The sequence below is a fragment of the Streptomyces angustmyceticus genome, from assembly GCF_040701845.1.
GTDB classification, from domain to species: Bacteria; Actinomycetota; Actinomycetes; order Streptomycetales; family Streptomycetaceae; genus Streptomyces; species Streptomyces angustmyceticus_A.
This window is the reverse complement of record NZ_JBFBHQ010000014.1, coordinates 1-55343: the sequence shown is the minus strand read 5'-3', so window position 1 is coordinate 55343 and position 55343 is coordinate 1. Positions and strand designations below refer to the sequence as shown.

The 55343-nt window shown below is 71.4% G+C and carries 51 protein-coding genes, 1 tRNA gene and 2 pseudogenes; 17 read left to right on the top strand and 37 right to left on the bottom strand.

The genetic code is table 11. From position 1 onward, the window contains the following. Positions 1-133: 133 nt before the first annotated feature. Positions 134-1183, top strand: coding sequence for an LLM class flavin-dependent oxidoreductase (locus AB0411_RS25340; protein ID WP_366419568.1), 1050 nt, complete (start codon positions 134-136; stop codon positions 1181-1183). A 174-nt stretch (positions 1184-1357) separates the two neighbouring features. Here the strand turns inward: AB0411_RS25340 and AB0411_RS25335 are convergent, their stop codons facing one another. Next, a complete protein-coding gene (locus AB0411_RS25335; protein ID WP_030080104.1) occupies positions 1358-1750 on the bottom strand; it encodes an SCO5389 family protein in 393 nt (130 codons plus the stop codon). A gap of 249 nt (positions 1751-1999) precedes the next feature. On the opposite strand from AB0411_RS25335, the gene nucS reads away from it, so the two are divergent. Continuing rightward, complete coding sequence (gene nucS, locus AB0411_RS25330) at positions 2000-2662, top strand: endonuclease NucS (protein WP_366419567.1); 663 nt, start codon at positions 2000-2002, stop codon at positions 2660-2662. A gap of 85 nt (positions 2663-2747) precedes the next feature. On the opposite strand, the gene AB0411_RS25325 is transcribed toward nucS, so the two are convergent. From AB0411_RS25325 to AB0411_RS25310, 4 genes are all read right to left on the bottom strand, one after another. Beyond that, positions 2748-5393: an ATP-binding protein gene (locus AB0411_RS25325; protein ID WP_366419566.1), complete on the bottom strand. Its 2646-nt coding sequence runs from the start codon at positions 5391-5393 to the stop codon at positions 2748-2750. A gap of 334 nt (positions 5394-5727) precedes the next feature. Next, positions 5728-6051, bottom strand: a complete 324-nt coding sequence (locus AB0411_RS25320) for an STAS domain-containing protein (protein ID WP_086718276.1) — start codon at positions 6049-6051, stop codon at positions 5728-5730. Between the two features lie 147 nt (positions 6052-6198). After that, positions 6199-7047, bottom strand: a complete 849-nt coding sequence (locus AB0411_RS25315) for a 3-hydroxyacyl-CoA dehydrogenase family protein (RefSeq protein ID WP_366419565.1) — start codon at positions 7045-7047, stop codon at positions 6199-6201. A gap of 155 nt (positions 7048-7202) precedes the next feature. Continuing rightward, the gene (locus tag AB0411_RS25310; RefSeq protein WP_366419564.1) at positions 7203-7844 is read right to left on the bottom strand and encodes a TetR/AcrR family transcriptional regulator; all 642 of its coding nucleotides are present in this window, start codon (positions 7842-7844) and stop codon (positions 7203-7205) included. An 80-nt stretch (positions 7845-7924) separates the two neighbouring features. Here AB0411_RS25310 and AB0411_RS25305 point away from each other — a divergent pair, with 80 nt between their 5' ends. Genes AB0411_RS25305 through AB0411_RS25295 form a run of 3 tightly spaced genes read left to right on the top strand, consistent with a single transcriptional unit; the run spans position 7925 to position 10085 of the window. Then, positions 7925-8707 carry an ABC transporter ATP-binding protein gene (locus AB0411_RS25305; protein WP_366419563.1) on the top strand — a complete coding sequence of 261 codons (783 nt, stop codon included), beginning with the start codon at positions 7925-7927 and terminating at the stop codon, positions 8705-8707. 9 nt (positions 8708-8716) lie between these two features. Then, positions 8717-9502 (top strand): ABC transporter permease, encoded by a 786-nt coding sequence (locus AB0411_RS25300; RefSeq protein WP_366419562.1) that lies wholly within the window; start codon positions 8717-8719, stop codon positions 9500-9502. Positions 9503-9512: 10 nt separating this feature from the next. After that, positions 9513-10085 carry a cob(I)yrinic acid a,c-diamide adenosyltransferase gene (locus AB0411_RS25295; protein WP_366419561.1) on the top strand — a complete coding sequence of 191 codons (573 nt, stop codon included), beginning with the start codon at positions 9513-9515 and terminating at the stop codon, positions 10083-10085. Positions 10086-10113: 28 nt separating this feature from the next. Here AB0411_RS25295 and AB0411_RS25290 read toward each other — a convergent pair whose 3' ends face one another. Then, complete coding sequence (locus AB0411_RS25290) at positions 10114-10698, bottom strand: hypothetical protein (protein ID WP_366419560.1); 585 nt, start codon at positions 10696-10698, stop codon at positions 10114-10116. A gap of 172 nt (positions 10699-10870) precedes the next feature. Between AB0411_RS25290 and AB0411_RS25285 the strand changes: the two genes are divergently transcribed. Beyond that, positions 10871-12106 carry a sensor histidine kinase gene (locus AB0411_RS25285; protein ID WP_366419559.1) on the top strand — a complete coding sequence of 412 codons (1236 nt, stop codon included), beginning with the start codon at positions 10871-10873 and terminating at the stop codon, positions 12104-12106. Continuing rightward, complete coding sequence (locus tag AB0411_RS25280; RefSeq protein WP_366419558.1) at positions 12103-12795, top strand: response regulator transcription factor; 693 nt, start codon at positions 12103-12105, stop codon at positions 12793-12795. Before AB0411_RS25285 ends, AB0411_RS25280 begins: the two co-directional genes overlap by 4 nt. 423 nt (positions 12796-13218) lie before the next feature. On the opposite strand, the gene AB0411_RS25275 is transcribed toward AB0411_RS25280, so the two are convergent. From AB0411_RS25275 to AB0411_RS25155, 25 genes are all read right to left on the bottom strand, one after another. Further along, positions 13219-13662, bottom strand: a complete 444-nt coding sequence (locus tag AB0411_RS25275; protein ID WP_086716411.1) for a DUF2550 domain-containing protein — start codon at positions 13660-13662, stop codon at positions 13219-13221. A gap of 148 nt (positions 13663-13810) precedes the next feature. After that, positions 13811-14194 (bottom strand): F0F1 ATP synthase subunit epsilon, encoded by a 384-nt coding sequence (locus AB0411_RS25270; RefSeq protein ID WP_018087383.1) that lies wholly within the window; start codon positions 14192-14194, stop codon positions 13811-13813. A gap of 108 nt (positions 14195-14302) precedes the next feature. Beyond that, positions 14303-15745: a F0F1 ATP synthase subunit beta gene (atpD, locus tag AB0411_RS25265; protein WP_366419557.1), complete on the bottom strand. Its 1443-nt coding sequence runs from the start codon at positions 15743-15745 to the stop codon at positions 14303-14305. Between the two features lie 5 nt (positions 15746-15750). After that, positions 15751-16668 carry a F0F1 ATP synthase subunit gamma gene (locus AB0411_RS25260; RefSeq protein ID WP_366419556.1) on the bottom strand — a complete coding sequence of 306 codons (918 nt, stop codon included), beginning with the start codon at positions 16666-16668 and terminating at the stop codon, positions 15751-15753. Positions 16669-16688: 20 nt separating this feature from the next. Next, positions 16689-18281 carry a F0F1 ATP synthase subunit alpha gene (atpA, locus tag AB0411_RS25255; RefSeq protein ID WP_366419555.1) on the bottom strand — a complete coding sequence of 531 codons (1593 nt, stop codon included), beginning with the start codon at positions 18279-18281 and terminating at the stop codon, positions 16689-16691. Positions 18282-18495: 214 nt separating this feature from the next. Next, positions 18496-19311, bottom strand: a complete 816-nt coding sequence (locus AB0411_RS25250; RefSeq protein WP_366419554.1) for a F0F1 ATP synthase subunit delta — start codon at positions 19309-19311, stop codon at positions 18496-18498. Then, positions 19308-19877 carry a F0F1 ATP synthase subunit B gene (locus tag AB0411_RS25245; RefSeq protein ID WP_366419553.1) on the bottom strand — a complete coding sequence of 190 codons (570 nt, stop codon included), beginning with the start codon at positions 19875-19877 and terminating at the stop codon, positions 19308-19310. Before AB0411_RS25245 ends, AB0411_RS25250 begins: the two co-directional genes overlap by 4 nt. A 42-nt stretch (positions 19878-19919) precedes the next feature. Then, the gene (gene atpE, locus AB0411_RS25240; protein WP_030065540.1) at positions 19920-20165 is read right to left on the bottom strand and encodes an ATP synthase F0 subunit C; all 246 of its coding nucleotides are present in this window, start codon (positions 20163-20165) and stop codon (positions 19920-19922) included. A 77-nt stretch (positions 20166-20242) separates the two neighbouring features. Beyond that, complete coding sequence (gene atpB / locus AB0411_RS25235; RefSeq protein ID WP_159471670.1) at positions 20243-21040, bottom strand: F0F1 ATP synthase subunit A; 798 nt, start codon at positions 21038-21040, stop codon at positions 20243-20245. Positions 21041-21322: 282 nt separating this feature from the next. After that, positions 21323-21760 carry a hypothetical protein gene (locus AB0411_RS25230; RefSeq protein WP_366419552.1) on the bottom strand — a complete coding sequence of 146 codons (438 nt, stop codon included), beginning with the start codon at positions 21758-21760 and terminating at the stop codon, positions 21323-21325. A gap of 289 nt (positions 21761-22049) precedes the next feature. Next, complete coding sequence (locus tag AB0411_RS25225) at positions 22050-23384, bottom strand: MraY family glycosyltransferase (protein ID WP_366419551.1); 1335 nt, start codon at positions 23382-23384, stop codon at positions 22050-22052. Positions 23385-23483: 99 nt separating this feature from the next. Further along, positions 23484-24857 (bottom strand): serine hydroxymethyltransferase, encoded by a 1374-nt coding sequence (glyA, locus tag AB0411_RS25220; protein ID WP_366419550.1) that lies wholly within the window; start codon positions 24855-24857, stop codon positions 23484-23486. A 143-nt stretch (positions 24858-25000) separates the two neighbouring features. Further along, positions 25001-25681, bottom strand: a complete 681-nt coding sequence (locus AB0411_RS25215; RefSeq protein ID WP_174872611.1) for a protein-tyrosine-phosphatase — start codon at positions 25679-25681, stop codon at positions 25001-25003. Further along, positions 25681-26328: an L-threonylcarbamoyladenylate synthase gene (locus tag AB0411_RS25210; protein ID WP_366419549.1), complete on the bottom strand. Its 648-nt coding sequence runs from the start codon at positions 26326-26328 to the stop codon at positions 25681-25683. The genes AB0411_RS25215 and AB0411_RS25210 overlap by 1 nt, the downstream gene beginning before the upstream one ends. A 70-nt stretch (positions 26329-26398) precedes the next feature. Continuing rightward, positions 26399-27244, bottom strand: a complete 846-nt coding sequence (gene prmC, locus AB0411_RS25205; RefSeq protein ID WP_366419548.1) for a peptide chain release factor N(5)-glutamine methyltransferase — start codon at positions 27242-27244, stop codon at positions 26399-26401. Positions 27245-27366: 122 nt separating this feature from the next. Next, positions 27367-28446, bottom strand: a complete 1080-nt coding sequence (prfA, locus tag AB0411_RS25200; RefSeq protein WP_366419547.1) for a peptide chain release factor 1 — start codon at positions 28444-28446, stop codon at positions 27367-27369. Positions 28447-28614: 168 nt separating this feature from the next. Beyond that, positions 28615-28839: a 50S ribosomal protein L31 gene (gene rpmE / locus AB0411_RS25195; protein ID WP_366419546.1), complete on the bottom strand. Its 225-nt coding sequence runs from the start codon at positions 28837-28839 to the stop codon at positions 28615-28617. A gap of 175 nt (positions 28840-29014) precedes the next feature. Next, the gene (locus tag AB0411_RS25190; RefSeq protein ID WP_366419636.1) at positions 29015-30139 is read right to left on the bottom strand and encodes an LCP family protein; all 1125 of its coding nucleotides are present in this window, start codon (positions 30137-30139) and stop codon (positions 29015-29017) included. A gap of 404 nt (positions 30140-30543) precedes the next feature. Continuing rightward, a complete protein-coding gene (rho, locus tag AB0411_RS25185) occupies positions 30544-32583 on the bottom strand; it encodes a transcription termination factor Rho (RefSeq protein WP_366419545.1) in 2040 nt (679 codons plus the stop codon). Positions 32584-32955: 372 nt separating this feature from the next. Further along, positions 32956-33873: a homoserine kinase gene (gene thrB, locus AB0411_RS25180; protein ID WP_086716398.1), complete on the bottom strand. Its 918-nt coding sequence runs from the start codon at positions 33871-33873 to the stop codon at positions 32956-32958. Positions 33874-34234: 361 nt separating this feature from the next. After that, a complete protein-coding gene (thrC, locus tag AB0411_RS25175) occupies positions 34235-35311 on the bottom strand; it encodes a threonine synthase (RefSeq protein WP_366419544.1) in 1077 nt (358 codons plus the stop codon). 8 nt (positions 35312-35319) lie between these two features. After that, a complete protein-coding gene (locus AB0411_RS25170) occupies positions 35320-36612 on the bottom strand; it encodes a homoserine dehydrogenase (RefSeq protein ID WP_086716396.1) in 1293 nt (430 codons plus the stop codon). A 137-nt stretch (positions 36613-36749) separates the two neighbouring features. After that, a complete protein-coding gene (gene lysA, locus AB0411_RS25165; RefSeq protein WP_366419543.1) occupies positions 36750-38141 on the bottom strand; it encodes a diaminopimelate decarboxylase in 1392 nt (463 codons plus the stop codon). A 25-nt stretch (positions 38142-38166) separates the two neighbouring features. After that, complete coding sequence (nrtL, locus tag AB0411_RS25160; protein WP_366419542.1) at positions 38167-39249, bottom strand: ArgS-related anticodon-binding protein NrtL; 1083 nt, start codon at positions 39247-39249, stop codon at positions 38167-38169. A 173-nt stretch (positions 39250-39422) separates the two neighbouring features. Then, positions 39423-39932, bottom strand: coding sequence for a response regulator (locus AB0411_RS25155; protein WP_366419541.1), 510 nt, complete (start codon positions 39930-39932; stop codon positions 39423-39425). Positions 39933-40164: 232 nt separating this feature from the next. Here AB0411_RS25155 and AB0411_RS25150 point away from each other — a divergent pair. Beyond that, a tRNA-Arg gene (locus tag AB0411_RS25150) sits at positions 40165-40236 on the top strand. A 196-nt stretch (positions 40237-40432) separates the two neighbouring features. Here the strand turns inward: AB0411_RS25150 and AB0411_RS25145 are convergent. The 3 genes from AB0411_RS25145 to AB0411_RS25135 form a co-directional block, all read right to left on the bottom strand. Further along, entirely contained in the window at positions 40433-40705 is a 273-nt protein-coding gene (locus tag AB0411_RS25145) for a hypothetical protein (protein ID WP_366419540.1), read from the bottom strand. Then, on the bottom strand, positions 40689-41123 hold the full coding sequence (locus AB0411_RS25140; protein WP_366419539.1) for a hypothetical protein: 435 nt from the start codon (positions 41121-41123) through the stop codon (positions 40689-40691). The genes AB0411_RS25145 and AB0411_RS25140 overlap by 17 nt, the downstream gene beginning before the upstream one ends. A 324-nt stretch (positions 41124-41447) precedes the next feature. Further along, positions 41448-42734 carry a cytochrome P450 gene (locus tag AB0411_RS25135; RefSeq protein ID WP_366419538.1) on the bottom strand — a complete coding sequence of 429 codons (1287 nt, stop codon included), beginning with the start codon at positions 42732-42734 and terminating at the stop codon, positions 41448-41450. 897 nt (positions 42735-43631) lie between these two features. Here AB0411_RS25135 and AB0411_RS25130 point away from each other — a divergent pair. Then, entirely contained in the window at positions 43632-43994 is a 363-nt protein-coding gene (locus AB0411_RS25130; RefSeq protein ID WP_366419537.1) for a hypothetical protein, read from the top strand. A 105-nt stretch (positions 43995-44099) separates the two neighbouring features. Here AB0411_RS25130 and AB0411_RS25125 read toward each other — a convergent pair whose 3' ends face one another. Continuing rightward, positions 44100-44564: a DUF6624 domain-containing protein gene (locus AB0411_RS25125; RefSeq protein WP_366419635.1), complete on the bottom strand. Its 465-nt coding sequence runs from the start codon at positions 44562-44564 to the stop codon at positions 44100-44102. A 426-nt stretch (positions 44565-44990) separates the two neighbouring features. On the opposite strand from AB0411_RS25125, the pseudogene AB0411_RS25120 reads away from it, so the two are divergent. The 4 genes and pseudogenes from AB0411_RS25120 to AB0411_RS25105 form a co-directional block, all read left to right on the top strand. Further along, positions 44991-46337, top strand: a pseudogene (locus tag AB0411_RS25120) (FtsW/RodA/SpoVE family cell cycle protein); the annotation flags it as partial. A gap of 443 nt (positions 46338-46780) precedes the next feature. Beyond that, positions 46781-48235 (top strand): penicillin-binding transpeptidase domain-containing protein, encoded by a 1455-nt coding sequence (locus tag AB0411_RS25115; protein WP_366419536.1) that lies wholly within the window; start codon positions 46781-46783, stop codon positions 48233-48235. Positions 48236-48276: 41 nt separating this feature from the next. Beyond that, positions 48277-48816: an HD domain-containing protein gene (locus AB0411_RS25110; RefSeq protein ID WP_366419535.1), complete on the top strand. Its 540-nt coding sequence runs from the start codon at positions 48277-48279 to the stop codon at positions 48814-48816. A 169-nt stretch (positions 48817-48985) separates the two neighbouring features. Then, positions 48986-49819 carry an ABC transporter ATP-binding protein gene (locus AB0411_RS25105; RefSeq protein WP_366419534.1) on the top strand — a complete coding sequence of 278 codons (834 nt, stop codon included), beginning with the start codon at positions 48986-48988 and terminating at the stop codon, positions 49817-49819. A 73-nt stretch (positions 49820-49892) separates the two neighbouring features. Here AB0411_RS25105 and AB0411_RS25100 read toward each other — a convergent pair whose 3' ends face one another. Beyond that, the gene (locus tag AB0411_RS25100) at positions 49893-50318 is read right to left on the bottom strand and encodes a MarR family winged helix-turn-helix transcriptional regulator (RefSeq protein ID WP_366419533.1); all 426 of its coding nucleotides are present in this window, start codon (positions 50316-50318) and stop codon (positions 49893-49895) included. 319 nt (positions 50319-50637) lie between these two features. Here AB0411_RS25100 and AB0411_RS25095 point away from each other — a divergent pair, with 319 nt between their 5' ends. Next, positions 50638-51597 carry an alpha/beta fold hydrolase gene (locus AB0411_RS25095; protein ID WP_366419532.1) on the top strand — a complete coding sequence of 320 codons (960 nt, stop codon included), beginning with the start codon at positions 50638-50640 and terminating at the stop codon, positions 51595-51597. A gap of 168 nt (positions 51598-51765) precedes the next feature. Here AB0411_RS25095 and AB0411_RS25090 read toward each other — a convergent pair. After that, a pseudogene (locus tag AB0411_RS25090) lies at positions 51766-52875 on the bottom strand (ferritin-like domain-containing protein). A gap of 168 nt (positions 52876-53043) precedes the next feature. On the opposite strand from AB0411_RS25090, the gene AB0411_RS25085 reads away from it, so the two are divergent. The 3 genes from AB0411_RS25085 (at position 53044) to AB0411_RS25075 (ending at position 55109) form a co-directional block, all read left to right on the top strand. Further along, a complete protein-coding gene (locus tag AB0411_RS25085) occupies positions 53044-53991 on the top strand; it encodes an AurF N-oxygenase family protein (RefSeq protein ID WP_366419531.1) in 948 nt (315 codons plus the stop codon). A gap of 74 nt (positions 53992-54065) precedes the next feature. Continuing rightward, positions 54066-54806, top strand: a complete 741-nt coding sequence (locus tag AB0411_RS25080; RefSeq protein WP_366419530.1) for a TetR/AcrR family transcriptional regulator — start codon at positions 54066-54068, stop codon at positions 54804-54806. A gap of 36 nt (positions 54807-54842) precedes the next feature. Then, positions 54843-55109, top strand: a complete 267-nt coding sequence (locus tag AB0411_RS25075) for a hypothetical protein (protein WP_366419529.1) — start codon at positions 54843-54845, stop codon at positions 55107-55109. Positions 55110-55343 lie beyond the last annotated feature (234 nt).

Here is a 55343-nt window from a genome sequence, read left to right as displayed (position 1 = left end):
GCGGTCAGGGGTGGACTCCGCTCGGCAGGATTCTGCGATCATCAGGAAATTTCGCGTCAGGCCGTGCCCTTGGCACGTGTCAGACGTTGTTGCCTGTTGGGGAGTCGCGTCGGCTGCGAGGAGGCAGAGAGCGATGCGCGTTGGGGCTTTCATCCTGGCCGCTCAATTCCCCGGCCAGGGACAGGGGGAAGCACTGCACCGCGCGGTGCGCTCCGCGGAGGTTGCGGAGGAGGCCGGACTCGACGATGTCTGGCTGGCGGAACACCACTTCGTACCCTACGGCGTCTGCCCGAACGCGGCGACGCTGGCCGGGCTGCTGCTGGGGCGGACCCGCAGGATCGGTGTCGGCACGGCGGTCAGCGTGCTGCCCACCCAGCATCCGGTGGCACTCGGTGAGCAGGCGGCACTGCTGCACCTCGCCTCCGAGGGCCGGTTCACGCTCGGCGTCGGCCGGGGCGGCCCCTGGGTCGATCTGGAGGTGTTCGGTTCCGGACTCGACGCGTACGACCACGGCTTCCCGGAATCGCTCGATCTGCTGATGCGCTGGCTGCGGGAGCCCCGCGTCGGCGCGCAGGGCGAGCGCTATACGTTCCGGGAGGTGGCGGTCGTACCGCGTCCGGCGGAGGCGCTCCTCCACCCCGACGATCCGGGGGCCGGTCCTCCGGGACCGCCGGTGGTGGTCGCCTGCACCTCCCCCGCGTCGGTGCGCACGGCCGCCGCGCGCGGGCTGCCGATGCTGCTGGGCATGCACTGCGGCGACGAGGAGAAGGCGGAGATGGTCGCGCTGTGGCGTTCGGCCGCGCGGGAGGCCGGGCTGGACGGCGACGAGGTGGCCGCGGCCGCGCATGTCTCGGCCGGCGTGGTGCAGATCGCGGACGACGGCGAGGCCGCGCGGGAGACCCTGACGAAGGCGATGCCCGGCTGGCTGCGGCAGGGGCTGGGCGCCCATGTGACGGTCGACGGCCGCTATCGCGCGATGCGCGATCCGCTGGCGTACACGGAGTTGCTGTGCGGGCTGCATCCCGTCGGCACGCCGCAACTCTGCGCGGACCGGCTGGCGGCGACCTCGGAGCGTACGGGCATCACGCGCTTCGCGCTGCTCGTCGAGGGCTCCGGCGATCTCGCGGCGACGGAGGAGAACGTCCGCCGGCTGGGCACGGAGGTGCTGGCGCAGGTGGGGTGAACGGGCTGCCCGGTACGGCGGACGGCAGGCGGGAACCGTGGGCGGGTGGCATGGTCCGCGACGCGAACGTGCGGCGCCGTACTGGGGAGGAACCGTCCTCCGGTGAGTGGTGCTGCCGCTGGCGCACCGGCACGGTGCGTGTCACCACCGTGTGCGCAGCGGCAGCAACGTCGTTCAGCAGTCGCGGAGTTCGGGCGACTGGTTCAGCAGCTGGCCCCGGATGGACGTGAAGCGGGCCAGTCGGTCGTCCACCACCGGGTCGAGCGGGAAAACCGCGACACGGTGGCAGTTTTGAAAGGCGAGCCGCACACCGAAGTGGCGCTCCAGCGAACCACGGATGGCGTCACTCGCCAGCGCGCGCAGCAGCTGGCCGCGTGCCTGCTCGTCCGGCGGCGGCGTCTGATTGTCGGCGAACTCTCCGCCGTCCACCTTCAGCTGGGCCACCAGAGAGCTGATCATCCCCCATGCATAGGGCAGGGAGGTCCGGACGCAGTCGACAAATGCGGCTTCGTCGACCTCGCCTCGCTCGGCCTGTTCGAGGAGGGCCGGTGAGACGTCGAGCGACATGAGGTTCTCCTCTCGCGGCCCCGCCGGGACGGACAGGGCCTAGGGACGGGACTAGGGGCTTTGCGACGGAGCGTGTTCGCCTCACAACCCCCCGCTGCAACGGTATGCCGCGCAAGAGGCCCGCACCAGGAGATTGCACATACAACCGGCCATTGGCGAGCGCCGGGGGTGCGGGGATTTCCCCCGTAAAGGTCCGGTGATCCAGGGCGAATCGCGTGGGGGGCCTCCGGTCGAGTAGCGTTTCGCCCCATGCGTCTCGTCATCGCCCGCTGCTCCGTGGACTACGCGGGCCGGCTCACCGCCCATCTCCCCTCGGCCCCTCGCCTCATCCTGGTGAAGGCGGACGGCTCCGTCTCCGTGCACGCGGACGACCGGGCCTACAAACCCCTCAACTGGATGTCGCCGCCCTGCACTCTCAAGGAGGGCGACGGGGATGTGTGGACGGTGGAGAACAAGGGGGGCGAGAAGCTCATCATCACCCTGGAGGAGGTCATGCACGACTCCTCGCACGAGCTCGGCGTCGACCCGGGGCTCATCAAGGACGGGGTGGAGGCGCACCTCCAGGAGCTGCTCGCGGACCGGATCGAAACTTTGGGCGAGGGATACTCGCTGATTCGGCGTGAATACCCCACCGCCATCGGCCCGGTGGATATCTTGTGCCGGGACGCCGACAGCCAGACCGTCGCCGTCGAGATCAAGCGGCGTGGTGAGATCGACGGTGTCGAGCAGCTCACCCGCTATCTCGAACTCCTCAACCGTGACCCGCACTTGGCGCCGGTGAAGGGCATCTTCGCGGCGCAGGAGATCAAGCCGCAGGCGCGCGTCCTGGCCACCGACCGCGGTATCGGCTGCGTCGTCCTGGACTACGACGCCCTGCGCGGCATCGAGGACGACAAGCTCCGGCTGTTCTGACCCGGTGCGGCCCGAGGGGCGGCCGCACACAGCGCGGGGGCCCGGTACACACGTACCGGGCCCCCGCGCTGTGTGCTGCGGACCGTCAGCCGGCCGGGGCGCTCTGCGTGGTGGAGGGCGAGCCGTCCGACGGTGTGCCGCCGCCCGTCGCCGGTGAGCCACCGGACGGGGCCGTGCCGCTGCCGTCGGAGGGCGTGGTGCCGCTGCCGCCGGAGGAGCTGCCGGAGGGGTTGGCGGCCGACTGGGACGGGCTCTGGGTCGTCGGCTTGCCCGTGCCGGGGTCGGCGGTGGGCGTCGGATCCGGCGACGGGTCGGTCGGGTGGTCCGTCGGCGTAGGGTCCGTCGGCTCGTCCGTCGGGGGACGCGTATGGGTCGGCCGGCCGGTGGGCGTGGTGGGCCGCCCGGTCGGCTCGGTCGGGCCGGTCGTCGGGTCCGTGGGCCCGGTGCTGGGGTCGGTGGGCGAGCCGCTGCCGGCGGAACCGCTGGCCGACGGGGACGGGCTCGCGGACCGGACGGGGGTGCCGGGCCGGGTGGTGCCGGGGCCGGCGGGCGGCAGGCTGGAGCCGGTCGCCGGCTCCTCGGCCGGCAGCTCGCCGCTGTCGCCGTCGTCGGTGGTCTGTTCCGTGCTGACCTTGTCGTCGTGGGGGTGTTCGCCGCCCGTCGCCCCGAGGGTGACGACGGTGCCCAGGACGGCCGCCAGCAGCGCACCGGCGCCCGCGGCCACGGCATTGCGGCGCGCCCCGCCGAACACCCGCCGGGCGCCCTTGCCGGCCGTGGTGCCGCCGCCGGCCGCGACCGGGACGGCGGTGGTGGCGGCGGCCGCCGAGGCGCCCCGGGCGACGATCGTGGCCGCCGCCTCCTCGGCGCGCGCCGCCCGCAGCGCGGCGGTCGAGGCGGTGTCGCGCGGCGTGCCGGCCGGCTCCTTCGCCATCTCCGGTTTCCGGGCGCCGGCGCCCGCCGCCTGCGGGAGCACCGTGGTGGCCGCCGCGGCGGCTTCGGCCCGCGAACGGTCGGTGACCAGCGCCAGGGCACGTCGTCCGGCCACCGCGCCGTTGCGGTCGGAGAGCACCCCGCGCAGCCCGATGGACGCCTCCAGTTCGGCGCGCGCCCGGTCGAGACTGCCGGTGCACAGCGCCAGCACGCCCAGCTCGTGGTGGAAGTAGGCCTCTTCGGCGACCTCCCCGGCCAGCCGCGCGGCCTCCTGCCCGTGCCGCAGGCTGCGCTCCCACGCGTTCCAATGCAGGGCGGCGGCGAACGCCGGGGCGGCCGTACGGGCGAGCAGGACGGCCGCGCTGGCGTGCCCGCTCTCCCGGCTGCCGGTCAGGACGCCCATGGCGGCCAGCGCCACATCGGACTCGGCGGCGGCCCGCTCGGGGGTGACCGAGGGGTGGCCGGCCCACCAGGCGTAGTGCTGGGCGGCGGTGTGCGCCCGGGCGGCGGCGCCCTCGGTGTAGCCGGCCGCCTCCAGCTGGTCCTGGACGGTGGCGGCGAGCCGGTAGTGGCTGCCGACCGGGGTGATCAGGCCGCAGTCCAGCAGCTCACCGAGGGCGGCGTCGGCGTGGGTGTCCTGGGCGAGGGCCGGCAGATGCGCCTGGTGGGGCAGCTCGCCGCCGAGCGCGACGGCGAAGCGCAGCGTCTCCTGGGCGGCGTCGCCCAGCCGCGAGGCGAGCAGCGGGGCGGGGGCGGCGGCGTCGCCGAGGGACGGCAACGGCACCTCCGCCCGCTCGCCGGGCTCCTCGGCCTGCTCCGCGGGCTCCCCGGTGCGGCCGGCGGCGGCCGCCCCCTCCTCGGGGAAGAGGCCGTAGCCGTCGTCGAGGGCGCCCGGTCCGGCCTGCAGCCGGTCGCGCTGCCGCAGCAGGGCGGCGGCCTGGACGAACCGCAGCGGCAGCCCCTCCGACTCGAACCAGAGGTCGGCGGCCCAGGCCTCCTCGTCGTCGGTGAGCGGCCGGTCCACGGCGCGCTCCAGCAGCCGGGCGCAGGCCGCGCGGCCGAGGCCGCCGAGGAAGACCTCTTCGAGGTGGGAGCCGGGGCTGGGGGCCGCGACGTCGGGGGTGGCGGCGATCAGGAAGGCGCACTCGGGGGTCGCGTCGAGCAGCTCGTCGAGCGCGGCGCCGCCGAACTCCAGGTCGTCCAGGACGACGATGGCGCCGATCTCGGCGACCATGCGCAGCAGTTCGGGCCGGTCGGGGCGGTGCTGCGGGGCCCGGTACACGGCGGTGAACAGCGCGTGCAGCAGGTCGGTCGTGGTGCGGTGGTACCCGGAGAGCCGGATGACGCCGTCGGGGGCGAGGTCGGCGCAGGCGGTGGCGACGGCGTCCAGGAGCCGGGTGCGGCCCGAGCCGGAGGGACCGGTGACACGGACGGAGCGGCCGCGGGAGAGCAGCCGGACCAGGCGTTCGGTGTCCTCGGTGCGCTCTTCGAGCACGGTCTGCTGTCCGGTGGACCCGGGCGGGCCGGGCGGCACCGGGGGCGCGGCGGCGCGGGCGGCCGCGGCGCGTTCCTGCGGGTCGAGCCTGCCGGGGGCCTCGGGGCGCTCGCCGGGCGGGCAGGGTTCTATTTCGCTGCCGTCGACGGGGTTGACGGTGACGAGGTAGGGGCCCGAGACGAGCCGGACGACGCGGGCGAGGCCGCCGGAGCCGCTGCGCGTGCCGCTCGGGGCGGGGGCCGGCGGCTCGGCAGGACCGCCCTGCTCGCCGTACTCCTCAGGTCCCCGGTGGCTGTTCGGGTCCATGCTGCAAGCTCCCAGATCTGGCGTGCCGACTGCGCTTCCGGCCGTCCGCACTCCCCCGGCTCCGGCAGGTCGTCCTCAGCCGTCGCGTCTGGTCCGGTGCCCGCCGCGGATGACGACATACGGGCGGGAACCGAACCATAGACCTGGAGAGCGGGCCGGTGCACCGCCGGGGGCCGGTCCTGACCGGAACTTCCTTGATTGGTCGGAATCGCGCGGTTTGCGACATTTCTGTCGCCCGGCTCTTCGGTTTTCGTCATGCTCCGGGCGCGATCCTGATCGCCCGGAGGACGCCCCGGCCTGGGCGCGGGACCCGGGTGCGGTCGCCGCGCCCGTCTCACACCCGGGGCAGCGACTCCGCCTCGATGCCGCCCTCGATGGCGAGGATGCGGTGCAGGCGGGTGGCGACCAGCAGGCGCTGCATCTGGGGCGGCACGCCGCGCAGCACCAGCCTGCGGCCCACCCGGCCGGCGCGGCGGTGCGCGCCCATGATCACGCCGAGGCCGGTGGCGTCCCAGGAATCCAGCTCGGTCAGGTCCAGCACGAGATCGCCCCGACCGGAGTCGACGGCGGCATGCAGGGCCGTACGGGCGTCCGCCGCGCTGCGGACGTCGAGGCGGCCCCCGACGACCAGCTCGGCGTGGTCGCCCCTGATGTGCATATGCGCTCCCCGATGTCATGGGTGGTGACGCCTGGACGTCTACAGAACTGACTGCCTCTCATGCGGCGAAGTTGCCGCCTGTAAGCGAACCGATACCGAATTCACCCTTGGGGGTGACCCCAGCGGTCCGATGGGGCTGATGCGGCCTCAGTGCTTGTAGAAGCCCTGCCCACTCTTGCGCCCGATATCGCCCGCATCGACCATTCGCCGCATGATCTCCGGCGGTGCGAACTTCTCGTCCTGGGACTCGGTGTAGATGTTGTCGGTGGCGTGCAGCAGGATGTCGACGCCCGTCAGGTCGGCGGTGGCCAGCGGTCCCATCGCGTGGCCGAAGCCCAACTTGCAGGCGGTGTCGATGTCCTCGGCGCTGGCCACGCCGGACTCGTAGAGCTTGGTGGCCTCGACGACCAGCGCCGAGATCAGGCGGGTGGTGACGAAGCCGGCCACGTCGCGGTTGACGACGACGCAGGTCTTGCCGACCGACTCGGCGAACTCCCGGGCGGTGGCCAGGGTTTCGTCGCTGGTCTTGTAGCCGCGGACCAGTTCGCACAGCTGCATCATCGGCACCGGCGAGAAGAAGTGCGCACCGACGACCCGCTCCGGGCGGGAGGTGGCGGCGGCGATCTTGGTGATCGGGATGGCGGAGGTGTTGGAGGCCAGCACCGCCTCGTCCTTGACGAGCTTGTCCAGCGTCTGGAAGATCTCGCGCTTGACGTCGATCCGCTCGAAGACTGCCTCGACGACGATATCGGCGTCGGCGGCGGCCTCCATGTCGGTCGTGGTGGTGATGCGGGCCAGCGCCTGCTCGGCGTCGGCCGCGGCCAGCTTGCCCTTGGCGACGAACTTCTCGTACGAGGCCTCGATGCCGCCCTTGCCCCGGGCCAGCGCCTCGTCCGTCACATCGCGGAGGACCACGTCCCAGCCCGCCTGCGCGGAGACCTGCGCGATACCGGACCCCATGAGTCCGGCCCCGATGACGGCGAGCTTCTTTGCCACTGCTGTCCCCTCACACCCTGTGCATTTGACGGTCCTGGGTGACGTTAGCGGTCGTGAGCGATCGTTTGGAGGGTAAGAGATGCGCGTCACGTCTCGGATGACGGACATCACACCGCCGGGGTCCGCGGGCGGGGCGCGAACCGGACAGTCCGCCGTCAGTCGGTCGTCCGTACGGCGTAGTTGAGGACCTTTTCACCCAGCAGGTCCGCCATCTCGTCGAGGAGACCGAGGGCCTCCCGGGAGACCTCGGCGGGCTTGCGGCCGTCGAGCATCTGCTGCGAGATCCAGCCCATCAGACTCTGGTGCACCCAGCCGATCTGGCCCGCCATCAGGCCCGGCAGCGGGTCGTCGGCCGCCGCGCCGGTCTCCTTCCGGAGCGTTTCCTCCAGGTTGAGGTGGATCTCCTGCTGCAGGTACCAGAGGCGGGCCTTGAGGGTGGGCGCCCCGTGCACCACGCGCATGAACTGGTCGTACCCCTCCATCAGGCCGACCCGCGGCGAGACCGCCTCCACCTCCTCGCGCAGCTCCCGCAGCACGGCGGCGGCTGCGGACTCCCCGGCCGGGCGGCCGCGGACGAAGCGCGAGAGCCGGTCCAGGATGCCCTCGCTCCGGTCGAAGAAGAGGTCCTCCTTGGCCGGGAAGTAGTTGTAGACGGTGTTCACGGAGACCTCGGCGGCCTCGGCGACCTCCGCGACGGTCACCGCGTCGAAGCCGCGCGCCAGGAACATGCCGGTCGCCACGTCCGAGATGTACTGGCGGGTCTGCCGCTTCTTCCGCTCCCTGAGCCCCTCTGCCATGCCGTCACCCTACCCTTCGCTGGGGCCATTGAATTTTTGGGGGCGTTGCAAGTTTTCAGTGACTCTGTTTTTCTGTGGGCATGCCAGTCATCAACGCGTCCGGGCTCTCCCGGACCTTCACCACCAAACGCGGCACCGTCGAAGCCGTCCGCGGCATCGACCTCGTCGCCGGGCGCGGCGAGATCCTCGGCTTCCTCGGGCCGAACGGCGCGGGGAAGACCACCACCCTGCGGATGCTCACGACCCTGCTGGCGCCCACCGGCGGCACCGCGACCGTGGCCGGCTGCGACCTGGTCCGCGATCCGGCGGGCGTACGCCGCGCCACCGGCTACGTCGCCCAGTCCGGCGGCGTCGACCCCCACGTCACGGTGCGGGAGGAACTGGTCACCCAGGCCCGCCTCTACCGTCTCGGCAAGGCCGAAGCCCTGGCCCGCACCGAGGAGTTGGCCGCCGACCTGGGACTGGCGGAGCTGCTCGACCGCAGGACCGCCGCGCTCTCCGGCGGCCAACGGCGTCGGCTGGACCTCGCGATGGGCCTCACGCACCGCCCCCGGGTGCTGTTCCTCGACGAGCCGACCACCGGGCTCGACCCGGGCAGCCGCGCCGACCTGTGGGACCTGGTCCGCCGGATCCGCGCCGAGCACGGCACCACCGTCTTCCTGACCACCCACTACCTCGACGAGGCCGATGCGCTGGCCGACCGGCTGGTGATCGTCGACAAGGGCGTGGTGGTCGCGGACGACACCCCGCGCGCCCTCAAGCGCCGCCACGCCGGCTCCCCCGACGCGTCCTTGCAGGACGCCTTCCTCGCCCTCACCGGGCGCGGCGCCACGCCGCACGACCCGGCCCCCGTCGCCGTCTAGGAGCCCGACGTGTCCTCGCCCTCGTCCTCCCCGTCCCCCGCGGCCTCGTTCCTCTCCGACACCGCGCTGATCTTCGGGCGGTACGCCCGCCAGACGCTGCGCTCCCGGCTCCAGATGCTCTTCGGCGTCCTGATGCCGCTGCTGTACCTGCTGTTCTTCGGCCCGCTGCTGACCGGCCTGCCGCTGTCCTCGCCCGGCAGCTCCTGGCAGGTGCTGGTCCCCGGGCTGCTGCTCCAACTCGCCCTGTTCGGCGCCTCGTTCTGCGGTTTCGGCATCATCGTCGAGAAGCAGTACGGGGTCGTGGAGCGGATGCGGGTGACGCCCGTGAGCCGGCTGGCGCTGCTGCTGGGGCGGGTGCTGCGGGACGCCGCACTGTTCGTCTTCCAGTCCGCGCTGCTGGTGCTGGCCGCGCTCGCCATGGGGCTGCGGGCCCCGCTGCCCGGCGTCCTCATCGGCTTCGCGTTCGTCGCCGTGCTGACCGCGGCGCTGGCCTCGCTGTCGTACGCGCTGGCGCTGAAAGTCAGCACACCGCAGGAGTTCGGGCCGGTCGTCAACGCCGTCACCATGCCCTCGATGCTGCTGTCCGGGCTGATGCTGCCGATCGCGCTGGGGCCCGAGTGGCTCGATGTGCTCTCGCACGTCATGCCGCTGCGCTACCTCGTGGACGCGGTACGGGCGGCGTTCGTCGGCGCCTACTCCTCCCCGGCGATGCTCCACGGCGTCCTGGTGGCGCTCGCCTCCGCCACGCTGTCCGTGACCTATTGCACCCGGACCTTCCGCAGGTCGGCGGCGTAGGCTCGCTCATATGGTGAATCTGACGCGCATCTACACCCGCACCGGCGACAAGGGCACCACCGCCCTGGGCGACATGAGCCGTACCGCCAAGACCGACGCACGGATCTCGGCGTACGCGGACGCCAACGAGGCCAATGCGGCGATCGGCGTGGCCCTGGCACTCGGCTCGCTCCCCGAGGACGTCGCGGCGGTGCTGCTGCGGGTGCAGAACGACCTGTTCGACGTCGGCGCGGACCTGTCGACGCCGGTGGCGGAGAACCCGGAGTTCCCGCCGCTGCGCGTCGAGCAGAGCTATGTCGACAAGCTGGAGGCGGACTGCGACCGCTTCCTGGCGGAACTGGAGAAGCTCCGCAGCTTCATCCTCCCCGGCGGTACGCCCGGCGCCGCGCTGCTGCACCAGGCCTGCACGGTCGTCCGCCGCGCGGAGCGCTCGACCTGGGCCGCCTTCGAGGAGCACGGCGAGACCATGAACCCGCTGACGGCCACCTACCTCAACCGCCTCTCCGACCTCCTGTTCATCCTGGCCCGTACGGCCAACAAGGAGGTCGGAGACGTGCTGTGGGTGCCCGGCGGGGAGCGCTGAGCCGCCGTCAGCCGGCCCGGCGGGCCCTCTAGCGAAGCGTCTTCTGCTGCGGCCGGGGCGCTTCCTCGGGGACCTCGGTCCGGCCGCGCGGGTCCTTCTTCTGCCAGATGAGGTAGGTCAGCGCGATCACCGCGTGGATGCTGACGATCTTCAGCGCGGTCCCCTGCCACTCGTGCAGCGAGGTCGTGTCACCGCCGTCACCGACGTACGCGATCGCGGCCTGCAGCAGCCCGCACGCGACCACGGCCATCAGCACCGTGCGCAGCCACAGCTTCCCCTCGTGCTTGGCATAGTCGAGTCCGTACCGCTTCACCGGCCGCGGACCGCCGGCGAAGCGGTAGGCGACGTGCCCGTCGACCCACTTGATCGTGTAGTGGCCGTAGGCGACCGTGAAGCCGATGTACACGGCGGCCAGGCCGTGCTTCCAGTCCGCCGGCGCACCGTTCTTCAGGTCGATCGCCGTGACGACCAGCAAGACCAGCTCCAGCAGGGGCTCCATCAGGAGCACCACCGCTCCGGTGCGCGGCATCTTGGCCAGGTAACGCAGCGCCAGACCGAGCGCCAGCAGCACCCAGAAGCCGACCTCGCAGGCGATGATCAGCACGACGATCACGGCTGTCTCCTTTCAGGGCTCTCCACCGAACACCTCAAGCCTTCCAGCGGCCGCCGCCCGTCACGTCGTCGCGCGCGATGATCCGGGACTGCATCTTTCGATGTAGCGCACGACTTACGGCGATGCCCCGGACGTGGACGCACCGGACCCCGCGGCCGTGTTTGATGGAGGGGTGACCGCCCAACCCCACGCCGCCACCGGCCGGCCGCACCGCCTCGATCTGCTCATCGCGGGCGGCGGTCTGCTCGGCGGGCTGCTGCTCTGGGCGATGAATCTGCACGGCGGTCCCTCCCGTCTGGGGCTGCCCCCCTCGCTCACCCTGGTCGCGCTCACCGCGATGGCGGTGGCGGAACTGATGCGCCGCACGGCCCCGATGGCGGCGCTGGCCCTGGCGGTACCCGCGCTGGCGCTGGACATCTGCGCCGGCACCCTGGTCGCCACCGTCCTGATGTTCACGGACGTGGTCTATGCCGCGGTGCTCTACGGCCCGGCGAACGCGGCCCGCCGGATCCCGCTGCACTCCGTCCTGGTCACGGTCCTGGCGGCCATCGCACTGACCGCCCTCTGGCCGGACCCGCAGGTCGTGATGGCCATCATCGGCATCGCGCTGATCGCCATCGCCCCGGCCTGGACCGGCATCATCATCCGCAATCACCGCGACGCCGCGCAGGCCGCACAGCTGCGGGCCGAGCAGATCGCGCTGCTCGCCGAGCGGGACCGGACGCAGGCCGTGATCGGCGAGCGGGCGCGGATGGCCCGCGAGCTGCACGACATGGTCGCCAACCACCTGTCCGCCATCGCGATCCACTCCACCGCCGCCCAGGCCATCGACGACCCGTCGGCGACCCGCGAGGCGCTCGGGGTGATCCGCGAGAACAGCGTGCAAGGTCTGGCCGAAATGCGCCGTCTCATCGGGCTGTTGCGGGACCCCAAGACGGCCGAGGGGGACGAGGAGCCCGCCGCGACCCCCAGCCTGGAGGGGCTGGACGCCCTGATCGACCAGGCCCGTACGAGCGGCGGAAGCAGCGGACTGACCTTCGTCCTGGAGGACACCAGGAGCCCGGACGGTCCCGGGGCCGCGCCCAGGCCGGCGGCACCGGTCGAGCTGGCCGCCTACCGCATCGTCCAGGAGTCGCTGACCAACGCGCTCAAGCACGCCGCGCCCGGCGAGGTGCGGGTACGCCTGGCCCATGACCGCGGCGGGGCGCTCACCGTCGCCGTCCGCAGCCCGTTCGCCGACCGGCCAGGCCCCCGTGCGCCCGGCTCCGGCACCGGCCTGGTCGGGATGCGCGAGCGGACCGCCCTGCTGGGCGGGGCATTCGAGGCCGGCCCGGAGAGCGGGCCGGCCGGCAGAGTCTGGCTGGTGCGGGCAGCGCTGCCCGCCGCCGAGGAGGAAGAGCAACGATGACAGGCGCCGACGCGCAGCCGATCCGGGTTCTCGTCGCCGAGGACCAGTCCGCCGTACGGGCCGGGCTGGTGCTCATCCTGCGCTCCGCCCCCGACATCGAGGTCGTCGGGGAGGCGGAGGACGGCGAGGAGGCGGTGCGGCTCGCCCGCGAGCTGCGCCCCGACCTCGTCCTCATGGACATCCAGATGCCCCGCCTCGACGGGGTCTCCGCCACCCGGCAGGTGGTCTCCGAGAAACTGGCGGACGTCCTGGTGCTGACCACCTTCGACCTGGACGAATACGTCTTCGGGGCGCTGCGGGCGGGCGCCGCGGGCTTTCTCCTCAAGGACAGCGACGCGGCCGCGCTGCTGACCGCGGTGCGCACCGTGGCGTCCGGCGAGGGACTGATCGCTCCCGCGGTGACCCGCCGGCTGATCGCGGAGTTCGCGAGCCCGCGCACCGCGGTCCGGCGGCCCGCCCGGGACGGCGAGGCCCCGGACCCGGCGGTCCTGGACGCGCTGACGCCCCGCGAGCGGGAGGTACTGGGGTGCCTGGGGCGGGGGCTGTCGAACGCCGATATCGCCCTGCGGCTGGCCATGGCCGAGGCCACCGTCAAGACGCATGTGAGCCGGCTGCTGGCCAAACTGGACCTGCGCAGCCGCGTACAGGCGGCTGTCCTGGCCCAGGAGTTGGGGGTGGACGGACCGTAGGGGCGGGACCTGAGGGGAACGGGCGGCCGGGGTGGGAGGGACGGGCCCGGGAGGGTGGCGGACAGGCCAACGGGAGGGGTGGCGCGGCGGTCCCGGGAGGGCTGGCGGACGGGCCGCCGGGGGCGCGCGGCGGTCCCGGGAGGGCTGGCGGACGGGCCGCCGGGGTGGCGCGGCCGCGAGGGGTGGCGCATAGGCCGAGGAGGCGGCACGGCTGGGGGCCGTCGCGCGGCGGCGACGCACGGGGCCGCGGCGGCGGACGCCGTAGGGGCCGGCCGAACACATCCCGTAGGGGACGCACGGCCCCCCTGCGGGGCCACAACCCGGCAGCGGCCGAGGATGTTCCCCGGGCCGTCCGAATCAGGCCACGTTCGCCCTCCCCCAGACTTCGTCCGGGGTGCCCCATCCAGCGAGGCGCCTCTTCCCCTAGGCCACGTTGACCCGCTGGCCGGGCGGTGCCGCCTCCAGCCAGGCGAGGAAGCCGGTGAGCGCGTCCTCGCTCATCGCCAGCTCCAGTCGGGTGCCGCGGTGCCGGCAGGCCAGGACGATGGAGTCGGAGAGCAGCGCCAGCTCCTCCTCGCCCTGCGGGGTGCGGCGCTCCAGGACCTCGATGGCGGAGCGCTCCAGGAGACGGCGCGGCCGGGGCGCGTACGAGAACACCCGGAACCATTCGACCCGGTCGCCGTTGTAGCGCGCCACACCGTAGATCCAGCCCTTGCCGCCGGTCTCGTTCTCCGGCACGTGCCAGCGCAGACTGCAGTCGAAGGTGCCACCGGAACGCTGGATGAGCCGTCGCCGCAGTCCGAAGACGAACAGCCCCAGCAGCACCAGTACTACGACCACGCCGCTCACAAGCAGAGCGAGGACCATCTCGACCGACCTCCTCGCTTCGGTGGGGGTACCCCCGCGCCGGTCAGGCGGCGGGGCGGGAATCGCACCTGCATGGCCTCAGCCGCGGGCCGCTCCGGACAACTCCGGGCAGCCCGCGGCTGAGGATCGATCTCGTCGGCGACGGGGCTCAGTGAACGCCCGTCACCGCACGCAGCCGGACATCGGCGCGACGCTCGGCGGCCGCATCAGCGTCCGACTTCGCTCGCTCCAGGGCCCGCTCCGCGCGCTGGACATCGATCTCGTCCGACAGCTCGGCGATCTCCGCGAGCAGAGACAGCTTGTTGTCGGCGAAAGAGATGAAGCCGCCGTGCACCGCGGCGACGACGGTGCCGTCCCCGCTCTCGCCCGTCGTACGAATCGTCACCGGGCCCGACTGCAGCACGCCCAGCAGCGGCTGGTGTCCGGGCATGACGCCGATGTCGCCCGACGAGGTGCGCGCGACGACCAGGCTGGCCTCGCCGGACCAGACCTGACGGTCCGCGGCGACCAACTCGACGTGCAGCTCAGCCACGATGGCTCCTCGGGTCTCCACCTGCCTGGCTCGGCAGATGTTGGGTCAAATACTAGTGGTCGTACGGGCCGGGGGCGGCCAGGGCCGCCCCCGGGACCGGTGCCGGGGTCAGGAGACGCCCAGCTCCTTGGCATTGGCCTTCAGGTCCTCGATGCCACCGCACATGAAGAACGCCTGCTCGGGGAAGTGGTCGTAGTCACCGTCGGCGATCGCGTTGAACGCCGCGATCGTCTCGTCCAGCGGGACGTCCGAGCCGTCGACACCGGTGAACTGCTTCGCCACGTGGGTGTTCTGCGACAGGAACCGCTCGATGCGACGGGCGCGGTGGACGGTGAGCTTGTCCTCCTCGCCGAGCTCGTCGATACCCAGAATCGCGATGATGTCCTGGAGGTCCTTGTACTTCTGCAGGATCGTCTTGACGCGCGAGGCGCAGTCGTAGTGGTCCTGCGAGATGTAGCGGGGGTCCAGGATCCGGGACGTCGAGTCCAGCGGGTCGACCGCCGGGTAGATGCCCTTCTCCGAGATCGGGCGCGACAGAACGGTGGTCGCGTCCAGGTGGGCGAAGGTGGTGGCCGGCGCCGGGTCGGTCAGGTCGTCCGCGGGGACGTAGATCGCCTGCATCGAGGTGATCGAGTGACCACGGGTCGAGGTGATGCGCTCCTGCAGCAGACCCATCTCGTCCGCCAGGTTCGGCTGGTAACCCACCGCGGACGGCATACGGCCGAGCAGCGTGGAGACCTCGGAACCCGCCTGGGTGTAGCGGAAGATGTTGTCGATGAAGAAGAGCACGTCCTGCTTCTGCACATCGCGGAAGTACTCCGCCATGGTCAGACCGGCCAGGGCGACGCGCAGACGGGTGCCCGGGGGCTCGTCCATCTGGCCGAAGACCAGCGCCGTCTTGTCGATGACGCCGGAGTCCGTCATCTCCTCGATGAGGTCGTTGCCCTCACGGGTGCGCTCGCCGACACCGGCGAACACCGACACACCGTCGTGGTTGTTGGCCACGCGGTAGATCATTTCCTGGATCAGCACGGTCTTGCCGACACCGGCACCACCGAACAGACCGATCTTGCCGCCCTTGACGTACGGGGTCAGCAGGTCGATGACCTTGACGCCGGTCTCGAACATCTCGGTCTTGGACTCGAGCTGGTCGAAGGAGGGGGCCTTGCGGTGGATCGCCCAGCGCTCGGTGACCTCGGACGCGGCCTCCGGCTTGTTCAGGATCTCGCCGAGGGTGTTGAACACCTTGCCCTTGGTGACATCGCCGACGGGGACGGTGATCCCGGTGCCGGTGTTGGTCACCGCGGCCTGGCGGACCAGACCGTCGGTGGGCTGCATGGAGATGGCGCGGACCAGACCCTCGCCCAGGTGCTGGGCGACCTCGAGGGTCAGCTTCTTGAGCTTGCCCTCCTCGGCCGGGTCGGCGACCTCGACGGTCAGCGCGTTGTAGATGTCCGGCATCGCGTCGACGGGGAACTCCACGTCGACGACCGGGCCGATGACCCGGGCGACGCGGCCCGTTGCCGTGGCCGTTTCAACAGTGGTGGTCATAGTGGTCAGTCACTCCCCGCGGTCGCGTCGGCCAGAGCACTGGCGCCACCGACGATCTCGCTGATTTCCTGGGTGATTTCGGCCTGTCGGGCCGCGTTGGCAAGCCGCGAGAGCGACTTGATGAGCTCTTCCGCGTTGTCGGTCGCCGACTTCATCGCACGACGCGTGGCGGCGTGCTTGGAGGCGGCGGCCTGCAGAAGCGCGTTGTAGATCCGCGACTCGACGTACCGCGGCAGCAGTGCGTCGAGGACGTCCTCGGCCGACGGCTCGAAGTCGAACAGCGGAAGGATCTCGCCCGTGGACGACTCCTCCGACTCCGCCGCCTTCTCGAGGCTGAGCGGCAGCAGCCGGTCGTCGAGCGCCGTCTGCGTCATCATCGAGATGAACTCGGTGGTGACGATGTGGAGTTCGTCCACGCCGCCCTCGGCCGTGTCCTGCTGGACAGCGGCGATGAGCGGGGCGGCGACCGCCTTGGCGTCCGCGTACGTCGGGTTGTCGGTGAAGCCGGTCCACGACTCCACGACCTTGCGCTCGCGGAAGCTGTAGTACGACACCCCCTTGCGCCCGACGATGTAGGCGTCGACCTCCTTGCCCTCGGCCTTGAGCCGCTCGGTGAGCTGCTCGGCGGCCTTGATGACGTTGGAGGAGTAGCCGCCGGCCAGACCGCGGTCGCTCGTGATGAGCAGCAGCGCGGCCCGGGTGGGCTGCTCCGCCTCGGTCGTCAGCGGGTGCTGGGTGTTCGAGCCCGTGGCAACCGCCGTCACCGCGCGGGTCAGTTCACTCGCGTACGGCGTCGACGCCGCCACCTGACGCTGCGCCTTGACGACGCGCGAGGCGGCGATCATCTCCATCGCCTTGGTGATCTTCTTGGTCGCGGTGACGGAGCGGATGCGACGCTTGTAGACCCGGAGCTTGGCTCCCATGGATCAGGTCCCTTCCGTCGTCACTTGCTGGTGCCGGCCGGGGCGTCCTCGCCGAGCAGCTTGCCGTCCGAGGTCTCGAACTGCCGCTTGAAGCCGTCGACCGCGTCGGAGATCGCTCCGATGGTGTCGTCGGACATCTTGGCGCCCTCGCGGATGCTGGTCAGCAGGTCCTTCTTCTCCCGGTGGAGGTGGTCCAGGAGCTCCCGCTCGAAGCGGCGGATGTCCTGCACCGGCACGTCGTCCATCTTGCCGTTGGTGCCGGCCCAGATGGAGACGACCTGGTCCTCGGTGGCGTACGGGCTGTACTGCGGCTGCTTGAGCAGCTCGGTCATCCGCTTGCCACGCTCCAGCTGCGCCTTGGAGGCCGCGTCCAGGTCGGAACCGAAGGCGGCGAACGCCTCCAGCTCGCGGTACTGGGCGAGGTCCACGCGCAGTCGGCCGGAGACCTGGCGCATCGCCTTGTGCTGCGCGGAACCACCGACACGGGAGACGGAGATACCGACGTTCAGCGCGGGACGCTGGTTGGCGTTGAAGAGGTCCGACTCCAGGAAGCACTGGCCGTCGGTGATGGAGATGACGTTGGTCGGAATGAACGCCGACACGTCGTTCGCCTTGGTCTCGACGATCGGCAGACCGGTCATCGAGCCGGCGCCCATGTCGTCGGAGAGCTTGGCGCAGCGCTCCAGCAGACGCGAGTGCAGGTAGAAGACGTCGCCCGGGTAGGCCTCACGGCCCGGCGGACGGCGCAGCAGCAGGGACACGGCGCGGTAGGCGTCGGCCTGCTTCGAGAGGTCGTCGAAGATGATCAGGACGTGCTTGCCCTGGTACATCCAGTGCTGGCCGATGGCCGAGCCGGTGTAGGGCGCCAGGTACTTGAAGCCCGCCGGGTCGGACGCCGGGGCGGCGACGATGGTCGTGTACTCCAGGGCGCCGGCCTCCTCCAGCGCGCCGCGCACGGACGCGATGGTGGAGCCCTTCTGGCCCACGGCGACGTAGATGCAGCGGACCTGCTTCTTCGGGTCGCCCGAGCGCCAGTTGTCGCGCTGGTTGATGATCGTGTCGACGGCCAGGGCGGTCTTGCCGGTCTGGCGGTCACCGATGATCAGCTGACGCTGGCCACGGCCGATCGGCACCATCGAGTCGACGGCCTTGTAGCCGGTCTCCATGGGCTCGTGCACCGACTTGCGGACCATGACGCCGGGAGCCTGCAGCTCCAGGGCACGGCGGTCCTCGGACTCGATCTCGCCGAGGCCGTCGATCGGGTTGCCCAGCGGGTCGACGACGCGGCCGAGGTAGCCCTCGCCCACGGCGACCGAGAGCACCTCACCGGTGCGCTGCACCGGCTGGCCCTCCTCGATGCCGCTGAACTCACCGAGGACCACTGCGCCGATCTCGCGCTCTTCCAGGTTCAGCGCAAGACCGAGGGTGCCGTCCTCGAACTTCAGCAGTTCGTTCGCCATCGCCGAGGGAAGGCCCTCGACCTTCGCGATGCCGTCACCGGCCTCGCTGACCGTGCCGACCTCTTCGCGCGAGGCCGCGTCCGGCTTGTACGCCTGGACGAAGTTCTCCAGCGCGTCCCGGATCTCCTCCGGCCGGATCGTGAGCTCCGCCATCTGGGTTCCCTGCTCTCCTTGTTGGGCCCGAAGTTACTTGCGGGTGTCCGGGGGTCTGTCCCCCGGGGGGTTTCCGCTTACGGCCCAACTCGGGCCGCCGTCATGCTTGTGCTGGTCCCCGGGGCTTCTTCCGGACCGCAGCCGGACCTCTCGGTCCGGCCGGCTGGTCCGGTGTCTGGCCGCCGGTTGTGCAGCTCTTGAGTTGGTGGCTGGGTCAGCCGGCCATCCGCCGGTCCGCCTCGTCGAGGCGCTCCGCGATGGTCCCGTTGATGACCTCGTCGCCGATCCGGACCTGGACTCCGCCGAGGACCTCGGGGTCCACGTCGAGGTTCAGGTGGATCTGCCGTCCGTACAGCTGCGCCAGGGCGGCGCCGAGGCGCTGCCGCTGCCCTTCGCTGAGGGGCGCCGCGGAGGTGACCACCGCGACCATCCGGTCCCGGCGGCTCGCCGCCAGCTTGGAGAGGGCATCGAGCCCCGCTTCCAGGCTACGGCCCCGCGGCTGTACGACAAGGCGGATCACGACGCGCTCGGTGACCGGGTTCGCCCGGCCGCCCAGCAGCGTGTGCAGCAGCTCCGTCTTGGCCCCGACCGACGCGTTCCGGTCGGTCAGCGCACGCCGCAGCTCGCCGTTGGAGCTGACGATCCGGCCGAACCGGAACAGCTCGTCCTCGACGTCGTCGAGCTGGCCGGCCCGCTGGGCGGCGACGAGGTCGGCGCTGTAGGCCAGCTCCTCGAGCGCGTGCGTCAGGTCACGCGAGCCCGACCAGCGGGAGCGGACCATGCCGCCCACCAGGTCGACGGCCGGACCGCCGACGCGGCCGCCCAGCAGCCGCCCGGCCAGTTCGGCCCGCGCCTCGCCGGACTGCGCCGGGTCGGTGAGAACCCGACGCAGCGACACCTCGCGGTCGAGCAGAGCGGTGACGGCAGACAGCTCCTCGGCGAGCTTCGCCGCGTCGACGGAGGTGTCGTCCGTCAGCGCGTCGAACCGCTCGCGTGCGGAGGCGAGTGCCTCGCGGCTCGCTCCGTTCATCGGCCGGCCTCAGCCTTCGTCGCGCCCGAAGCCGCCTTGCCCTCGACCTCGTCGAGGAAGCGGTCGACGGTCCGGCTCTGCCGGGCGTGGTCCTCGAGGGACTCGCCGACGAGCTTGCCGGCCAGGTCGACGGCGAGCTTGCCCACGTCCCGGCGCAGCGTCTGCGCGGCCTGCTTCCGGTCCGCCTCGATCTGGGCGTGACCGGCAGCGATGATCTCCTCGCGCTGCCGCTGGCCCTCGGCGCGCATCTCAGCAATGAGAGTCGCGCCCTGCTCCTGCGCCTCCTGGCGCAGTCGCGCGGCCTCGTGGCGGGCGTCGGCCAGCTGTGCCCGGTAGTCCGCGAGCACCTGCTGAGCCTCGGCCTGCGTCGCCTCGGCTTCCTCCATGCGGCCTTCGATCTGCTTCCTGCGCTCTTCCAGAACCTTGTTGATGTTCGGGAGGAGCTTCTTCGCCAGGATGCCGAAGACGATGAAGAAGGCGACCAGGCCGATGACCAGCTCTGGAATCGGCGGGAACAGGGGGTTCTCGGGAACCTCCGCCGCCATGTTGAAGACCAGGGCGTTCACATCAATGCCTTCCGTCTGAATGGACGTCGTCTAACGGGCCGCTTACTTGTACGCGTAGCCCATGACGATGCCGATGAGGGCGAGCGCCTCACAGAAGGCGAAACCCATGATCTGGTTGGTGCGGATCAGGCCGGCCGCCTCGGGCTGGCGGGCGAGGGCCTGGGTGCCGTTACCGAAGATGATGCCGACGCCGACGCCGGGGCCGATGGCCGCGAGGCCGTACCCGACCGAGGCGATGTTGCCGGTGAGGCCGGCGGCGAGGTTCACAGTCTCGAGGGCAGCGGACATGCCGTTACTTCCTTCTCTTTCACGGACCGGTGGGGGTTGGCCACCGGACGATTAACAGATTGCGGAGTCGGGGGTGCTCAGTGGTGCTCGGCGAGCGCGCCCTGGACGTAGTTGCAGGCCAGGAGCACGAAGACGTACGCCTGGATCGCCTGGATGAAGAGCTCGAAGGCCGTCATCGCGATGGTCATCAGGAACGAGGCACCGGCGTAGACGAAGCCGAGGCCGTTCGCCAGGTACCAGGTGGCGATGGTGAACATCACGATCAGCAGGTGGCCGGCGAACATGTTGGCGAAGAGCCGGACGGCGTGGGTGAAGGGCCGCACGAGCAGGTTCGAGAAGAACTCGATCACGACGATCAGCGGCAGGACCCAGCCGAGCGACCGGTCCCAGCCGGTGATGTTCTTCCAGCCGCCGACGAAGCCGTGCTTCTTGAACGTCAGGTACACCCACAGGATGTAGACGATCAGGGCGAGCCCGATGGGGAACGAGATGATCGACGTCACCGGGAACTGGGCGATCGGAATGATCGACCAGATGTTCATGATCCACACGAAGAAGAACAGCGAGACCATGAGGGGGACGTATTTCTCGCCCTCCTTCTTGCCCAGCGCGTCATAGACGAGGCCGCGGCGCACGAAGTCGTAGCCGACCTCGCCGATCATCTGCAGCTTTCCGGGGACCACCTTGGCCTTGCCGAATGCGGCCCAGAAGAACCACACCACGACGACCGTGCTGAGCAGGGCCAGCAGCATCGGCTTGTTGAACTCGTAGCCGCCGACTTTGAAGAGCGGGTCGAATACGAACGAATGAAGACCCGGGGCCTCGAAGCCACACCCCGGAATAAAGAGGTGGCACTCCGTGTCGAAGGCGAGCATCGTTTCAGCACTCACCGCGGGCTCCTTCAGCGTGGCGCATGGGTACGGCAACCTCGTTGTGTCGGCGCGGCGTTGAGCCACGGAGCGGCACTGGACTGGTCTTGCGGATTGGGGGGCGGCGGCCGGCCGGCGCTGGGCCGGGCCGAATCACAGGCATCGGCCGCGAGAACTGCCCGTTCCATCCTGTGGAATCTGGGAGCTCAGCCGCCTGCGCCATCTGTGCCGCAGTTGGCACCGGACGATAGCAGGCTCGCATGAGGGCATTTATCCCGGCCCTACGTCTCACGTCGGCGACCCCGCCGTCTCCGCCTTCTTCGAGTCGGCGGAGTCGGGGTTCACGTACAGAATCTTCTCCTTCATATGACCGCGGGTCTGGGCCGCGATCCATACGAGGGTGGCGCCGAGCAGCGTGAAGGCAAATGCCTTGGTGTCGAAGAGCGTCGTGTCCTTGAAGGTGATCATGAAGACCGCGACGAGCAGGATCTGCACCGTGTACAGCAGCAGGCCCATCATCTGGAACAGCTGCGGAAGCTTCCGCGCGGTCTGCTGCAGGACCACCAGCCCCGCACCCATCACGAGCACCACCAGCACGGTGCCGACGACGGCGCCGATCGCTCCCGTCGCGCCGGCGACCACAGCGCTCACGGCAACGGCGATGACGCCGATGGCGAGCGTGGGCACAAGGGCGTGAAGGAGTAGTCGGGCGTCATTCGACTGCATGGCGGCGCTCCGGCAAGGGGTGGGGTTTGTGTCGTCAGGGACGAGCGTAGACCCGGCCTGAGGCGGAACCTGCGGCAAAAGAAGCGTCGCACTACGCTCCTTCGGCTCTATCGCCGGGTTTCGTGAACGGTATCACAAACTATTTGATGAGGTCTTTACCTGGTTCGTGTGGACCCTGTCACACCTGAGCGTGAACGTGCGCGTTGGTGCACTGACGGCCCGCTTTTTGTCTGGTATGGGGTCAACCGACCCGATTCCTGTCGCACGTTCGGGCGACCGAATCCCTGGATCAGTGGTGACTGTCCGCCCGGCGGTGCTCCACGAACCGTGAGCGGTCGCCGATCGCGGTGGCCCCGTTCACGCCCGCCGGGACCGGCTCGCGCTCCTCCTCGGGCACGACGGCGCTCTCGTCGTCCGGCTCCTCGGCGGACGCCGGCGCGACGGCGACCCGGCGGTAGCGCGGCGGCACCATCCACTCCGCCCAGCGCGGCGTGCGCGGGGTGAAGCGCGGGAGCAGGAGCAGCACCAGCCCGACCGCGCTCAGCAGCACGATGCCCAGCACGATCCACATGCTGGCGTTGTTCGCCGAGTAGGCCACCGCGCCGAACGCGATCAGGGCCGACCAGAAGTACATGATCAGCACGGCCCGGCTGTGCGAGTGCCCGATCTCCAGCAGCCGGTGGTGCAGGTGGCCGCGGTCGGCCGCGAACGGCGACTGGCCCTTCCACGTACGCCGCACGATCGCCAGGATCAGGTCGGCGACCGGCACCGCGATGACCGTCAGCGGCAGCAGCAGCGGGATGTAGACCGGCACCATCGCGTGGGTCGCCTCGCGCAGACCGCCCGCCTTCACATTGAGCAGGTCCGGGTCGACCTGGCCGGTCACCGAGACCGCGCCCGCGGCCATCACCAGGCCGATCAGCATCGAGCCCGAGTCGCCCATGAAGATCCGCGCCGGGTGCATGTTGTGCGGCAGGAAGCCCAGGCACATGCCCATCAGGACGACCGAGAACAGCGTGGCCGGCGCCGCCGCCTCGATGCCGTAGCCGAACCACATCCGGTACGCGTACATGAAGAACGCCGCGGCGGCGATGCACACCATGCCGGAGGCGAGACCGTCCAGGCCGTCGACGAAGTTGACGGCGTTGATGGTGATCACGACGAGGGCGACGGTCAGCAGCGTGCCCTGCATCGGGGTCAGCGAGACCGTGCCGACACCCGGGATCGGGATCCAGAGGATCGTCAGGCCCTGCAGGACCATCACGCCCGCGGCGATCATCTGGCCGCCGAGCTTGACCAGCGCGTCCACGCCCCACTTGTCGTCCAGGACGCCGAGGATCCAGATCAGGGCGGCGCCGGACAGCAGCGCCCGCGGCTCGTTGGAGTTCTCGAAGACGCTCTTGAGGTTCGTCAGGTGCGAGGCGACCAGCAGACCGGCGCACAGCCCGCCGAACATCGCGATTCCGCCGAGCCGCGGTGTCGGCTCGCGGTGCACGTCGCGGGCACGGATCTCCGGCATCGCACCGGCCGCGATCGCGAATTTCCGTACCGGCCCGGTCAGCAGGTAGGTCACCGCGGCCGTGACGCACAGCGTCAGCAGGTATTCACGCACGGGCTGCCCCATTGGTATAGCTGGCCATCACAGCCCCACACCCTATGCGTGTCAGCCCCCTGGCCGTGAATACAGGAAAAGACGCCCGGCACCGGCGGATGGTTCCCGCCGTCATCCGTGATCGGGGTACGGCGGAAAGTCATGGACCAGGGCGACGGTCCGGGAGCGGGCCGTGCCGTCCTCCTCCAGAGCCGCCACGATCAGCTCGGCGACGGTCGTCATCTCACTCTCGCCCATCCCCTGCGTCGTCACCGCGGCGGTGCCCAGCCGCAGGCCGGTCCGGCGGGCCGCGAGGCCGTCGGGGGCTCCGGCGCACGGCAGCGCACAGGTGTCCAGCACGATCCCGGCGGCGGCCAGCCGCCCCCGGGCGGCGCGGGCGTCCAGGCCCAGCGGGGCGGTGTCGGCGGTGATCAGATGGGTGTCGGTGCCGCCGGTGGTGATCGTCAGGCCGTGTCCGGCCAGCGCGTCGGCGAGGGCGCGGGCATTGGCCGTGACCTGGTGGGCGTAGCCGCCGAAGGCGGGCGCCGCGGCCTCGCCGAAGGCGACGGCCTTGGCGGCGACCGCGTTCATCTGCGCACCGCCCTGGGTGAAGGGGAACACCGCGCGGTCGATGCGCTCGGCCAGCTTGGCGCCGCACAGGATCAGCCCGCCGCGCGGCCCGCGCAGCACCTTGTGTGTCGTTCCGCACACCACGTGCGCGTACGGGACGGGGCTGGGCGCCGCTCCCCCGGCGATCAGCCCGAGCGGGTGCGCGACGTCCGCGATCAGGTACGCGCCGGTCTCGTCGGCGATGTCGCGGAAGGCGGCGTAGTCGATGTGCCGCGGGTAGGAGATCGAGCCGCAGACGATGGCCTTGGGCCGGCGGTCGCGGGCCAGCTCGCGGATCGCGTCGTAGTCCAGCAGCCCGGTCTCCTCGTCGACGCCGTAGCCGGCGAAGTCGAACCAGCGGCCGGAGAAGTTCGCGGGCGAGCCGTGGGTGAGGTGCCCGCCGTGCGGGAGGGACATGGCCAGGACGGTGTCGCCGGGGCGCAGCAGGGCGGCGTAGGCGGCCAGGACGGCCGAAGACCCGGAGTGGGCCTGGACGTTGGCGTGTTCGGCGCCGAACAGGGCCTTGGCGCGTTCCACCGCGATCCGCTCGGCGAGGTCGACGATCTCGCAGCCGCCGTGGTGGCGGGCGCCCGGGTACCCCTCGGCGTACTTGTTGCCCAGAGGCGAGCCGAGGGCGGCGAGGACGGCCGGTGAGGTGAAGTTCTCCGCGGCGATCAGCTGCAGTCCGTCGCTCTGGCGGGTGCTCTCGCCGAGCAGCACGCCGGCGATCTCGGGGTCCTGGCGCAGCAGGGCGCCGAAGTCCGGGGCGCCGGCCGGCCGGGCGGCGGCGTCACGGGCGGCGGCCCGTGCGCGGTCCTCGGCGGTCTCGGCCGCCCCGGCGGCCCGGGCAGCGCCGGCCGATGTCTCGTGACGGGGTGACGCGGTGGTGGCAGGCATCGCTTGCTCCCGGCCTCGTACGGGGACGTAGTCCCAATGTAGGCGCGGCCGGGCGTTCGGGCGCGGTGTGCGGGCCGACAGGGTCCACACGCCCGCACAGGGCCCCGGAGGGCCTGTCTCCCCGGTCTGCGGGAGGACAGGCCTCAGGCCCGCGCGGGGACCCCGGTGAGCGCGGTGACGACCGGGTCGAGCGCCTGGTTGATCTCGTCGCCGATGGAGCGGAAGAAGGTGATGGGCGCCCCGTAGGGGTCGTAGACCTCGTCGGACTCCGGGTTGGGCGCCAGCAGCCAGCCGCGCAGCGCAGCGGCGGCGCCGACCAGCGCGCGGGCGCGCTCGACCAGCCCGCCGTCCGGGAGGTCCGGGTCGGGCTCGGGCAGCGTGGCCGGATCTATGGCCCGTACCAGCCGGTTGAACTCCTTGAGCGTGAAGGTGCGCAGCCCCGCGGAGTGGCCCATGGAGATGACCTGGGCGCGGTGGTCACGGGTGGCGGTGAGCACCAGGTCGGCGCGGATGACGTGCTCGTCGAGCAGCTCGCGGCCGAGGAACCCGGCCGGGTCGGCGCCGTAGTCGGTGAGCACCGTCGCGGCGTGGGTCTCCATCGGGGCGCCTTCGTGCCCCCAGGTGCCGGCGCTCTCCACGAGCAGCCCGCCGCTGCGGGCGTCGCCCAGCCGCAGCTCCAGGGCATGGCGGTGCAGCCGCTCGGTGATCGGCGAGCGGCAGACGTTGCCGGTGCTGACGTGGAGGATCCGAAAGGGGGGTGAGGGGGGTACAGGGGGGTGGGTACCGGCGCCTGGTCCCGCTATGCCACGCCCCAGGGGCGCCATCAATTGGCCACCTCGAGCTCGGGTACCACCTTGCGCAGTTCCTCGGCGGTGAGCGCGCCCTCGCGCAGCAGCACCGGGACCCGGCCGGTGACGTCGACGATCGAGGAGGGCACGGCGGCGGGGGTCGGGCCGCCGTCGAGGTAGACGGAGACCGAGTCGCCGAGCATCTCCTGGGCCGCGTCGCAGTCCTGCGGGGACGGGTGGCCGGTGAGGTTGGCGCTGGAGACGGCCATCGGGCCGAACTCGGTGAGCAGCTCGATCGCGACGGGGTGCAGCGGCATCCGTACGGCGACCGTGCCCCGGGTCTCGCCCAGGTCCCAGGTCAGCGACGGCTGGTGCTTGGCGACGAGGGTGAGCGCGCCGGGCCAGAAGGCGTCGACCAGCTCCCAGGCCTGCTCGGAGAAGTCGGTGACCAGGCCGTGCAGGGTGTTGGGGGACCCGACGAGGACCGGGGAGGGCATGCCGCGGCCGCGGCCCTTGGCCTCCAGCAGGTCGCCGACGGCCTCGGCGCTGAAGGCGTCCGCACCGATGCCGTAGACGGTGTCGGTGGGCAGCACGACCAGCTCACCGCGGCGGACGGCCGAGGCGGCCTCGCGCAGACCGGTGGTGCGGTCGGTCGCGTCGCTGCAGTCGTATCGCCGTGCCATTACGGGACCTCCTCGTGCGAAACGAATACTTCGGATGCATCGGCTGCATCAGGCGCCGAAGCGGAACGCGTCATGGCGTCGCCCGGCGCGCGGTGGCGAAACGGGGCCTGTTGTTGAGGTCCGGGTGGTCGGCCGCATCGGCCCAGCCCCGCTCCTCGGTGAAGATCCACGGCACCTGCCCGCCCTGGGTGTCGGCATGCTCGATGACGACCACGCCGCCGGGGCGCAGCAGGCGGTGTGCGGTCCGCTCGATGCCCCGGATGGTGTCCAGGCCGTCCTGGCCCGAGAACAGCGCGAGCTCGGGGTCGTGGTCGCGTGCCTCGGGTGCGACGTACTCCCACTCGGTCAGCGGGATGTACGGCGGGTTGGAGACGACCAGGTCGACCTGCCCGTCCAGTTCGGGAAGCGCGGTCAGCGCGTCGCCCTGATGAAGAACGACGCGGGACCCCTCGACGTTCTTGCGGGCATAGTCAAGGGCTTCTTCGGACAGCTCGACGGCGTGCACCCGCGAGCGGGGCACCTCCTGGGCCAGGGCGAGTGCGATCGCGCCCGAGCCGGTGCACAGGTCGACGATCAGCGGTTCGACGACGTCCATGGCCCGTACCGCGTCTATCGCCCAGCCGACGACGGACTCGGTCTCCGGGCGGGGCACGAACACGCCCGGCCCGACGGCGAGTTCGAGGTAGCGGAAGAACGCGCGTCCGGTGATGTGCTGGAGCGGCTCACGGGCCTCGCGGCGGGCGACGGCCTCCCAGTAGCGGGCGTCGAAGTCCGCGTCCTTGACGTGGTGCAGCTCACCCCGTTTGACGCCGTGCACGAACGCGGCGAGCTCCTCGGCGTCGAAGCGCGGCGAGGGCACACCGGCGTCGGCCAGCCGCTGGGTGGCCTGGGCCACCTCGGCGAGCAGAAGGTTCACGGGGCCTTCCTCCTAGTGCGCTACGTCTTCGTTGTGCGGGTCCGCCGTCGTCCGGCCGGGCTGCCGGGGAACGTCCCCGGGAGGGTGCGTTTCCCGGCCGCTGGGTGCCGGGTCGTGCGGTCCTACTGGGCGGCGGCGAGCTTGGCGGCCGAGTCGGCGTCGACACACGCCTGGATGACCGGGTCGAGTTCGCCGTCGAGCACCTGGTCCAAGTTGTACGCCTTGAAGCCGACCCGGTGGTCCGAGATGCGGTTTTCCGGGAAGTTGTACGTACGGATGCGCTCGGAGCGGTCAACCGTGCGGACCTGGCTGCGCCGGGCGTCCGACGCCTCCCGCTCGGCCTCTTCCTGCGCGGCGGCCAGCAGCCGGGAGCGCAGGATGCGCAGGGCCTGCTCCTTGTTCTGGAGCTGGCTCTTCTCGTTCTGGCAGGAGACGACGATGCCGGTGGGCAGGTGGGTGATGCGCACCGCGGAGTCGGTGGTGTTGACGGACTGGCCGCCGGGGCCGGACGAGCGGTAGACGTCGATCCGCAGGTCGTTGGGCCCGATCTCGACCTCGACCTCCTCGGCCTCGGGCGTGACCAGCACACCGGCCGCGGAGGTGTGGATGCGGCCCTGCGACTCGGTGGCGGGCACGCGCTGGACGCGGTGCACTCCGCCCTCGTACTTCAGCCGCGCCCAGACGCCCTGTCCCGGCTCGGTGGCGCCGCCCCCGCCCTTGGTCTTCACGGCGACCTGGACGTCCTTGTAGCCGCCGAGGTCGGACTCGTTGGCCTCCAGGATCTCGGTCTTCCAGCCGGCCCGCTCGGCGTAGCGCAGGTACATCCGCAGCAGGTCGCCGGCGAACAGCGCGGACTCCTCGCCGCCCTCGCCGGCCTTGACCTCGAGGATGACGTCCTTGTCGTCGCTGGGGTCGCGCGGGACGAGCAGCAGCCGCAGCTTCTCGGTCAGCTCCTCGCGCCGGGCGTCGAGTTCCTTGACCTCGTCGGCGAAGTCCGGGTCGTCCGCGGCGAGTTCGCGCGCGGTCTCGGTGTCCTCACCGGTCTGCTTCCAGTCGCGGTACGTCGCGATGATCGGGGTCAGCTCGGCGTAGCGCTTGTTGAGCCGCATGGCCTCGCGCTGGTCGGCGTGGACCGCGGGGTCGGCCAGCCGCTTCTCGAGATCGGCGTGCTCGCCGATCAGTTCCTCGACCGCCTCGAACATCGTGGGTTCCTCTACTGGGTGCTGTGGTGACCCGGGTACCGGGGCTGGCACGTCTGCGGCTGCGCCGCGGTGCCCCGGCCCCCGTACGGGGGCCGGGGCCAGGACGACAAAACGCCGGTCCGGTCACCCCTGAGCAGGGGCGACCGGAGACCGGCGCCTTGCGGGTCGCTACTTCTTGGCGGCTGCAGCGCCCTTGCCGAAGCGGGCCTCGAAGCGGGCCACGCGGCCGCCCGTGTCCATGATCTTCTGCTTGCCCGTGTAGAACGGGTGGCACTCGGAGCAGACGTCGGCGCGGATGGCGCCGCCGGCGACCGTGCTACGGGTGGTGAAGGACGCGCCACAGGTGCAGCTGACCTGGGTCTCGACGTACTCCGGGTGGATGTCGCGCTTCAAGGGATTCTCCTAGGTTCGGGAGTGCACCGGGTCGTGCTGCGGGTTGCGTCACGTGAACCGGGGCCGACGGTCCAGTCTGCCAGGACTAGCCGTATCTCCCAAAACCGGGGTAGGGCCGCACGTATTCCCCGACCGGTTCCGGGGCCGCCGGACCCCGCAACCGGGTGGCGTCCGGCTACTTCACGTACTTGTCCGTGCCGCCCTGGTCACCGGCCGAGCCCTTGATCGCGGACTTCGGGATCTCCTGGTCCTGCCGCAGCGCGTCCCAGACCTGCCGGCTCTTCTTCGTCAGCGGCACCACGCGGTCCGGGTTGGCGGGGTCGTACGTCACCGGCATGGTCACCATGTCGATGTTGTCCGACCCGATGTTGCCCAGGCTCTTGGCCAGGCCGGTCAGCTCGCTGACCGAGTTGAGGTCGGTGTCGGTGGTGATGGCCTTGGTGGCCGTGTCGGCGATGTCGTAGAGCTTGGTGGGGTTGGTGAGCACCCCGACGTTCTTGACCTGGTTCATCAGGGCCTTGATGAACGTCTGCTGCAGCTGGATGCGGCCCAGGTCGCTGCCGTCGCCGCCGGGCACGCCGTGCCGGGTCCGTACGAGGCCGAGCGACTGCTCGCCGTTGAGGGTGTGCTTGCCGGGCTGCAGGTGCAGATGGCTGTGGTCGTCGTCGATCGCCTTGCGGGTGGTGATGTCCACCCCGCCCAGCGCGTCGATGAGCTTCTTGAAGCCGGTGAAGTCGACCTCGACGAAGTGGTCCATCCGGACCCCGCTGATCGACTCGACGGTCTTGACCGCGCAGGCCGGCCCGCCGACCTCGAACGCCGTGTTGAACATCGCCCGCTGCGCGCCGGGCACGTCCTTGCCGTCCTTGACGCAGTCGGGACGCTTGATCATGGTGTCCCGCGGGACGCTGACCACGCTGGCCTTCTTGCGGCCCTTGTAGACGTGCACGATCATCGCGGTGTCGGAGCGCGCGCCGCCCTCGTCCTTGCCGTACTCCCCGTTCTTGCCGGCGCGGGAGTCGGATCCCATGACGAGGATGTCCATCGAGCCGTCGTCGACGTTCTTCGGCCGGTCGTGCCCGAGGGCGGCGTTGATGTCGACGCCCTTCAGATTGCCGTTGAGCTTGAAGTAGACGTAACCGAGCCCCGCCCCACCCAGCAGTGCGACGCTGGTCAGCGTGCACAGGGTGATGGTCAGCGCTCGGCGGCGTCGGGTCGGGCCCTTGCGCCGGCGGCCCGTGGCACGTATGCCGCGGGCACGGCTTTCGGCCGTCTTCGCGGTCCCGTTGCTGTCCGCCATCTGCTCCTCAGTCCTCATTCGCTCGGCTGCCCCTCGCCGCCGCCGTGCGGTGCCCCCACACGGCCCGTTGCTCCTTGTCAGACGGGAGGTCGACGGGAAGGGTTGCACAGCGGGTCATGAGCGCTTTCTTAGAAACGCGCGGCGGCCCGACCCGGCGGTCCGGGACCTTCGTCCTCCCCACCTGGGCTTTCGACCCTTTTCCCGGCATGGCTGGAACCATGCGGCTTGCACGGATCTGTGCGGAACGTCTCAAGCCGGGCAGGTGTAGGTGCCCACGGAGGCAGTCGGGTCTGCACGGCGGTGTTCCCTCCCCGCCCCATTGCCGGCCGGACAGCGCACAGCCCCCCTCGCCCACAGGGGCGAGGGGGGCTGTGCGGTGCGGCGCCGGACGCGCCCGAGGGGCGTCAGTCGTTGCCGTTGCCCGCGGTCGGCGTCGTCTTCTGGATCTGCAGCAGGAACTCCGCGTTGGACTTCGTCTGCTTCATCTTGTCCAGCAGCAGCTCGATGGCCTGCTGCTGGTCCAGGGCGTGCAGCACCCGGCGCAGCTTCCAGACCACGGCCAGCTCGTCGCTGCCCATGAGGATCTCTTCCTTACGGGTGCTGGACGCGTCCACGTCCACCGCCGGGAAGATCCGCTTGTCCGAGAGCTTGCGGTCGAGCTTGAGCTCCAGGTTGCCGGTGCCCTTGAACTCCTCGAAGATCACCTCGTCCATCCGCGAGCCGGTCTCGACCAGCGCGGTGGCCAGGATGGTCAGCGAGCCGCCGTCCTCGATGTTGCGCGCGGCACCGAAGAACCGCTTCGGCGGGTAGAGCGCGGTCGAGTCGACACCACCGGACAGGATGCGGCCCGAAGCCGGGGCGGCGAGGTTGTACGCACGACCCAGACGGGTGATGGAGTCCAGCAGGACGACCACGTCGTGCCCCAGCTCGACCAGGCGCTTGGCGCGCTCGATGGCCAGCTCGGCGACGGTGGTGTGGTCCTCGGCAGGGCGGTCGAAGGTCGAGGAGATGACCTCGCCCTTCACCGACCGCTGCATGTCGGTGACCTCTTCCGGACGCTCGTCGACGAGGACGACCATCAGGTGGCACTCGGGGTTGTTGCGGGTGATCGAGTTGGCGATCGCCTGCATGATCATGGTCTTGCCGGTCTTCGGCGGGGCCACGATCAGACCGCGCTGGCCCTTGCCGATCGGCGTGACCAGGTCGATGATCCGGGTCGTCAGACCGCCCGACTCACCCTCCAGGCGCAGACGCTCCTGCGGGTAAAGGGGCGTCAGCTTCCCGAACTCCGGCCGCCCGCGGCCCTGTTCGGGCGCCACGCTGTTGACCGTGTCGAGGCGGACCAGCGCGTTGAACTTCTCGCGCCGCTCGCCGTCCTTGGGCTGGCGGACCGCGCCGGTGACGTGGTCGCCCTTGCGCAGGCCGTTCTTGCGGACCTGGGCGAGCGAGACGTACACGTCGTTGGGCCCGGGCAGGTAGCCGGAGGTCCGGATGAACGCGTAGTTGTCGAGGATGTCGAGGATGCCCGCGACGGGGATCAGGACGTCGTCCTCGGACACCTGCGGCTCGTTGCCGAAGTCCTCGCGGCCCCCGCGGCGGCCCCGGCGGTCGCGGTAGCGGCCGCGACGGCCCCGGCGGCCGCCCTCGAAGTCGTCGTCGTCATCGTTGCGGCGGTCGCGCTGGCGCTGGCCGCCCTGACCGCCCTGGCCGCCGCCGTCACCGGCGTCGCCCTTGCGGCGGTCGCCGCGGTCGCGCTGGCGCTGGCCGCGCTCGCCGCGGTCGCCCTTCTGGCCGCGGTCCTGGCGGTCGCCGCGCTCCTGGCGCTCGCCCTTGCCCGGACGGCCCTCGCCGGACTCCTGCGGCGCCACCGCGGTGTCGGTCTTGGCGTCCGTCCGGGTCTCGGTCCTGGCCTCGACCTTGGTGTCGGTCTTGAGGTCGCCCGAGGCGCCCTCGGGGCTGCCCGCGGCGGCGGTGGCGCGGCGCCGGCGGCGCTCGCCGGCCGGCTGCTCGTCGCTGACCGGCTGACCGGGGATGTCGATCTGCTGCTGGGCGCCGGACTTGTCCGCGGCCTTCTCGCCCTTGTCGGACTTGGCGGCCTTGCCGGCGGCCTGCTCCGCGCCGTCCTCGCCGGTACGGGCCTTGGAGGTGGTGCGGCGCTTCGGCTTGGTCTCGGCGTCGGCGGACGCATCGGCCTTGGCCGCCGAGCCCGAGCCGCCGGCCTGCTTCTCCTTGATGACCTCGATCAGCTGGCTCTTGCGCATCCGCGCGGTGCCCTTGATACCGAGGCCGGAGGCGACCTGCTGCAGCTCCGCCAGGACCATGCCGTCAAGGCCGGTGCCGGAACGGCGGCGCCGCGTGGTAGCAGGAGCGGCGGGAGCGTCCGTGGCGGGCGCGGTGGCACTGCCATCGGTGCGCGCGCCCATCAGATCGGTGGTGTCGCTCACGAAGGGTCCTTCCCTGGAGCGGGCGTCGGCCTGTCTGGCTCGGCGACCGGTTGTGCTGTCCGGCTGGGTCCTTGGTCTCGTGGACCGGGCCGGGGCGGTGGTCCCGCCGGAAGTGGCGGAGAGAATCAGTTCATGGCTCCGACGTGAAGAGATGCAGACTGGCCATGCCGTCACGCCGATTCCGGAGCGTGCTCACGTCTGCTCAGGCCATGGCTCCAAGCAGTTTGGGAGGCTCCCGGAAGAAAGTGGTCCCTATGGGGGACACGAAGCACCGCGCCGCTCAGGCGTCGAGTACTGACTTGAGGTTAACACTACCGGGTCCAACAAACATTCCCCCTCTCCAAGACCGGCAATCGTCGATCACCCGCGTGATCACCCGGCGAGCGGCAGGACGCAGGCGCCCGCCGCGTCGAGGGTCAGCCGGTTGGCCGCCCACCCCTCTCCCGCCAGCGCCGCGACCTTCTCGGCCGCCGCGTCCTCGACCAGCGCGAGCACCGTCGGGCCCGCACCGGACACGACTGCGGGGACGCCGTCCGCGCGCAGTCGGTTCACCAGGGCCACGCTCTCCGGCATCGCGGGAGCACGGTATTCCTGGTGGAGTCGGTCCTCGGTCGCGGCGAGCAGCAGCTCGGGGCGCCTGGTCAGGGCCTCGACGAGCAGTGCGGCGCGGCCGGCGTTGGCCGCGGCGTCCACATGGGGGACGGTGCGCGGCAGCAGTCCGCGGGCGGTCTCGGTCAGCACCGGCTTTCCGGGGACGAAGACCACCGGAACGATGGAATCGGCGGGATCCATCCGGATCGCGCGGGCGGTGCCGGTGTCCATCCAGGCGAGCGTGAAGCCCCCCAGCAGACACGCGGCGACGTTGTCGGGGTGGCCCTCGATCTCGGTGGCCAGCTCCAGCAGCGCGGTGTCGTCGAGCTTTTGCTCACCGCCTATCGTCACCGCGCGGGCGGCGACGATGCCCGCGCAGATGGCGGCGGAGGAGGACCCCAGGCCGCGGCCGTGCGGAATGCGGTTGGCGCAGACGATTTCCAGCCCGCGCGGCTGTCCGCCGAGCAGCTCGAAGGCGGTGCGCATCGACCGGACGAGCAGGTGACTCTCGTCGCGCGGCAGGGAGTCGGCGCCCTCACCTGCGATGTCGATGTGCAGGCCGGAGTCGGCGACGCGCACCACGACATCGTCGTACAGGCCCAGGGAAAGACCCAGGGCATCGAAGCCGGGACCGAGATTGGCGCTGGTAGCGGGGGTGCGCACCCGGACGGCGGCGGCGCGGAACGCGGGACCGGCCATCGCTCGATGACTCTCCTTGATTGATGCTGCGGTACTGCCCCACAGAGCGCCGCGGCACCGAGGTGCCCGGCCGGCTCGTGGGGTCTGTTCTGACCTGCCCTGAACGCCACTGCGTTATGCCGTGGGGAGGGGAGTTGCTGCCAGCCTATCGAAGGAAGGTTCTGTCGCGACATAGGGCGCACAGGAGGCGCACGATGCGTGTCGCGCGCCTTCCTGTGCCCCGACGCTGCCTTCCCCGGACTTTGCAGCCTTTGCACACTTTGCTGCACAGGGCAAAGGGACGGCCGCCGCCCCTCGCCGGGTGCCGTACGCGCGGGTCCGCCCGTACGGCTGCGCCCCGCGGGAGGGGGCGCCGGACCGCCTAGACGAGGCCGAGGCGCTCGGCCGCGGCGTCCGCGTCGATCGGGACCGTGATCGGCTGCGGCGCCCCGGCCACCGCCCAGTCCGGGTCCTTGAGGCCGTTCCCGGTCACCGTGCAGACGATGCGCTGGCCGGGGTCGACCGCGCCCTCCTCGGCGGCCTTGAGCAGACCGGCGACGGACGCGGCCGACGCGGGCTCCACGAAGACGCCCTCCTGCGCGGCCAACAGGCGGTAGGCGGAGAGGATTTGACGGTCGGTCACCGAGTCGATGAGGCCGCCGGACTCGTCCCGCGCCTGCTCCGCGTACGACCACGAGGCGGGGTTGCCGATGCGGATGGCGGTGGCGATGGTCTGCGGGTCCTTGACGACCTCACCGCGCACGAGCGGCGCACTGCCGGCGGCCTGGAAACCCCACATGCGCGGGGTGTGCGAGGCGATGCCGTCCGCCGCGTACTCCCGGTAGCCCCTCCAGTACGCCGTGATGTTGCCGGCGTTGCCGACGGGCAGCACATGAATGTCGGGGGCGTCGCCGAGCATGTCGACGATCTCGAAGGCCGCGGTCTTCTGGCCCTCGATGCGCACCGGGTTGACGGAGTTCACAAGTGCGACGGGGTAGTTGTCGGACAGGCGCCGGGCCAGCGTCAGACAGTCGTCGAAATTCCCGTCGACCTGGAGGATCTTCGCGCCGTGGACCAGGGCCTGGCCCATCTTGCCGAGCGCGATCTTGCCCTGCGGGACGAGCACCGCGCAGACCATCCCGGCCCGCACCGCGTAGGCGGCGGCCGAGGCGGAGGTGTTGCCGGTGGAGGCGCAGATGACCGCCTTGGCGCCCTCCTCCTTGGCACGGGTGATGGCCATCGTCATGCCCCGGTCCTTGAAGGACCCGGTGGGGTTGGCGCCCTCGACCTTGAGGTGCACCTCGCAGCCGGTGCGCTCGGAGAGCACCTGGGCCGGTACGAGGGGGGTGCCGCCCTCCCGGAGCGTGACGACCTCGGTCGTGTCACCGACCGGCAGCCGGTCACGGTATTCCTCGATGATTCCGCGCCACTGACGGCTAGCGGTGGAATTGGCAGACATGGGTTCCTTTACTCCCCTTCGACCCGCATGATGCTGGCGACACCGCGCACGGTGTCCAGCTCGCGCAGTGCCCCGACGGTCGACGACAGGGCCGCGTCCGCCGCTCGGTGGGTGACGATGACGAGGGATGCCTCGCCGTCCTTGCCCTGCTGACGGACCGTATCGATCGATACGCCGTGATCGGCGAAGATGTTCGCGACCTGCGCGAGCACGCCGGGCTTGTCGGCCACATCAAGGCTGATGTGGTAGCGCGTGACGACCGCGCCCATGGGGCTGACGGGCAGCCGTGTGTAGGCGGACTCCCCCGGGCCGGTGGCACCGGAGAGCTTGTTGCGGCAGACCGCGACGAGATCGCCGAGGACCGCGGAGGCGGTCGGCGAGCCGCCCGCTCCCGGACCGTAGAACATCAGCTGGCCCGCCGCCTCGGCCTCGACGAAGACCGCGTTGTAGGCCTCGCGGACGGAGGCGAGCGGATGCGTCAGCGGAATCATCGCGGGGTGCACCCGCGCGGTCACCGACGCGCCGTCCGCGGCCCGCTCGCAGATGGCCAGCAGCTTGACCGTGCACCCCATCCGCTTGGCGGAGGCGATGTCGGCCGCGGTGACCTCGGTGAGGCCCTCGCGGTGCACATCGTCGATGGTCACGCGGGTGTGGAAGGCGATACCGGCCAGGATCGCGGCCTTGGCGGCGGCGTCGAAGCCCTCGACGTCGGCGGTCGGGTCGGCCTCGGCGTAGCCGAGCGCGGTCGCCTCGTCCAGCGCCTCGCTGTAGCCGGCCCCCGTGGAGTCCATCTTGTCGAGGATGAAGTTGGTGGTGCCGTTGACGATGCCGAGCACCCGGTTGACCTTGTCGCCGGCCAGGGACTCGCGCAGCGGCCGTACCAGCGGGATCGCGCCCGCGACGGCGGCCTCGTAGTAGAGGTCGGCGCCATTGGTCTCGGCCGCCGCGTGCAGCGCCGCACCGTCCGCGGCGACCAGCGCCTTGTTGGCGGAGACCACGCTCGCGCCGTGCTCGAAAGCGGTGGTGATCAGGGTGCGGGCCGGCTCGATTCCGCCGATGACCTCGATCACGACGTCGATGTCGCCCCGTTTGACGAGCGCGGTCGCATCGGTGGTGACCAGCTCGGCCGGGACGCCCTCGCGCACCTTGTCGGGGCGTCGGACGGCGATCCCGGCGAGCTCCACGGGCGCACCGATGCGGGCGGCGAGGTCGTCGGCGTGCGTCGTCATGATGCGCGTCACCTCTGAGCCGACAACACCACAGCCCAGGAGCGCCACCTTCAGCGGACGCGTACGCATCATTCGACCTCTGCTTCTCATCGCTCAGCGGATTCCAGCTTGCTCATGCACAAGTCTCACGCACCGGACGGCACTTTCCGCGCATCGTCCGGATGCCGAGACATTTATTTCATCCGGGTCCGGGACCCGGCGATCCGGGCCTACCCGACATCCAACCGCAGGAGATCTTCCTCCGTCTCACGCCGGACGATCACCCTGGCCGCACCGTCCTTCACCGCCACGACGGGCGGCCGCAGCGAGTGGTTGTAGTTGCTGGCCATGGAACGGCAGTACGCGCCGGTGGCCGGCACCGCGAGCAGGTCCCCCGGCGCCACATCGGCCGGCAGGAAGGCATCGCGTACGACGATGTCGCCGCTCTCGCAGTGCTTGCCGACCACGCGCGAGAGCATCGGCGCGGCCTCGGAGGTGCGCGACACCAGGGCGACGCTGTACTCCGCGTCGTAGAGCGCCGTGCGGATGTTGTCCGACATCCCGCCGTCCACGGACACGTACGTCCGCAGGCCCTCCAGCTCCTTGACCGTACCGACCTCGTACAGCGTGAAGGCGGTGGGCCCCACGATCGCGCGTCCCGGCTCGACCGACAGCCGCGGCACGCTCAGCCCCGCCGCCGCGCACTCCTTGCGCACGATGTCGCCCAGCGCCCGCGCGATCTCGTGCGGCTCACGGGGGTCGTCGTCGGAGGTGTACGCGATGCCGAGCCCGCCGCCCAGGTCGATCTCGGGCAGCTCGATCCCGTGCTCGTCGCGCACCTCGGTCAGCAGCTGCACCACCCGGCGGGCCGACACCTCGAATCCCGCCATGTCGAAGATCTGCGACCCGATGTGGCTGTGGATCCCGATGAGTTCCAGCCCGTCCAGCTTCAGCGCACGGCGCACCGCCTCAGCGGCCAGCCCGTCCGCCAGCGCGATGCCGAACTTCTGGTCCTCGTGCGCGGTCGCGATGAACTCGTGGGTGTGCGCCTCGACACCGACCGTGACCCGGATCTGCACCCGCTGGCGCTTGCCCAGCCGCTCCGCGACATGCGCGACCCGCACGATCTCCTGGAACGAGTCGAGCACGATCCGGCCGACCCCCGCCTCCACGGCCCGGGTGATCTCCTCGGTGCTCTTGTTGTTGCCGTGCAGCGCGATCCGCTCGGCGGGCATGCCCGCCGCCAGCGCCGTGGCCAGCTCGCCCGCGGAGCAGACGTCGAGATTCAGTCCCTCTTCGTTGAGCCACCGCACGATGGCCCGGGACAGGAACGCCTTCCCGGCGTAGAACACATCGGCCTCCGGGCCGAAGGCGTCCTTCCAGGCCCGGCAGCGGGACCGGAAGTCCTCTTCGTCGAGGAAGTACGCCGGGGTGCCGAACTCCTCGGCGAGCGTGGTGACGTCGAGTCCGCCGACGGTGACCTGGCCGTCGGCGTTGCGGGAGACCGTACGGGACCAGACCTGCGGGTCGAGGCCGTTGAGGTCGGCGGGCGGTCCGGCGTAGTGCCCCTCGGGCAACACGTCGGCGTGCCGGGGCCCTGCGGGGTGCGCGGAGCGACTCATGACTGGGAGATCCCCTCAAAATCGTTCAGAGGTGTTCGGGAGCGGAGATGCCGAGCAGGCGCAGGCCGTTGGCGAGCACCGTCCCGGCGGCCTCGGCGAGGGCCAGCCGGGCACGGTGCACGGCCAAGGGTTTCTGCTCCCCGACGGGCAGCGGCGGGCAGACGTCGTGCCACCGGAAGAACGCCTCCGCCGTCGCTTCCAGATGCCGCACCACACGGTCCGGCGCCCGCAGCCGCGCGGCGACTTCGATGACGGAGGGGTAGGTGGCGAGCAGGGTCCGGAGAGTCTGGAGGCCCTGGAGGGAGGCCGGGTCGGTTGCGTCGCGCCGTGGCGACGGTTCCGGTGCGAGACCCGTGGAAGACGAGGCTCCGGCCCCTGCCGTCGACGACAGCCCCACGTCCCCCGGCTCGCTCACCAGCCCCAGCTCACCCGCGTTCCGCAGCAGTGCCCGCACCCTCGCGTGCGCGTACTGCACCTGGAACCGCGGATTGCTCTCCCGCTGCACGGGCCGCTCGGGCACCCGCACCTGATCATGGGGGGCAGGGCGCAACAGCACCCAGCGCGCTTCGTCGGAGCCCAGGCGTGCGGTGAGGGTGGCGAGATCGTACGGAGCGGGCGCGAGAGCGGGGTGCCCGCCGGCCTCCCGTCCACAGATCCCGGCGACCGCGTCGATCCGCGCCAGCACCTCGGCGACAACGGCGTCCCGGGCGCCCTCCGATACGGAACCGGCCACCGCGCCCGCGGCTCCGGGGCTGCGCCCGGCGTTCGACGCCCCGTACTCCGCGCCCCGCGCCAGCACCTCCCGGACGAGCGCGACCAGCGCCCCGTCCCCGAGGGTGAAGTTCAAAAAACCCGGCCCGGCGATCTCGACCCGGGCGATCCCGGCGCTCCCGGCCAGCCGCTTCCGCAGGATCTCGGCGACCTCCCGGGCGGGCCGCCCCGCCGGCCCCGCGAGCTGCAGCGCGACATTGGAGGCGTAGTCCCCGCACCCGGGCCGCGGCGGCGGCTCGACCACGATCCGCGCCGGCACGGGCACGGAGAGCTCCTGCTCCTCCACCGCGCCACGCACGGAGCGCAGGACGGTACGGGAGAGCTCAGCGGGGGTCACAGGACAAGCGTATGGGAGACCAGGGGTACCCATGCGACCCGGTTTCGCCCTGTGGACACTCCACCCGCCGGCGGACACCCCGCACGAGGAACCAGGCCGGCTACGGCGTCCGCCGGGCACCGGCAGCATCCTGCGCATCACGAGGCGCTCGGCCGGGTCCGTTCCCGCCCTGCCTACTCCCCGCCCGCGTCCACCATGCCGACCCCACCGGACGCCGCGACCCCACCGCCGGACGAGGCGCCGTGCCCCGCCACTCCCCCGTCGCTCTCCCCGTCCTCGTCCTCGGCCCCGGCTCCGGGCCCACGTTCCCGCTGGCGCCTCTCGCGCACCAGCATCCCCACGGTCCGCACCAGCTCCGCCGGCTCGAACGGCTTCGCCAGAAAGGCGTCCACTCCGACGGACTCGCCGTTGTCCACCTCGGCCTGCGTACATGCGCTGACGATGGCGATCGGGATGTCCCACGTCCGCGGATCGGAACGCAACCGCGCCGCGGTGTGCAGACCGTTGAGCCGCGGCATCACGACATCAAGGGTCACGACATCAGGTCTCACGTGGTGCACGACATCCAGACATTCGGCACCATCAGCCGCGGTCACGACCTCGAAGCCCTCCAGCTCGAGGTTGACCCTGATCAACTGCCGGATCACCTTGTTGTCGTCGACAACAAGGATCCGACCGGACAAGCCAGGCACACCATGAGACTAGGACCCCGCCCGAGACTGCGTCCCGGTTTTCCCCACTTCCGCCCCCGTGCGAGGGACCTTTCCCCGACCACCATCGCCACTCCGCGACGATGCGCTAGAAGCTCCCGCTCCCTTTCCCGGCGCCTCCCCCGCCGCCCGCGAAACCTGTTCATGAACACCCCATCAGAGCTGGTAGGGTTCTACCCGTCGCCGCAAGAACACAGGCGGCAACGCCCCCGTAGCTCAGGGGATAGAGCAACGGCCTCCGGAGCCGTGTGCGCAGGTTCGAATCCTGCCGGGGGCACTCGCCGAAGCACTTACCTCATGGGGTGGGTGACCGGAGCGGATGCCTGCAGAAGAGAGCGGGACCCACGTCTTATGGGGTCCCGCTCTTTCTCGTTCTTCTTCTCTTTGTTTCTCTTGGTCCGGCTTGATTCTCTTGGTCCGGCGCCGCCCGCCCGGGCGAGCAGGCGAGTGGGGGGGCGCCGGGCCCCGCAGCGTCAGCCGATGAGGCGGTGTGCGGGCTGCATGCTGACGCCGGCAGCGGTGAGGCCCGCGATCGCCGCCAGGGGCCAGGGTTTGCCCGAGGCCGCCGTCAGCCCGCCGACGGACAGGCCGATGATCACGGCGACGAGGAAGACGACGGCGGCGTGCTGCGTGATCAGAGGTGATCCGGCGTGCTGCGTGATCAGAGGTGATCCGGCGTCCTCCGGCCCGCGCCGGCCGGCCCCTTGGGCCCCGCCCTCGTCGCGAGGCTCAGTCCCCGTGCTCATTTTTCTCTGTTTCCTCGGATTCGTCTACGGTGGAGCGCGTGCGACGCAGCGACTGGAGCCGGGCCCCGGTGGCTTCCACGACCCAGAACGACCAGCCGTTCCGGTGGGGGGCGACCTCCGGGTTGTACGCCTGCAGGACCGCGGTCGCGGCGCCGCTCGGCGACTTGTAGCGGCCCTGGGCGGGGCCCGAGAGGATCACCAGGCTCTGCGACTCGGGGTCGTACTCCCCGGGCACCTTGTGTCCGGAGTAGAGGGCGTGCACCGCCACAAGGCCCGACGTCGGCCCGGCCGGGGCCGGTGCGTCCGCTCCCTCGAAGTGCTCCAGCAGTCGGAGCACGACCCCTTCCGGGTCCACTCCCCATGCGCGCGCCAGGAGCGACACCTTCATGCTCGCTTCCGCACCGAGCCTGACGTCCATTGCCCCACTCCGCCCCTGAGTATCGGGGCGTCACCGTAGCATGGGTGAGCATTTCCGCCAGCAAGGCTGTGGGCATTCCTGTGTTGCGGGTCAGCCCCCGGGGGACGCCCGGTGTTCATCAGGGTGGTGTCCCGGACGGGGCCGAGGCGGACGGGCACGGAGGCGTGCGCGCCCCGCGCAGCGGTCGCCGGGGGCGACGTGCGCGCATTGCCGTACGTCCCCCTCCGGGTGCGCGTGAGCCGGCGGGGCGCGGCAGCAGAAGACCGGGCACCCGGCCCATTGGCCACATGCCCGGTCAGAGGAATCGCGGAGCCGGGGTGGGGGTCAGCCGTTCAGGCGGACCGGCAACGACTCGATTCCGTAGACGATGGAGAGCTTGCGGAATTCGAGGTCCTCCGGATTGGCGGCGAGGCGCATGTTCGGGAAGCGGCGCACCAAGGCGGGGTAGGCGGCGCGGAGTTCCATGCGGGCCAGTTCGGCGCCCACGCAGCGGTGGATTCCGTAGCCGAAGGCCAGGTGGGAGGGGACGTTGCGGGTGGGGTCGAACTGTTCCATTTCCGGGCCCAGTTTGCCGTCCCGGTCCGCACCGCTCAGGGAGCACAGCACCACATCTCCGGAGGCGATCTGGACGCCACCGATTTCCAGGTCCTCGCGGGCGAAGCGCGGGAAAGCGACCTGCACGACGGTCAAATAGCGGAGGAGTTCCTCGACATAGCGGTCCACGACGTCATCGCCGTCATGGAGGGCCGCGAAGTGCTTGGGGTCCTGCAGGAGGACCAGTGCGCCGAGGGCCAGCATGCTGGCGGTGGTTTCGAAGCCGCCGGTGAGGACGCCGTCGGCGAGGCCCGCCAGCTCTTCGTCGCTGACCGAGTCGCCGTGTTCCTTCACAATCATGCCGAGCAGGCCGTCGCCCGGATTTTCACGCTGCTTCTTGACGATGTCCCGGAAGTAGGAAAGGGATTCGGATATGGCGCCGAAGGAGGCATTGGCGCCGCTGAAAAGGTCGAAGCGGGCGGCGCTGAGGCGTTCGAAGTCGGCACGGTCCTCATAGGGGACGCCGAGGAGTTCGCAAATGACGAGGGAGGGGATGGGGAGGGCGAAAGCGTGGACGATGTCGACCGGGTCGCCGTTCTTCCCCGCCTTTTCCATGGCGTCGAGGCGCTCTTCGACGATCTCGTGGATGCGCGGGGTGAGCCGGCCGAGGCGGCGCATGGTGAATTCGGGCGTCAGGAGACGGCGGAGGCGGGTGTGTACCGGCGGGTCGGCGAATCCGAGTCCGCCGGGATTCTGTTCGGCACCGGCGCCGGCCTTGCCGACGAGGTTGGTGAAGTCCGAACTGAAGGAATTCGCCTTTCCCAGTACCGCCTTGACCTCGTCGTAGCCGGTGACGAGCCAGACGTTGGCGGCTATCGGTACGGGAAGCCTGCTGATGGGCTCCCGCTCCCGGACGGCGGCCAGCTCGCCCACAGGGTTGAGCCCCTCGCGCCGCAAGGGCATCAGGACGGACTCGGGCAAGAAAGACATTCGAGACAGGTCGAAGCCCTTCTTCTGTGTTCTCGCCAGATACAAACGGCCGGCCCAGGCGATGATCCGGGAACGGAGAGTCGTCATGACGCTAATACTGCCTTTCGTCGAGGGGGACGGTCACGCGCGCTCCGCGGCCCACGGCGGCCGGGACAGCGCGGCACCTCCACTCGGCGTGCACGGGTGTGACGTACGCCATAGCCCCTCGCATACGGTGGTCATGGCACAGGTCCATGCCATCGACCGATGTCTTCGGTCGTCCGCATCGGCGTGACGAGCTCGGCCTCGGCCCTCTTCTTCTTTTCGGTCTGGACGAGTTTACAAAGTGCCATTGGGCGCGTTCACGGAACAACCCGGAACGCCCCTGAGCGGCCCCTGGGGTGCCCCTGATTCTCCCCTTAGGCACCCCCCATGCCGTACATCGACCATGAAGAGCGAAGTTTCCCCTCGGGCGTTCCCCGTACCTTGCGCCGGACGCGACCGCCGCCGCCCATGACCTCCTCGCATCGCGGAAGTGGCCGATGCGCGCGGCGGCTTGGGCGGTCGGGAGCCAAGAGGGCTTTGCCGGGGGTGCGTTGAGGAGGCGTGGAGGGGGTGGCGGCACGACATCGAGGGCGCGCTGACGGGGCCCGGGGAGGAAGGGAGGGGAGGCAGGCGGCCGGCGTCGAGGCGAGCCACGCCGTCACCCGTTGTGACGAGTTGCGGACTCTCCGGTGTCTCTCTAGCGTGAGAAGGGAGCGAAGCAGGCGGCAGGCCCGGTGCGGTGCGAGAGAGCGGCGCGGCAGAGGGAAGCCGCACAGCGAGCGGTCACACTCGCCGTCGGAAGGGTGCGGCAGACCGCGCCCGTACCGGCGGGGCGCCGACACCGCGCCCGCATCGGCAAGGGCGCAGGCCCGGACCGTCCGTCCGGTGACGCCCGGCGGCTTCGCTCATCTCACCCCGCAGGGAATCCCCTGGGACTCTCCCCTTCGCAGGAGGAAGCGCATGTTTCCGCAGTCGAAGTCCGGCAAGTTCGGCTTGCTCGCTCTGTGTGCTCTTTCCGGTGTGCTGGCCGGGGTCGTCGCGGCCGGCCCCGCCACGGCCTCCGACGGCAGCGAGGGCGACAACCTGGCCGCGTACGAGGGCCGGGTGGTCGCCGAGGACGGGCTGGTGCTGCGCATCGGTCCGAGCACCCACTACCGCGTGGTCGGTTCGAAGGAGTACGGGTCCGTGGTGGGGATCGTCTGCCGGGTCAAGGCCGAGCGCATCGAGGGCAACCCGGTCTGGTACAAGCTCTCCGACGCCTCGTACGTCTGGTCCTCGCGGCGGGACATCGTGCGTGACGGGGAGGAGCCCCGCTGGTGTTGAGGCCGGCGGGGCCCCGTCCGGGGCCCCGCCGTAGGGCGGGCCAGGGCCGGGCCTCCGCGCAGGCGGGGGCCCGGCCCGATTCCGGCGCGGACCCTGGGGCGGCCCTCAGGTCCTTGCGAACGCGGCGACGTACACGTCGAAGGGCTCGATGCCGGCCTCGGCCCGCAGGGCGTCCATGCGCTCGGGGTCCTCGCACGGCCACGGGACGGGCGAGCCCTCCTCGATCCCGGCGATCTGGGTGCCGCAGATCTGCTTGCGGCCCTCGTTCACCAGGGTCCGGTCGCGCAGGAAGGCCAGCTCGCGCGGGCTTGCTGCGCCCGCCGCCACCGCCTGTTCCAGGAGCCCCAGCGCACGCCGCTGCACCTCGAGCTGCCGGTCGGCGTGCTGGGCGATCAGCCAGGCGCCGCGTGCGGCCTCGTCGCCGACCCGTTCCGCCGTGGGCCAGCCGTGTGCGTCCATGATCTGGAGGAGCCGGTCACCGTGGCGGGCGGTGAGGCGGCGCCAGGCCAGTTGTTCCGCGAAGTCCGCGCTGTTCGCGCCGGGTGAGGCCGCGTGGTCCTCCTCGGCCATGCGGATGAGTTCCGCGGCCAATGCCGCGGTGTCGTCGTTCGTCACGCTCGCCCCCTGGGTCGCCGATGGTCTGGCTACGTCGATCTCGGCCCACCACGCTAGGGGCTTGCCGCGCCGTGAAGATCGTTCCGGAGAACGGTGACGAGGAGGGGTGGTTGCGGCGATAATGGATCTACGCCGGGAAGCGTTGCGCATGGTGCCGCCTTGCACGTGCCGTCGGCGCTTCGCATCGCGCCGCCGCTCGACGGCCCGCCGGAACCGCTTCGCGTCCGCACCCGCAATCCGTACGGCCTCCACGCCGGATGACCCGCCGGATGACGCGTTCCCCGCTCTGGGGTCGTATGCGCCGGGCGGACGCCCCGAACGTCGTATCCGACATAACGGAAATAGTGGCCGCCGCTTGCTACGTTGCCAGGCATGACGGCAATGGCAAGGGCGGCGGCCGCCGCGCGCCCGGCGGACTCTCCCCCACCCCCGCCGTCACTGCCCCGGCGACGCGGTGTCGAACTGGCCCTCCTCGTAGGCGCCGTCGTCATCAGCGTCTGCGGCTATGTCGTCGTGGGACTGGCCAGGTGGCATGCGCTGCCGGGCGGGGCGCTCCGCTACGGCGCCGGGCTCGGCGCCCTCGCGCTGCTCGCGCACCTCGCCGTGCGCTTCCGCGCCCCGTACGCCGATCCGCTGCTGCTCCCCACCGCGGTGCTGCTCAACGGGATCGGGCTGGTGCTGATCTTCCGGCTCGACCAGGAGACGCCCGGCGACCACGCCGCGCCCACCCAGTTGCTGTGGTCGACCGTCGGGGTCGCGCTGTTCACCGCGGTGGTGGTGCTGCTGCGCGACCACCGCATGCTGCAGCGGTACGCCTATGTCTGTGCGGCGCTCGCGCTGCTGCTGATGGCGGCGCCGATTCTCTTCCCCGCCGTCAACGGCGCGAAGATCTGGATCCGTTTCGCCGGATTTTCCATCCAGCCGGGCGAGTTCGCCAAGGTGCTGATCACGGTGTTCTTCGCGGGGTACCTCGCGGCCAACCGCGGCGCGCTGGCGCACACCGGGCGCCGGATGTGGCGGCTGCGGCTGCCGACCGGCCGGGTGCTCGGGCCGATCGTCACGATCTGGCTGCTCAGCGTCGCCGTGCTGGTGCTGGAACGCGATCTGGGCACCTCGCTGCTGTTCTTCGGGATCTTCGTCGTCCTGTTGTACGTGGCCACCGGGCGCACCGGCTGGATCGCGATCGGGCTGGTCCTGGCGGGCATCGGGGCGGCCGCCGTCGGCACGCTGGAGCCGCATGTGCACACCCGGGTCGAGGACTGGCAGCATCCGTTCGCCGGTATCGCGGCGGGCAAGGGGCCCGGACAGCTCGCCCAGTCGCTGTTCGCGTTCGCCGCCGGCGGGATGTTCGGCACGGGTCTGGGCCAGGGCCACTCATATCTGATCGGCTTCGCCATGAAGTCCGACTTCATCCTGGCGACGTACGGCGAGGAGCTGGGGCTGGCCGGGCTGACGGCGCTGTTCCTGCTGTACGCCCTGCTGGTGGCGGGCGGTTACCGCGCCGCGGTCGCCGTGCGGGACCCGTTCGGCAGCCTGCTGGCCGTGGGGCTCGCCGCGCTGCCCGCCATCCAGGTCTTCGTGATCGCGGGCGGGGTGATGGGGCTGATTCCGCTGACGGGGATGGCGATGCCGTTCCTGGCGCAGGGCGGGTCGTCCGTCGTCACGAACTGGATCATCATCGCGCTGCTGCTGCGGATCAGTAACCGGGCGCGGATGCCGCGTGCGGAGGGGGCCGGCGAGGCGGGCCGGGACGGGCGGACGGGTACGGCGGGGAGCGCCGGCGGGCACCCCGCACCGGACGGGGCCGGGAGCGGTGCGGCGCGCACGGCGGGAAGCGGGGCCGCGCCCGGCGGCAGGAGCAGTGCGGCGAATCTTCCCGGCCGGGGCGCGGGGCTCGGGGCCGGGAGCTGGGTGACCGGTTTCCTGAAGCCGTCCGCGCCCCGGGCGCCGGAGGCGGAGAGCGGGCCCGGGGAGCAGGGACGGCCCCGGGAGCGGAGCGGGGCCCCTCACCACGGGACCCGTAACGAGCGGGATCGGCCCCAGGGGCGGAGCGGGCCCCGGGAGCAGGGGCGGCTCCAGGGGCGGAGCGCGGCATCCCGGGCCCCTGGCGGGCAGCCGGCCGCGCCGCCGCCGGCTCCCGCCGATGACGCCCCCTCCCCGGAGGCCGGCCGTTGATCCGCTGTATCCGGCTGACCGCCGCCTTCTCCTTCCTCCTGCTCGTGGCGCTGCTGGTCAACGCCGGGCGGGTGCAGGTCTACGAGGCGGGGAACTACGGCGCCAGCCCGGCCAACCGCCGCGGGCAGATCGTCCGTTACGCCCAGCCGCGCGGTGCCGTGCTCGTCGCCGGCCGGCCGGTCACCGGTTCCCGGGACAGCGGGGGACGGCTGCGCTACGAGCGCACCTACACCGAGGGGCCGCTGTATGCGCCGGTCACCGGCTACGCGTCGCAGACCTACGGGACGTCCCTGCTGGAGCGCGCCGAGGACGGCATCCTCTCCGGCGCCGACGACCGGCTCGCCACCTTCCCGTGGTGGGACCGGCTGACCCGCACCCACCGGCGGGGCGGCAGCGTCCACACCACCATCAACCCCCGGATGCAGCGCGCCGCGTTCGAGGGGCTGGGCGGCAAGAAGGGGGCGGTGGCGGCGATCGAGCCGGGTACGGGGCGGGTCCTGGCGCTGGTCAGCACGCCGTCGTACGACCCGGGTGAGCTGTCCGGCAACGACGCCGCGGTCGGCGAGGCCTGGCGCCGGCTGAACGGCGGCGAGCAGCAGCCGATGCTCAACCGGGCGCTGCGCCAGACCTATCCGCCCGGCTCCACGTTCAAGGTCGTCACCGCGGCTGCCGCGCTGGAGAGCGGCAAGGTCACCGATATCGACGCCCCCACCGATTCGCCCGACCCCTACCCCCTGCCCGGCACCGACACCCGGCTCGGCAATGCCGCGGAGGGGTGCGAGGACGCGCCGCTCAAGGACGCCTTCCGGGTCTCGTGCAACACCGTCTTCGCGCGGCTGGGCACGCGGATCGGGCTGTCCGCCATGGCCGACACCGCCCGGAGGTTCGGCTTCAACGACCGCCTTCTGCGCATCCCCTCGCCGGTGGCGCCGAGCAACTTCGATACGCGGATGGACGCCTCGCAGGTCGCGCTCTCCGCCATCGGCCAGTACGACACCGCCGCCACGCCCCTCCAGATGGCGATGGTCGCGGCGGCGGTCGCCAACGGGGGCCAGCTGACGTCGCCGTCGCTGGTCGACGAGGTGACCGATGCCCGCGGTGTCGTGGTCGCGGGCGGTCCGCGCCGCACCACGCGCCAGGTGACCGGTCCGGTCACCGCCCAGCAGCTCCAGGAGATGATGGTCGACGTCGTCGAGCACGGCAGCGGGCGGCCCGCCGCGATCAAGGGCGTCACGGTCGGCGGCAAGACCGGCACCGCACAGCACGGGGTGCGCAACGAGGGCACGCCGTACGCCTGGTTCATCGCCTGGGCGCGGGCGAAGGACAGTTACGAGCCGGCCGTGGCCGTGGCCGTGGTGGTGGAGGACGCGGCCGCCGACCGTGCGGACATCAGCGGCGGCGGGAACGCGGCACCGATCGCCCGGGCGGTGATGGCGGCGGCGCTGGGCTGAGCCCTTCGCGGCGGGCCGGGCACGGGCTGCACAATGGCCGTATGGCTGATGCGATCCCGTCCATGGAACCTGCTCCGCCCCCGCTGCTGTCCCTGGCCGAGGTGGAGGCGCTGGCCCGGCGCGCACACTCCGGGCAGACCGACAAGGCGGGCCGCCCGTACGCCGAGCATCTGGCCGCGGTCGCGGCGGGGGTGCGCGAACGGGGCGGCAGCGACGAGCAGATCGCGGCGGCCTGGCTGCACGACGCCGTCGAGGACGAGGCGCTGACCCGGGAGTGGCTGTCCGGCGCGGCGCTGAGCGAGGCGACCAAGGCGATGATCCTGGCCGTCACCAAGCGGGCGGACGAGCCGGTCGAGGACTACACCGCACGCATTCTGGCCACGCCCGGGGCGCTGCTGGTCAAGGAGTCCGACCTGGCGCACAACGCCGATCCGGCGCGGCTGGCGGTGCTGGACGCGCCGACGCGGGAGCGGCTCACGGCCAAGTACGCGCGGGTGCGGGAGCTGTTGGGGCTGCCGGGGCGGTCAGGGGCGTCCGGGGCCTCAGGGGCGTCCGGGTCCTCACAGGCGTCCGGGCAGTAGCGGCCGCCTGGCCGCGGGCCGTCGGTGGCCGGGCCGGCGGTCCGTCCGGTGGCGGTGACCGCGCCGCCACCGCCGCCGTCGTCCCCGCCTCCGCCCGCCCAGGGGCCCGCCGGGGTCCGCACATCGGACACCTCCGCAGAAAGGTGTCGTACACAGCTACCCTGCGGCGATGATCCCCTCGCCGCCTTCACAGCCGCAGCCGGCCCCCGAAGCAGCCCGTGTGATCGCCGCCCTGGAAGGCGTCGGTGTCCGCCGGTACGCCACCGGCCAGGTCATCCTCGACGCCGTCGACTGGAGCGTACGGTCCGGTGAACACTGGGCGCTGCTCGGCGCGAACGGCGCCGGCAAGACCACCGTCCTGCGTCTCGTCGGGGCGCTGATGTTCCCCACCGTCGGCACCGTCGAGGTGCTCGGGCACCGGCTCGGCTCGGTGGACGTCCGCGAGCTGCGCGCCGTCATCGGGCTGGTCTCCGGCGCGCAGAAGGTGCCGCAGGACGCGACGGGGCACACGGTCGTGCTGACCGGCGCGAGCGGCACCGTGCAGCCGCTGTGGCGCACCTACGACGCGGCGACCCGTGAGCGCGCCCATGAGCTGCTCGCCGAGCTGGACTGCAAGGAACTGGCCCAGCGGCCGTACGGGGTGTGCTCGGGCGGCCAGCGGGCCAGGATCCTGATCGCCCGCGCGCTGATGGCCGACCCCCGGCTGCTGCTGCTCGACGAGCCGTTCAACGCGCTCGACCTGCCCTCCCGGGAGGACCTGATCGATGCCCTGCACCGGCTGGCCCTGGGAAGGCCGGAGTTGGCGACCGTGACGGTCACCCACCACCTGGAGGAGCTGTCCCCGTCCGTCGGCCACGCCCTGCTGCTGCGCGAAGGCCGGGTGCAGGCGCGCGGCCCGGTGGACGAGGTGCTGACCGGTGAGCGGATGACCGCCTGCTTCGGCCGTCCGATCGAGGTGTCCCGGCACGAGGGGCGGTGGCTGGCCCGGTCCGGCAGGCGGTAGGTCCCCGGCCATCTCGCGCCCCTGGGCCCCCGGGCGCGCCGCAGGGGGAGAGACGGGAGGGTGACGACGCCCCCTAGTCCTCCCCCGCCGCGTCCCGCACCCCGCTCAGGAACCGCCGGATCGCCGCCTGTTCCCCGGGCTCGAAGGTGGCGAGGAGGTCGATGGTGCGGTCGATCAGCGGGCCGAAGAACGACCGGCCCAGGGCGACCGCGCGCTCATCGGCCTCCAGCAGGACCCGGCGCCGGTCGCGGGTGTCGCGCACCCGCCGGATCAGGCCGAGCCGCTCCAGGCGGTCGATCAGGGCCGTGGTGCCGGCGGAGTTCAGCCCCAGCCGTTCGCCGAGCCGTCCGGGGGTCGATTCGGTGCCGGCGCGGGCCGCGTCGAGCAGACAGATCAGGGCCCGCAGGTCGGTGGGGTGCAGGCCGTTGCGGCCGGCGAACCGGGCTCCCGCGAGGTCGAGCCGCAAGGTCACCTCGCGCAGCAGATGCACCAGGTCCATCCCCGCCGGCTCCCCCGGACTCCCCGCTTCCCCCGGCGCACCCGCTCCGCCCGGTTCCTGCCGCTTCGCCATACGCCGTCGCCTCTCTGCTCTTGCCCGCGCTCATGCCGCCCGTTCCGGCGCTCGGCGCCCTGCCGGCGCCCCTCGGGGGCGCCCCGGACGCGCGGCGCCCTGCCCGGAATCCTGCCGTCGCTTCCCCGGAGATGTCCCGGAACTTTCCCGGACCCGCCGATTATTACCTCGCTCAGCGAGATACTTGCCCGGCGAGGCGATTGCCGAGCGCCTCGCTCCGCCGCTTCCCCCCGTCCCGGAGGTGCCCATGACCGCAGCCCCCTCCCCGCAGGCTCCCGCGCACGCCCCCTCCCCCGCCTTCCGCGACGCCTACGAGCGGGCCATGGCGCGCTGGCCGGTTCTGGTGGAACGGATCGATCTGGCCTCGGAGTTCGGCACCACCCGGGTCAACGTCTGCGGTCCGGCCGGCGCCCCGCCGCTGGTCCTGCTGCACGGCGGCGGCACGACCTCGGCCATCTGGTACGCCCAGGCCGCCGTGCTCGCCCGGACGCGCCGGGTCTACGCCGTGGACCAGATCGGCGCGCCGGGGCTCAGCGTCCACGCGGGACGTCCGCTGCGGCGGCCGGAGGACCTGTACGCCTGGCTCCACGGTGTGCTCGACGGGCTCGGTCTGGAGTCGGTCGCGCTGCTGGGGCATTCGTACGGCGGCTGGCTCGCGCTGGGTTACGCCGCGCACGCCGCCGTGGCGCCTCCCTCCGGAGCGCCGGGGCCTCGGCGGGGGTCGTCCCCCTGCTCCTGGCGAGCCCGGGGGAGGGTGGCGCGGCTGATGCTGCTCGATCCGACCCAGTGCTTCGCCGGGTACCGGCCGTCGTACCTGCTGCGGGCGCTGCCGCTGTTCGCCCGGCCCGGCGAGCGGAGCACCCGGCGGTTCCTGGCGTGGGAGACGCGGGGTGCGCCGCCCGCGCCGGAACTGGTGCGGCTGATGGGCCTGGGCGCCGCCGAGTTCCGCGGCGCGAAGGTGGTCACGGGGCCGCGCCCGGACCTCGCCCGGCTCGGCGCCTGGGCGCCGCCGACCCTGGTGCTGCTGGCGGAGCACAGCCGGGCGCACGACCTGCGCCGGGTCGCCGCACGGGCCGAACGGACGCCGGGCGTGCGGCCGGCGACCGTGCCGGGCGTCACCCACCACTCCATGCCGTACGACCGGGCCGGCGAACTCGGCCGCCGGGTGCTGGACTTCCTGGACGCGGGGCTTCCGGACGGGCCCTGACGGGTCCGGCCGGGGCGTGACGGGCGCGAGCGGTGCCAGGCGCCACGAGCCGGCCGGTACGGGGCATGGCCGGATCGCCCGGCGTCCCCCACTCCGCAGGACGGCGTCCCTACGGAGCCGTGACCACTGCCCCCGGGCGCCCGGCCGCCCGGCGCCGTGCCCCGGCCCTCAGCCTTCGGCCGCCCCGTCCGCGATGGCCGCCGCGACCTCCGCCGTACGGGCCTCCTCCTCGGCCGCGAAGCGCTCCGCGTCGAGCTTCTCGGCGAGTTCCTCGTCCTCGGCCATGAGGAGGTCGAGGTTGGAGTCGCCCATCTCGAAGACGCCCATGTCCACATAGGCGCGCTGGAGACGTTCGCCCCACAGGCCGATGTCCTTCACGCAGGGCACGATCCGGCTGAAGAGCAGCTTGCGGAAGAGGTGCAGGAACTCGGAGTTCTCGGTGAATTCGGCGGCTTCGTCGTGCGGTATGCCGAAGTTCTCCAGGACTTCCAGGCCGCGCAGCCGGTCGCGCATCAAGTAGCAGCCCTCGATGACGAACTCCTCGCGTTCGCGCAGTTCGGCGTCGGTGAGTTGCTTGTACTAGTCGCGCAGCGCCATCCGCCCGAAGGCGACGTGGCGCGCCTCGTCCTGCATGACGTAGGCGAGGATCTGCTTGGGCAGGGGCTTGGTGGTGGTGTCGCGGATCATGCCGAAGGCGGCCAGCGCCAGGCCCTCGATCAGGACCTGCATGCCGAGGTAGGGCATGTCCCAGCGGGAGTCCTTGAGGGTGTCGGAGAGCAGCGCCTGGAGGTTGTCGTTGATCGGGTAGAGCATCCCGACCTTCTCCCGGAGGAAGCGGCTGTATATCTCGGCGTGCCGTGCCTCGTCCATGGTCTGGGTGGCGGAGTAGAACTTCGCGTCGAGGTCCGGGACGGATTCCACGATCCGCGCCGCGCAGACCATGGCGCCCTGCTCGCCGTGGAGGAACTGGCTGAACTGCCAGGAGGTGTAGTGACGGCGCAGTTCCCCGCGGTCCTTCTCGGTCATTTTGTCCCAGTACTTCGTGCCGTACAGGGACATGGAATCGTCCGGGGTGCCGAGCGGGTCGTAGGGGTCGACCTCCAGGTCCCAGTCGATCCGCAAGGCGGCGTCCCACTGCTTGTCCTTGCCCTTCTGGTAGAGGGCCAGCAGCCGGTCGCGCCCGTCGTCGTAATCCCAGCTGAAGCGTGCCGCACCGGACGCGGGCACCTTCCACACGGAGTCGCCTGGGTCCTGTACGTAGAGATCTCGGGTCGACACGGAGGCCTCCTCGGCTCGCCAAACGCCTTGTCATGGGCGGTCGTTGGCAGGCTCACACGTTTCTTACCGACGGGTCAATAACTCGTGCACGGGGGATTGACGTCCTTGCTGACAAGCAGTCTCATAAGTTCTGACCGCGGGTAACCCACTAGCGAGGTAGCCACAGCCATGACGAGCGCGCCCACCGAGATGACCGTGACGGACACCGACGTCCTGCGGGACGCCCTCGGTCTGCTCAAGGACCGGGAACAGGTCGCCGAGCGGTTGCTCGACTCCTCCGCCAAGCACTCCTTCGACCCCGACACCGAACTCGACTGGGACGCGCCCCTCGAAGAGGGCAAGTGGTTCTGGCCGCCGGAGCTGGTCTCGCTCTACGACACCCCGCTGTGGAAGAAGATGTCACCGGAGCAGCAGCAGGACCTCTCCCGCCACGAGGCCGCCTCGCTCGCCTCGCTCGGCATCTGGTTCGAGATCATCCTGATGCAGCTGCTGGTCCGGCACATCTACGACAAGCCGGTGACCAGCGCGCACGTCCGCTACGCGCTCACCGAGATAGCCGACGAGTGCCGGCACTCCAAGATGTTCGCGCGCATGATCCAGAAGGGCGGCGCGCCGGCGTACCCGGTCTCCCGGCTCAACCACAACCTCGCCCGCGTCCTCAAGACGGTCTCCACCACCCCCGGTTCCTTCGCCTGCACCCTGCTCGGCGAGGAGATCCTGGACTGGATGCAGCGGCTGACGTTCCCGGACGAGCGGGTGCAGACGATCGTGCGCGGGGTGACCCGCATCCATGTCGTCGAGGAGGCCCGGCACGTGCGCTACGCCCGTGAGGAGCTGCGCCGCCAGATGGTCACCGCGCCGCGCTGGGAGCGGGAGTTGACCCGCATCAGCTCCGGCGAGGCGGCCCGGGTCTTCTCCGTCGCCTTCGTCAACCCGGCCGTCTACACCCAGGTGGGCCTGGACCGGCGCGAGGCCGTCGCCCAGGTCAGGGCCAGTGGCCATCGCCGCGAGGTGATGCAGTCCGGCGCCCGGCGGCTGACCGACTTCCTGGACGAGATCGGCGTACTGCGGGGTGTGGGCCGCCGGTTGTGGCGGAGCTCGGGCCTGCTGGCCTGAAGCGGACGGCCATGCGCCCGGCATCCCCCGAGCACCTGTACGAGCCGACATCCGGGCCGGTTACGCTGCTGTTCATGAACGGCAGCGGCACCGCCCCAGCAGTACCCCGACCCGCCTACCGCAGGCTGAGCGTGGAGCAGCGCCGCAGCCAATTGCTCACCGCCGCGCTGGACCTGTTCGCCCAGCGCGCCCCCGAGGACGTCTCCCTGGACGACGTCGCCCTGGCCGCCGGCGTCTCACGGCCGCTGGTCTACCGCTACTTCCCCGGCGGCAAGCAGCAGTTGTACGAGGCCGCGCTGCGCAGCGCGGCCGACATCCTGGAGCGCTGCTTCGCCGAGCCGGAGACCGGGCCGCTCACCCGCCGGCTCGCGCGCGCACTCGACCGCTACCTGGCCTTCGTCGACGAGCACGACGCGGGGTTCAGCGCGCTGCTGCAGGGCGGCAGCGTCGTGGAGACGACCCGTACGACCGCGATCGTGGACGAGGTACGGCGCGCCGCCGCCGACCAGATCCTGCGGCATCTGGGCGAGCCGGAGCCGAGCCTGCGGCTGCGGATGACCGTCCGCATGTGGATCACCGCCGTCGAGGCCGCCTCGCTGATCTGGCTCGACGAGGACAAGCAACCGGCCCTCGACGAGCTGCGGGACTGGCTGGTCGACCACTTCGTGGCGCTGCTGGCCGCCACCGCGGCCACGGACCCGCAGACCGCCCGGGTGACCCGGGCGGCACTGAAGCTGGAGACCGCCGACGGCCCGGCGGGCGACCTGGCCCGCCGCATCCTGCCCGTCGTGGGCGACGCCACCCATCTGCTGTGACCGGCGCCCGCGCGGCGGCGGTGTGACACTGAGGACGTGAGAAGCGAGAACACCCTCTTCGTCGGCGGCCCGCTGGACGGCCGGGTACTGCCCGTCCTGGTCGGCGCGACCGGTCAGCCGCCGAAGACGTACGAGGTCCCCGTGCCGCACGACGACGGCAGCCCCCCGACGGTCCACGTCTACCGCCGCGTCCCCGGCCGGGTGAACCGCCTGGGCCTGCCCAGCGGCTGGAAGTACGAGTACGCCCCGGAGGGCAAGGACCCGAACGAGGGCCCCAAGTGGCCCTGGCGCAAGCCCCGTTAGCCAAAGTCAGCCCCTGGCGCAAACCCACCGAAGGGCCCCGCGCCACGAGCGAAGACCGCACCCCTCCCCCACGGACAGCCGCCGCCCCCCCCACGCGAGGTGACGGGCCGGAGGGGGTGGGTTGCGGGACGTAAAGCGAAGCAAAGCCGCTACACCCCCCCGGTGGGGGCGCGCCCGACCAACCCAACCGGCGGGGGGGGCGGGCCGGAAAAAAAGACCCCCGCCACCGCAGGG

What these genes read in the sequence shown, in the direction of transcription:
- nucS (WP_366419567.1), top strand. Translation starts at nt 2,000, where the DNA reads ATGCGTCTCGTCATCGCCCGCTGCTCCGTGGACTACGCGGGCCGGCTC.
- AB0411_RS25100 (WP_366419533.1), bottom strand. Translation starts at nt 50,318, where the DNA reads ATGGACCTGGTGCATCTGCTGCGCGAGGTGACCTTGCGGCTCGACCTC.
- AB0411_RS25250 (WP_366419554.1), bottom strand. Translation starts at nt 19,311, where the DNA reads ATGAACGGAGCGAGCCGCGAGGCACTCGCCTCCGCACGCGAGCGGTTC.
- AB0411_RS25275 (WP_086716411.1), bottom strand. Translation starts at nt 13,662, where the DNA reads ATGGTCCTCGCTCTGCTTGTGAGCGGCGTGGTCGTAGTACTGGTGCTG.
- AB0411_RS25225 (WP_366419551.1), bottom strand. Translation starts at nt 23,384, where the DNA reads ATGGGGCAGCCCGTGCGTGAATACCTGCTGACGCTGTGCGTCACGGCC.
- AB0411_RS25110 (WP_366419535.1), top strand. Translation starts at nt 48,277, where the DNA reads ATGGCTGATGCGATCCCGTCCATGGAACCTGCTCCGCCCCCGCTGCTG.
- AB0411_RS25310 (WP_366419564.1), bottom strand. Translation starts at nt 7,844, where the DNA reads ATGGCAGAGGGGCTCAGGGAGCGGAAGAAGCGGCAGACCCGCCAGTAC.
- AB0411_RS25105 (WP_366419534.1), top strand. Translation starts at nt 48,986, where the DNA reads ATGATCCCCTCGCCGCCTTCACAGCCGCAGCCGGCCCCCGAAGCAGCC.
- AB0411_RS25125 (WP_366419635.1), bottom strand. Translation starts at nt 44,564, where the DNA reads ATGGCCGAGGAGGACCACGCGGCCTCACCCGGCGCGAACAGCGCGGAC.
- prfA (WP_366419547.1), bottom strand. Translation starts at nt 28,446, where the DNA reads ATGTTCGAGGCGGTCGAGGAACTGATCGGCGAGCACGCCGATCTCGAG.
- thrC (WP_366419544.1), bottom strand. Translation starts at nt 35,311, where the DNA reads ATGTCTGCCAATTCCACCGCTAGCCGTCAGTGGCGCGGAATCATCGAG.
- AB0411_RS25340 (WP_366419568.1), top strand. Translation starts at nt 134, where the DNA reads ATGCGCGTTGGGGCTTTCATCCTGGCCGCTCAATTCCCCGGCCAGGGA.
- AB0411_RS25135 (WP_366419538.1), bottom strand. Translation starts at nt 42,734, where the DNA reads ATGACGACTCTCCGTTCCCGGATCATCGCCTGGGCCGGCCGTTTGTAT.
- AB0411_RS25215 (WP_174872611.1), bottom strand. Translation starts at nt 25,681, where the DNA reads ATGGCGCCCCTGGGGCGTGGCATAGCGGGACCAGGCGCCGGTACCCAC.
- AB0411_RS25320 (WP_086718276.1), bottom strand. Translation starts at nt 6,051, where the DNA reads ATGCACATCAGGGGCGACCACGCCGAGCTGGTCGTCGGGGGCCGCCTC.
- glyA (WP_366419550.1), bottom strand. Translation starts at nt 24,857, where the DNA reads ATGCCTGCCACCACCGCGTCACCCCGTCACGAGACATCGGCCGGCGCT.
- AB0411_RS25085 (WP_366419531.1), top strand. Translation starts at nt 53,044, where the DNA reads ATGACGAGCGCGCCCACCGAGATGACCGTGACGGACACCGACGTCCTG.
- AB0411_RS25295 (WP_366419561.1), top strand. Translation starts at nt 9,513, where the DNA reads ATGGTGAATCTGACGCGCATCTACACCCGCACCGGCGACAAGGGCACC.
- atpD (WP_366419557.1), bottom strand. Translation starts at nt 15,745, where the DNA reads ATGACCACCACTGTTGAAACGGCCACGGCAACGGGCCGCGTCGCCCGG.
- AB0411_RS25260 (WP_366419556.1), bottom strand. Translation starts at nt 16,668, where the DNA reads ATGGGAGCCAAGCTCCGGGTCTACAAGCGTCGCATCCGCTCCGTCACC.
- atpA (WP_366419555.1), bottom strand. Translation starts at nt 18,281, where the DNA reads ATGGCGGAGCTCACGATCCGGCCGGAGGAGATCCGGGACGCGCTGGAG.
- AB0411_RS25095 (WP_366419532.1), top strand. Translation starts at nt 50,638, where the DNA reads ATGACCGCAGCCCCCTCCCCGCAGGCTCCCGCGCACGCCCCCTCCCCC.
- AB0411_RS25210 (WP_366419549.1), bottom strand. Translation starts at nt 26,328, where the DNA reads ATGGCACGGCGATACGACTGCAGCGACGCGACCGACCGCACCACCGGT.
- atpB (WP_159471670.1), bottom strand. Translation starts at nt 21,040, where the DNA reads ATGCTCGCCTTCGACACGGAGTGCCACCTCTTTATTCCGGGGTGTGGC.
- thrB (WP_086716398.1), bottom strand. Translation starts at nt 33,873, where the DNA reads ATGGCCGGTCCCGCGTTCCGCGCCGCCGCCGTCCGGGTGCGCACCCCC.
- AB0411_RS25230 (WP_366419552.1), bottom strand. Translation starts at nt 21,760, where the DNA reads ATGCAGTCGAATGACGCCCGACTACTCCTTCACGCCCTTGTGCCCACG.
- AB0411_RS25145 (WP_366419540.1), bottom strand. Translation starts at nt 40,705, where the DNA reads ATGAGCACGGGGACTGAGCCTCGCGACGAGGGCGGGGCCCAAGGGGCC.
- AB0411_RS25080 (WP_366419530.1), top strand. Translation starts at nt 54,066, where the DNA reads ATGAACGGCAGCGGCACCGCCCCAGCAGTACCCCGACCCGCCTACCGC.
- atpE (WP_030065540.1), bottom strand. Translation starts at nt 20,165, where the DNA reads ATGTCCGCTGCCCTCGAGACTGTGAACCTCGCCGCCGGCCTCACCGGC.
- AB0411_RS25140 (WP_366419539.1), bottom strand. Translation starts at nt 41,123, where the DNA reads ATGGACGTCAGGCTCGGTGCGGAAGCGAGCATGAAGGTGTCGCTCCTG.
- AB0411_RS25130 (WP_366419537.1), top strand. Translation starts at nt 43,632, where the DNA reads ATGTTTCCGCAGTCGAAGTCCGGCAAGTTCGGCTTGCTCGCTCTGTGT.
- AB0411_RS25325 (WP_366419566.1), bottom strand. Translation starts at nt 5,393, where the DNA reads ATGGACCCGAACAGCCACCGGGGACCTGAGGAGTACGGCGAGCAGGGC.
- AB0411_RS25305 (WP_366419563.1), top strand. Translation starts at nt 7,925, where the DNA reads ATGCCAGTCATCAACGCGTCCGGGCTCTCCCGGACCTTCACCACCAAA.
- lysA (WP_366419543.1), bottom strand. Translation starts at nt 38,141, where the DNA reads ATGAGTCGCTCCGCGCACCCCGCAGGGCCCCGGCACGCCGACGTGTTG.
- AB0411_RS25280 (WP_366419558.1), top strand. Translation starts at nt 12,103, where the DNA reads ATGACAGGCGCCGACGCGCAGCCGATCCGGGTTCTCGTCGCCGAGGAC.
- AB0411_RS25335 (WP_030080104.1), bottom strand. Translation starts at nt 1,750, where the DNA reads ATGTCGCTCGACGTCTCACCGGCCCTCCTCGAACAGGCCGAGCGAGGC.
- AB0411_RS25190 (WP_366419636.1), bottom strand. Translation starts at nt 30,139, where the DNA reads ATGGCGGACAGCAACGGGACCGCGAAGACGGCCGAAAGCCGTGCCCGC.
- AB0411_RS25170 (WP_086716396.1), bottom strand. Translation starts at nt 36,612, where the DNA reads ATGATGCGTACGCGTCCGCTGAAGGTGGCGCTCCTGGGCTGTGGTGTT.